The sequence below is a fragment of the Patulibacter americanus DSM 16676 genome (assembly GCF_000420025.1).
Lineage (GTDB): Bacteria > Actinomycetota > Thermoleophilia > Solirubrobacterales > Solirubrobacteraceae > Patulibacter > Patulibacter americanus.
Genome location: NZ_ATUD01000008.1, coordinates 1 through 53,930 on the forward strand (window position 1 = coordinate 1; position 53,930 = coordinate 53,930).

A 53,930-nucleotide genomic window follows, 5' to 3' on the forward strand; every position below is an offset into this window, starting at 1 on the left:
CGGCTACGGCGACTACGCCCGGGCCGGGTTCCTCCAGCTCCTCGTCGTCGCGACCCTGACCCTCGCCGTCGTCGGGGTCGCCGCCCGTCACCGCGACCGAGCCGTCCGCGGGCTGCTCGCCGCACTCTGCGTGCTCACGCTCGTCGTGCTCCTGAGCGCCCATCTGCGGCTGCGGCTCGTGGAGGACGTCTACGGCCTCACGCGCGTGCGCTACGGCGGCCACGCCGTTCTGGTCTGGCTCGCGGCGGTCGTCGGCCTCGTGCTGTTGGCGGGCGCCCACCCGGCCGTCGCCCGCCGCGCCCCGCGTGCGGTGCTGCTGCTGGGCCTCGCCGGGGTGCTCGCGTTCTCCCTGTCGAACCCCGACGGGCGGATCGCGGGCTCGATCGTGGCCCGGGCCGCCGATGGACGCCCCGTCGACCTGTCCTACGCGCAGGGCCTGAGCGCCGACGCCCTGCCCCGCCTGCGCACCCTGCCGGCCGACCGGGGCGGCGGGCGGGTCCGGGCGCGGGTGGAGGCGCGGCTGGGGCGCGGGGACGGCCTGGGCGGGCTGAACCTCAGCCGCTGGACGGCGCGCTGAGCGCCCGGGTCCGGCCGTGCCCGGTGCGAGGATGCCCGCGTGCTCCCGCCCTTCGCCCCCGTGGCGCTGCCCCACGCGGACGGCCCTCCGCTGCTGCTGCGGCCCGCGACGCTCGCCGACGCCGTGCCGCTGGCGGCGCTGGTGGCGGCCGACGTCGAGCACCTCGGCGAGCACCTGGGGTGGCCCGCGACGACGACGACGCCGGAGGGCGCGGCGGCCTTCATCGACCCGTACCTGCGCCGCGACGACGGCCGCGAGCAGATGCTGCTGCTGGCGGACGGCGACGCCGTGGTGGGCGGGACGGTCCTCCTGCACCACGATCCGCGCGTCGGGGCGATCGAGGTCGGGTGCTGGATCGGGACCGGCTACGAGGGCCAGGGGCTCGTACGTCGCGCCGTGCTGGCGACGATCGCGCACGCCCGCACCGCCCTGGGCAGCCACCGGGTCGTCTGGACCGCCGCCGCCGGCAACGTCCGCTCCCGGGCCCTGGCGGAGCGCCTCGGATTCCGCCACGAGGGCCGGCTGCGGGGCGCCGGGCTGCACCGCGGTGAGCACCACGACCTCGACGTGCTGGCCCTCGTGGGGGACGAGATCGACCGGGCCCTCGGCGCGGTCGACCGTCCCGTCAGTGCGTCTGGCTCGTGAGCGCCAGCCCGACCACCCCGGCCGCCACGAGCGCGACGCTGAACAGCCGCGCGGGGGAGGCCGACTCGTGCAGCCACACCACGCCGACGATCGCGGCGCCGATCGCGCCGATGCCCGTCCAGACCGCGTAGCCGGTCCCGACGGGCAGGTCGCGCAGCGCGCGGGCGAGCAGCAGCATGCTGGCCAGCAGCGCGACGACGAACACCCCCGTCTCGAGCGGCCGGGAGAAGCCGTCGGAGCGCTTGAGGGCGATCGCCCACACGACCTCGAAGAGGCCGGCCGTCACCAGGGAGAACCACGCCATGGTGGGGTCCTTTCGGGCGCCGTCGTCACTCCGGGTACGGCGCACCTCGTCCGGGCGACCCCGCGCTTCGGGGCCGCCGATCGACGGTAGCACCGGCTTCGACCCGCCCGCCACGCGCTCCGCGGCGACGCTACGGTGCGGCCATGCTGCCCAGACGCCGCCGCAAGCGCCACGGCACCCGGACCCGGGGCCTCGCGGCCGCCGCCGCCACGACGACCGTCGCCGTGATCGGGGCGGAGGTCGTGCACCTGTGGCGTCGTCGCCGCGCCCGCCCGGCCGGAGGCGACGACGGCGTGCCGGACCCGGCGCTGGTGGCCCGCGAGGCGATCGACGTCGTGGTCGCCGGCCACCGCGCCGGTACCGCGAACGAGACGGCCGTGCTGCACCTCTTCGTCTCCTTCGGGACGACGTTCGCGGTCGCCCGCGCCGTCACGCACTCCATCCGTCGCGGGATCGGCCCGGCGCGCAACGTGCGCATCGGCGAGCGGCACATCCACCACTTCGTGCCGGGCATCCTGCTCGCCCTGCTGTCGGGCGGCCTGTCGATCGGCCTGCGGCACGAGCCCTCCGACGCGTGGCTCGCGGTCCCCTTCGGCGTCGGCTCGGCGCTCATCATCGACGAGACCGCGCTGCTCATCGAGCTCTCCGACGTCTACTGGTCCGACCGCGGCGTGCTCAGCATCGACGTGGGCCTGGGGGCGACGACCGCGCTGGCCTGCCTGGCGCTCCTCGTCCGCGTCGTCCGGCGCGGCGAGCAGGTCGTCCACGCCGACGTGCGCCCGCCGTCGGCGGCGGCATCGACGCTCCACCGATGAGTTCGGTGGGCGGCCCCGGTCCCCCAACCATGAGCACTTCCACGGGCACCACCACCGTCGACAACATCGGGGTCGCGATGTTCTCCGTCGCCGACCAGGACGCCGCGATCGCGTTCTACACGGACAAGCTCGGGTTCGAGCTGCGCGCCGACGTGCCGTACGGGGAGCACGGCGACGTGCGCTGGGTCGAGGTCGCCCCGCCCGGCTCGACCGCGCGGCTGGCCCTGAACCCGCCGATGGGTGGGGAGCCGGGCGGCAGCGGGATCGGCGTCGAGACCCCCGACGCGCTCGCGGAGTGGGACCGGCTGCACGCCCTGGGCGGCGTGGACCTCGACCCGCGCCCGCAGGGCGCCGGTCCGGGCGCGCCGCTGCTCTTCATGCTGCGCGACCCCGACGGCAACCACGTCGCCGTCGTCCAGGTCTGACCCCGGCGCCGGCAGGCCAGGGCGGGGGCCGGGGCGCGACGCGCGCCCCGGCGGGAGCGGTCTAGCGCTCCTGCAGCATCTCGGCCGCGAGGAACGAGAGCTCGAGGGACTGCTGGGTGTTCAGGCGCGGGTCGCACGCGCTCTCGTAGCGGGAGCCGAGCTGCTCGTGCGAGATCGCCTGGCCGCCGCCCAGGCACTCCGTGACGTCCTCGCCGGTGTGCTCGACGTGGATGCCGCCCGGGTGCGTGCCGAGCGCGCGGTGGACCTCGAAGAAGCCGCGGACCTCGTCGACCACCCGGTCGAAGTGGCGCGTCTTGTGGCCGCTGGGCGACTCCTCCGTGTTGCCGTGCATCGGGTCGCACTGCCACACGACGGTGTGGCCGGAGTCGCGCACCGCCTCGACGATGGGCGGCAGCGCCTCGCGGACGTTGCCGTTGCCCATGCGGGCGACGAGGCAGACCCGGCCGTCGATCTTGTGGGGGTCGAGGACCTTGAGCAGCGCGAGGGCGTCGTCCGGGGTGGACTTCGGCCCGAGCTTCACGCCCGTCGGGTTCGCCGTCAGCGCCGCGAGGGCGACGTGCGCGCCGTCGAGCTGGCGGGTCCGCTCGCCGATCCACAGCTGGTGCGCCGAGAGGTTGTAGAGGCGGTCGTTCTCGAGCCGCAGCAGCGCGCGCTCGTAGTCCAGCACGAGCATCTCGTGGCTCGCGTAGACCTCGGTCGTGTGCAGCGAGGTGTCGTCGACGCCGCACGCCGACATGAACCGCAGGCTGCGGTCGATCTCGTTCGCGACCCGCTCGTACTTCGCGCCGGCGGGGGACTGCGCGACGAAGTCCATGTTCCACTCGTGCACGCGGTGCAGGTCCGCGAGGCCGGCGCCCGTGATGGCGCGCGTGAGGTTCATGGCGGCGGACGCGTTCGCGTAGGCGCGGAGCATCCGGACGGGGTCCGGGCGGCGACCCTCGGGCGTCGGCTCGAACGCGTTGACCATGTCGCCGCGGTAGGAGGGCAGGCCCAGCGCGTCGACGTCGGACGAGCGCGGCTTGGCGTACTGGCCGGCGATGCGGGCGAGCTTCACGACCGGCATCGAGGTGCCGTACGTGAGCACGACGGCCATCTGCAGCAGCGTGCCGATGGTGCCGCGCAGGTGGGCCTCGGTGTTGTCGGCGAACGTCTCGGCGCAGTCGCCGCCCTGGAGCAGGAACGCCTCCCCGCGCGCCACGGCGCCCAGGCGCTCCTGGAGCCGGTCGACCTCGGCGGGGAGCGTCACGGGCGGTACCGCCTCGAGCATCCGGCGGACGCGCGAGGTGTAGTCCGCGTCAGGCCACGACGGCTGCTGCAGCGCCGGTCGCGCCAGCGCGTCGTCGAGCGCGGTGCGCAGCGCCGGCGGCAGCGGCGGCAGGTCGGGCAGCGACTCCGCGGGGATGTCGATCGTCCAGTTCACACCGGAAGCGTACGGGGCGCGGCGCCGTGGCCGCGTGCGGTGGGCGATCGGGGCTCCCCGGTGGCCCTCCGGCGGGCTGCGGGGGGCGCCCGACTCAGCGGTCGTACGAGGCCTGCTGGAAGCGCAGCCCGGCGAGGATCTGGTCCACGCGGGCGTCCGACAGCCGGCCGATGCGGTCCGTGAGCGCGACCTTCGGCGCGGCGGCGAGCTGCGAGACGACGACCACGCTGGGCCGCTCGAGCCCACCCTCGCCCGGGTCGAGCAGCACGTTGCCGGGCTCCGTCGCCCGCCGGCGATTCGACGTCAGGGCGCAGACGTTGACCGTCAGGATCCGGGAGCGGTTGAAGACGTCGTCCGAGACGACGACGTGGGGGTGGGGGATGCCGGGGATCGCCCCGCCCGTGGTGGCGTCGTGGAACCAGAAGAGCTCCCCGCGGCGGATCGCGTCGCTCACGCCCCGACGAACGCCGGGGCCACGTCCCCGATCGCCTGGTCCAGCAGCGCGACACCGTGGTCGATCTCGGCCTCCGTCGCCGTCAGCGGCGGCGCGATGCGGAACGCGCCGCCCATCTCGCGCAGCTGGACGACGTTCATGTGCAGGCCCAGCTCGAGGCAGCGCGCCGTGACCGCCACGCCCAGGTCGGGGTTCGACGCCTTCGTGGCCCGATCCGTGACGAGCTCGAGCCCCTGCAGCAGCCCGCGGCCGCGCACGTCGCCGACGACGGCGTGGCGGTCCTGGAGTCCCAGCAGGCCACGCCGCAACCGCTCGCCCTTCCCCCGCACCTGCGCGTTCATGTCGTCCCGCTGCAGCACGTCGAGCACGGTGTTGCCGACGGACGCGACGAGCGGGTCCGAGGCGTGGGTGGTGAAGAAGAGGAAGCCCCGGTCGTGCGCGCGCTGCTCGATCTCGGCGCTCGTGATCACGGCCGCGAGCGGCAGTCCGGCGCCGAGGGTCTTCGACAGCGTGAGGATGTCGGGGACCACGCCCTCGTGCTCGAAGGCGTAGGTGTCGCCCGTGCGGCACAGGCCGGTCTGCGCCTCGTCGAGGATCAGCAGCATGCCGCGCTCGTCGCACTTCTCCCGCAGCGCCCGGAGGTAGCCCGGAGGCGGCACGAGGACCCCGGCGCTCGAGAGGACCGGCTCGACGATGCACGCCGCGAGACTGCCGGAGGACTGGGCGTCGACCATCGCGAAGCCCAGGTCGAGCTGGCGGCGCCAGTCAAGCTCGCCGTCGGCGTCGACGACGTCGGGCCGGTAGGTGTCGGGCGTCGGGATCGCGAGGTTGCCCGGGGCGGGCGGGCCGTAGCCCGGGCGCGCGGCCGAGTACGTGGCACCCGCGGCGCCGAGCGTCATCCCGTGCCACGAGCGGCTGAACGAGACGACCTCGTAGCGGCCCGTCACGAGCTTGGCCATCCGGATCGCGGCCTCGTTGGACTCCGCGCCCGTCGAGAGCAGCAGCACCTTCTCGAGCGGGTCCGGCAGCGACTCCGCCAGCCGCCGCGAGAGCTCGAGCACCGGAGGGCTCAGCATGCCGCTGAAGAGGTGGTCCAGCGTGCCGGCGGCCTCGCGCAGCGTCGCGACGATCTCCGGGTGGGAGTGGCCGAGGATGGCGCTCATCTGCCCCGAGGTGAAGTCCAGGAGCTCGCGGCCGTCCGTCGTGTGCAGCCAGCTGCCCTCGGCGCGCTCGATGACCACCGGCGAGAACGAGGGGCAGTACCGCAGCACGTGCTTCTGCCCGGGCACCCCGGCCGCGACGAGGGATTCCGGGGAGCGCGAGACGGCCATGGCGGCACCGTACGCGTGCGGGACCCCGTCGTCCATGGCCGGACGGACGAGCCGGACGGCAGGCGACCCGCCGGGCCGGCAGACCGCGGGACGCCCGACCGGACCGCGTGGACGCCGGTCCGCCCTGTCCGGGCGTGGACGGGCCCACGCGCCCCCGGCACGCCCGGGGGCTACGGTGGCCCGGTGCCGCTCCCGCCACAGGACCACCCGCAGGGTCCGCACGACGTCGTCGGCATCGACGTCGGCGCCGCTCGCGTCCACGGGGTGCGGCTCGACCCCGGGTGTCGCCTGGTCGACGCCCGCGACTTCGCGGCGGACGACCTGGAGGCCGTCGTCGCGTGGGCCGGCGGAGCAGGGGTCGCCGCGATCGACGGACCCGACGCCGCGAGCGTCGGCGCGCACGCCGGCGACACGACCCTCGCGCCGAAGTTCCGCGCGGCGCGTACGGGCGAGGTCGCACTCGGGCGCCACCACGGCCTGTGGGTCTCGTGGGCCACGCCGCCTGCCCTGCCCGCGGGCGGGTGGATGGCGGTCGCGGCCGCCCTGCACCATGCGCTGTCCGCCGCGGGTGCCGAGACCCTCGAGGTCTACCCCCACGGGGCCTTCCGCGAGCTCGCCGGCGGGGCACACCTGCCGAGCAAGCGCACGGGCGACGGCCGCGCGCGCCGGGCCGAGCTGCTGTCCGCGGAGATCGCCGGCGCCGACCGGCTCGCGGCGAGATCGCACGACGCCCTCGACGCCGCGGCCGCCGCAGTCGTCGCGGCGGACCGCCGCGCCGGCCACGCCGTAGCCGCCGGCCCGCGCCCGGGCGACCCGCCGGGCGACGACGGCTCCCGGATCTGGCTGCCGCGACGGCGGTGAGCCGGGCTCAGCCCGCGGTGTACCGGTAGAAGCCCTCGCCGGTGGCGACGCCGAGCTTGCCCTGGTCGATGAACCGCTCCTTGACCAGCGCCGCGAACTCGCGCTGCTTCGGGCTCTCCGAGACCGCGGAGATGTTGTACGCGGTGGTCAGGCCCACCACGTCGAAGATCTGGAACGGGCCGGCGGGGGCGCCGGTGCCGATGCGCCAGGTCTTGTCGATCGTCTCGACGTCGGCGACGCCGTCGACGTAGAGCTGCGAGGCCGCGTTGAGCAGCGGCACGAGCAGCGAGTTCAGGACGTAGCCGGGCTGCTCCTTGTGCAGCTCGATGGGCTCCATGCCGGTGCGTGCGGCGAAGTCGACCACGGCGCGGTAGACGGCGGGGTCGGTCTGCTCCGTGCCCATGACCTCGGCCGTGTTGTGCAGCCAGATCTCGTTGGCGTAGTGCAGCGCGAGGAAGCGGTCAGGGCGCCCCGTGAACGCCACGATGGCGCTCGGCAGCAGCGTCGAGCTGTTCGTGGCGAAGATCGTGCGCTCCGGGGCCAGCTCGCCCAGCCGGGTGTAGACGTCGCGCTTGAGCTCGAGCGACTCCGGGACGGCCTCGATGACGAGGTCGGCGTCGCGCACCGCCGCGCCCAGGTCGGACGTCGTCGCGATGCGGGTGAGGGCGGCGTCGGCGTCGCCCTCACCGGGGAGGTCCTGGGCGTAGCGGCCGGCGAGGCCGCGGAAGCGCTCCTGCGCCGCCTCGAGGATCTCGTCGCTGATGTCGTAGGCCGTGACGTCGAGGCCGTGGAACGCCGTCTGGAACGCGATCTGGGCGCCGAGGACGCCCGTTCCGAGGACGGTGACCTTGGTGATGCTCTGCTGGGTCATGGTGCTGCCTTTCGTCGGTCAGCTCTGGATGGGTGAAGGGGAGGGACCCGCGGGACGACGGGGCGGGTTCGCAGGCGGGCCCGGCGTGGGTTCGTGGTCGGGCGCGCGGCGCATCAGACGGACGAACACGTCCGCGGCGTCCGGGGCCAAGGCACGGATGGCACCCGGGCCGTCGGGGGCGGCGCGCTGCACGAGCTCGTTGACGGAGGCGACGGCGGCGAGGGCCCGCGAGGGGGTCAGGGGCTCGGCGCCGGGGTCGGACGCAGCGAGCTCGACGCTGTTCTGCGCGACGGCCTCGGCGAACCGGTCGAGACCGTCGCGACGTGCCCGCCGGGCCTCGGGGCCCGCGGACGCGAGCTCGAGCAGCGACGCCCGCTCCCCGGCCGACGACGTGACCATCGCCTCGAGGTAGGCGTCCATCGTGACCCGGACCCGGGTCGGCCACGGGGTGTCGGGACCCGACTCCCGGTGCGCCCGCATCAGGGCGTCGACCAGACGGTCGAGCACCTCGTGGTGCAGCGCGAGGAGCGCCTCGTCCTTGTCCGGGAAGTGCGCGTAGACCGTGGTGCGCGAGGCGCGTGCCGCGGCGGCGATGTCGGCGATGGTGGTGGCCGACCAGCCCTTGGCCGCCACCGCCTCGGCGACCCCGCGGAGCACCTGGCGGCGCTGCTGCGCCCACCGCTCGGGATCGTCACGCTTCGGCATCAGTACGAAATCGTACCACTGCGTCGTCGGCGGACTGTGCCTCCCCTCCGCCGACGCGGGCGGCACCGAACCGGCGCACGTATCGGCGCTGCCAGGGCGTTTCGACGGCCCGACGGTGGTAGTGGGTCCGAGTCCACTCCACCGCGAGGCCCGCGTCGAGGCCGGCGAGCTGGGCGAGACAGGCGATCGCGGTGCCGGTGCGCCCGCGACCGCCCGAGCAGACGACCTCCACCCTGACGCCGGCCCTCGCGCGGGCCAGGGCCTCGGCGAACGCCGTCCGGGCGTCGCTTCGATCCGTCGGCAGCCAGAAGTCCGGCCAACGCACCCAGCGGTGGGGGTGGCCCGGGTCGGGCGGCGCGGCGCCGAGCAGGAACAGCGTCCAGTCCGCCCGCTGCGGTGCCGGGCCGGCCCGCAGCCCGCGGCCGCGCACCCGCGTCCCGTCCGGCAGTACGACCAGGCCGGGCCCGTCCTCCCATCCCATGTCGCCATCGTCACACGCGCCGTGCGCGCCGTCGCAGGGATACGCTCGCCCGATGCCCCAGGTCCTCGTGTTCCAGGGTCGCGCCGGCGACCACAACGACCGGGGGATGGCGGGCGCGGCCGTCGTCGGGGCGGCGCTCGCCGGCCGGCTCGGCGTCGACCCGATCGTGGTGGGCACGCCGGAGCCCGCGACGAGCGGCACGTGGGACACCGAGCTGCCCGCCGCGCTGCCGGCGCTGCGCGCGCTCGCGGCCGCCCACGAGAGCGTGCTGGCCGCGGGCGACGTCCCCGTGAGCGCGCTGTCCCGCTGCGCCGCCGGGCTGGCGACGGTCCCGACCGTCGCGGCACGGCATCCCGACGCGCGGATCGTCTGGCTCGACGCCCACGGCGACCTCAACACGCCCGCCGGGTCGGCGAGCGGCTACCTCGGCGGGCTCGTCCTGAGCGCCGCCGCGGGCTGGTGGGACTCCGGCCTCGGCGCCGGCCTGGACCCCGCCAACGTCGTCCTCGTAGGCGCCCGGGATCTCGACGCGGCGGAGCAGGCGCTCGTCGACGACGGGACGATCGCGCTGGCCGCGGGCCCCGATTTGCTCGACGTGCTCGACCGCCACGTCGGGAAGCACCCCGTCCTCGTGCACCTGGACTGCGACGTGACCGAGCCGGGCCTGCTGCCGACGGAGTTCTCCGTCCCCGGCGGCCTGGACCTCGCGGCCCTGCGGGCGGTGGCCGAGCGGCTGGCGCAGAACCCCCTCGCGGGCCTGGAGATCGCGGAGTTCGAGGCCCAGGGCGACCCGACGGACGGCCAGGCCCGTGCCGCCGCGCTGCTCGACGCGATCGCCCCGCTGCTGGACCGCGCTGCGCGGGGCTGAGCAGTCAGCCCCGCCCCCGTCCCTCAGTTCCGGCGGAGCACGAAGACGTCCTGGTTGCCGAGCAGGCCGCCCTCGACGTACAGCTCGACGGACCACGCCGGGGTGACGGTGGACAGCACCCACTCCGGGAGCAGGAACGTGTGCCCCCAGTCGGGGCTCTCGACGCCCCAGTCCCCGCCGTCGCCGAAGGGGTCGAAGAACCAGGTCCCGCCCTCGGCCATGCTGCGTTGGGCGGAGAGCACGTGCTCCTCGGAGAGCCCCGGGTCCGCGCCGAGGAACACGTTCAGCGCGTGCCAGCCGTGGGTCGTCGCGAGGAGGTGGCCGCCGGGACGGATGACCCGGTGCATCTCATCGAGCCAGCGGACGGCGGCCGGCGGCGAGAAATGCGACCAGATCGAGATGGCGAACGCCGCGTCCAGGACGGCGTCGTCCAGGGCGAGCGGCGGATCATCCTGGCTGACGAAGAACGTCCCGTCCAGCTCGCGATCGGCCCACGCGACCGCCGCGGCGTTCGGGTCGCAGCCGTACCACTCCACGTCCGGCCGGGCGGCGATCAGGGGCCGGAGCACCCGCCCGGACGAGCAGCCGAAATCGAGCACGCGTGCGCCGTCCCCGAGCGCGACCCCGGCGGTCGCGAACGTCTCGGCGACCATGTCGGCAACGCGCGGCGCTCCGGCGGCGGCCATCGGTCCGCGGTCCATCGCGTGCACGTCCTCGGGCGGATCGTGCGGCCGCATCCCGATGGCGTCGATCGCGGCCTCGTCACGGGCGTGGAGGGCCAGCTGGAGGAGGGCCGCCGCGCGGTCGCCCTCGCCCGCGGCCTCGAACTCGGCGCGGGTGGTCGCGTCGAGCCCGCCGAGCAGGCGCTCCTGCTCGCTCGCGGACAACCGGCCCGCCAACGCGCCGGAGATCGCCGGACCCGCCGGGGCGGGCACGGCGTGCCGCCGACCGACGAGGTCGAGGAGCGCCCGCCGGGCGCTCGACGACTCCACCGCGCTCCGCGCCGCCTCCGCCGCCCGGCGCGCCGCCGCCTCACGGCCTTCGACGGTCCCGCGCACAGGACCGAAGGCCAGACCACGATCGATGAGGTTCCGGGCGCGTCGCCGGCGAGCCAGGCTCTCGAGCATGCCCGGCACTCTATGACGGCGCCGCCGTCGTCGGCCCGTCCTCCCACGCGCGGGGCCCCACGAGGGCGTGGGAGTAGCGTCCTCCGAAGGAGGGGCGACGCGGACCGCCGCCCCTGGGTCGGTACGAAGGGACCAGCATGAGCAGCACCACGGGGACGGCGAACATCGGGGTCGTCGGGTTGGCGGTGATGGGCGCCAACCTGGCCCGCAACCTGGCGGGGCGCGAGGGCAACACCGTCGCGGTGTTCAACCGCTCGCCGGAGCGGACCCGCCGGCTGGTGCAGGAGCACCCCGAGGCCGGGTTCGTCGCCAGCGAGGACCTCGACGACTTCGTCGCGTCCCTGAGCCGGCCGCGCACCGCGATCATCATGGTCCAGGCCGGCAAGGGCACGGACGCGGTCATCGACGGGCTCGCGGAGCGCTTCGAGGCGGGCGACATCATCGTGGACGGCGGCAACGCCAACTTCGAGGACACGATGCGCCGCGAGCGCGCACTGCGCGAGCGCGGGCTGAACTTCGTCGGCGTCGGCATCTCCGGCGGCGAGGAGGGGGCGCTGCGTGGCCCGTCGATCATGCCCGGCGGGTCCGAGGAGGCGTACGCGACGCTCGGCCCGATCCTCGAGACGATCGCGGCGCGCGTCGACGACGAGCCGTGCGTCACCCACGTAGGGACGGACGGCGCGGGCCACTTCGTGAAGATGATCCACAACGGCATCGAGTACGCCGACATGCAGCTGATCGGCGAGTCCTACGACCTGCTGCGCCGCGTCGGCGGGCACGACGTCGACGCCATCGCCGACGTCTTCGGGGCGTGGAACGACGGGGACCTGCAGAGCTACCTCATCGAGATCACGGGCGAGGTGCTGCGCCAGCGCGACGCGACCACGGGGGAGCCGCTGGTCGACGTCATCGTCGACCAGGCGGGCTCGAAGGGCACCGGCGTGTGGACCGTCCAGAACGCGGTCGGGCTCGGGATCCCGGTCGGCGGCATCGCCGAGGCGGTCTTCGCCCGCGCCGTGTCGAGCAAGCCGGAGCAGCGCGAAGCGGTCCGACGGGCGGTCACCTCGCGTCCCGATCCGGTCGCGGTGGGCGAGGGCTTCGAGGACGACGTGCGCGCGGCGCTCTACGCGTCGAAGGTCGTCGCCTACGCCCAGGGGTTCGACGCGATCATCGCCGGCGCCGAGCAGTACGGCTGGGACATCGACCTGTCGGAGATCGCGCGCATCTGGCGCGGCGGCTGCATCATCCGGGCGCGGTTCCTCAACCGGATCATGGACGCGTACCGCCGTGACACCCGGCCGGCCACCCTGCTGGAGGACCCGTACTTCGCCGACGTCGTGGCGCAGGGCGAGGCGGCCTGGCGGCGCGTGGTCGTCGTGGCGGCGCAGTCCGGCGTGCCGGCCCCGGGGTTCTCGTCCGCCCTGGCGTACTACGACGCGCTCGCGTCGGAGCGCCTGCCCGCCGCGCTCACCCAGGGGCTGCGCGACTTCTTCGGCGCGCACACCTACCGGCGGACGGACCGCGAGGGCACGTTCCACACGCTGTGGTCCGGCGACCGCAGCGAGGTCGAGGCCTAGGACACCCCGCCACCGCGCCGGTGGCGCCCGCGCGGGGCGCTACCGGGGCGGCGCGGAGGTCAGGCGCGGTCGTGCGGCTGCCGCTCGCGCCGGGCGGCGCCGGGCCACGGGGCGATGAGGGCGACGAGCGCGACGACGACGAGCGGCAGGGCGCGCTCGATGCCGGAGATGGCGGTCACCGCGACGACGGAGATGACCGCGACGGCGACGATGAACAGACGGACGGTGTTCGACATGGGGGAGTCCCTTGGTCGTAGACAGTTCGTGACAAACCACACTAGCAGCGGGTCACGGTGATCGGCCAGGGCCGGTGCGTCGGTTCACCGAACGTTCACCGCTGCTGACCCTCCGCTCCGGGACGGTGGTGGACGGATGCGCGCCGGTTGTGCCGCACCGCAGCACAGCGCCGCCCGCCGTCCCGCGGACCGGCGCCCCCGATCCCCCGCCCCCCGTCGTCCGCGGCCGCCTCTGCGTCCGCGTCCGGCACCCGTTCCCGGAGCCAGGCCCCACATGGACCGTTCCCCGCTTCAGCGTCTCGATCACGTCGTCTCCGGGGGTGCCGATCCGGGCGCGCCGCCCCGGGGGGAGGTCGGGACGACGGAGCGGTTGGTGGTGCAGGTCGGCGGGGCGAGCCCGACGACCACCATGGTCGTGGCCGTCCCGCGGCCCCGACGCCCGGGGACGGGCGAGCCGGCCGGACCGCGGCGGCTCTGCGTGCTCGCGAGCCGCATACCGCTCGTGTCCGAGGGCCTGCGGACGGTCCTCGACGGCCACGAGCTGCACCACGAGGACGCCTCGCGGCCCGGGCTCGCCCGCCGGCTGCCGGAGGAGGCGCTCGTCGTCGGAGTGCCGCTGGACGCGTCGGACCCGCTCGTCGAGGAGCTGTTCTCGCTGCCGCACCCCGAGCGCGTGCTGCTGCTCCTGGACGACGTCTCCCAGCGCCTGCTCGCCGGCCGGTTGGCCAGCAGCGGCATCGGGGCGCTCCCGCTGCACGCCTCGGCGCGCGCGATCACGGCGGCGCTGCGCACGGGCTGCCCGGCCGACGCGGCGGCGCCCGAGACGGAGCACGGGCTGACCCCGCGCGAGCAGGACGTCCTGGCCGAGCTGGCCGCCGGCCGGTCCAACGCCGAGGTCGCCGACGCCCTGTGGGTGTCGGAGAACACGGTCAAGACGCACGTGCGCAACATCTACCGGAAGCTCGGGGTCACGAGCAGGGCCGCCGCGGTCTCCGCCTACGTCCGCGTGGCGCCGACCGGGGACTGAGGCCCCCGGGACGCCGTCGGGGCAGGGCGCCGCGGCGCGGCGCGGGTCGTGGTGGACGGGGTCGGGACCGCGGCGGGCGGGGTCGTGGTGGTCGGGACGGCGTGCAGCAGGAAGCGGCCCGCGGAGCGCATGGCGCCGGCGACCCGGGCGATGTCGTCCTCCGTCACCGACTCGAGGCCGGCGATCACCGCGTCCCGGTCGGGAGGCTCGCCCCACAGCAGTGCCTGGCGGGCGGCGAGCTGGGCGACCGCCGCCGGGGCGTCGAGGCTGAGGGTGGTTCGCCCGGCGAGGGCCCCGCGGACCCGGGCGAGCACGCGCGGGGGAGGCCCGTCGGCCGCGATCTCGCGCAGCGCCTCGTCGACTTCGTCGAGCAGGCGCTCCTGCACGCGCGCGCCGAGGTACGCGGACTGCAGCACGGCGACGTCGGCGTGGCAGGCCGCTCGGGCGCGGACGACGCCGGCGGGCAGGCCGAGCCGGCGGGCGAGCACGGGGTCGGGGCCCGCGCCGAGCAGGTCGGCGAGCAGGGCGACGGCGCAGCGCGTGCGCAGGTCGAGGCGGCCGTCGAGGCGGTGGATGGTGCGCGCCTCGGCCGGCAGGCCGGGCAGCCGGCCCGTCCCCGTCGCCCCCCGCGGCGCGGGCAGCGCACCGGGCTCCCAGGCGCCCGTCGGCCGACCGGCGCCGCCGCCTGCGGGCGGGTCGTCGAACCCGTCGGTGTCGATCGTGTCGAGGACCTCGGCGGCGCCCGCGAGGACCAGCACCCGGGGGGCGGGCAGCCAGGTGCGGCGCCGGAACGCGTCGACCCGCTCCGGCGTCGCGGCGCGCAGCGCGTCGGGCCGCCCGAGGACGGGGCGGCCGAGGGGGTGCTCGCCGTAGGCGTGGGCGCCGGCGAGGCGCTCGGCCTCGAACGCGCGGGTGTCCCGGTAGCCGCCGAGCTCCTGCAGCACGACGGCGCGCTCCGCCCGCAGCGCGTCCGCCGTGACGGGCCCGGGCTGCATCGCCGTGAGCAGCAGCCGCGTGGCGCGCTCGGCGGCGTCCGCCCGGGCGTGGACGTGGAAGGCGACGGTCTCGAACGTCGTCTCGGCCCCGAGGTCGGCACCGAGGCGCTCGGCCTCGCGGGCCAACTCGCGGCCGGAGAGCCGGTCGTTCCCCCGTCGGCTGGTCAGGTGCTCGAGCAGGTGCGCGTAGCCGGCCTCGGCCGGCCGCTCGCCGCGGCTCCCGCCGCGGTGGGCGAGCAGGGCGACCACGCTGCGTGCGCCCGGGACGGGCACCCGGATGACGGTCGGCGCGTTCACGGGCGACGGGCGACGAAGACGGCCTTGGGGTGGCGGAACTCGTCGAGGTCGTCGGCGAGGGTGAACGTCTGCAGGTCCATCCCGTGGGTCGCCACCAGCTCGAGGCCCGCGGCGGCGATCGCCTCGCCCATCGCCTCGGCGGTGTGGTGGCACTGCTCCTGGACGGCGGTGACCCGGTCGTAGGCCCCGTCCTCGCGGCGGGTGAACGCCTCGAGGACCGCGCGGGCGAGCATGCCCGGCGCGACCTCCGGCGGCGGGGTGAGGCCGCGCCAGACCAGCAGGTCGTTCCCGTCCTCGACGGTCGAGCTCAGTGCCCAGACCGTCGCGAAGTTCAGGAGCGTGTTGCCGTCGAGGATCAGCAGTCCGCCGGGGGCGACGTTCGCCGCCAGGGAGCGCAGCGCGGCGCGCAGGTCGTCGGGCTCGTGCAGGAAGTTCAGGACGTCGTTGACCGCGAGGACGAGCTCGTGCTCGCCGAGCGGCTCGACGGTCCGGACGTCGGCGTGCACGAGCCGCACGTCGTCGCCGACGCGCTCGCGGGCCCGGGCGAGCATCCCGCTCGAGAGGTCGAACCCGCTCACCGCGAAGCCGCGCTCCATCAGGGGCACGAGCTCGAGGCCGCTGCCGCACCCGGCGTCGAGCAGCCGCGCGGGCGGCTGCACGCCGTGCCGGGCGGCGAGGTCCACGATCGCGGTCAGCCAGGCGTCGTAGTCCACGTGCGCCATGAAGGCGTCGTAGACGGGGGAGAGCTGGTCGTAGGCGTGCTCGACCGACTGCTGCTGCGGGGTCACGAGGCTCACGGAGCCACCTCCATCAGGGGTTGGTCGCCGCCGCGGAGCTCCTGACCGCGGACGAGGCGGGCGTACGTCGGGCAGTCCGACACGAGGGCGCCGTGCCGGCCGGTGCCGACGACTTCGCCGTGCTCCAGCACGACGAGGCAGTCGGCGTCCTGCACCGTGGCCAGCCGGTGGGCGACGACCACGACGGCGCGGGTGGCGGCGAGGCGGGTGACGGCGCGCCGCACCGCCTCGTCGTTCTCCGTGTCGAGCTGCGACGTCGGCTCGTCCAGCAGGACGAGCCGGGCGTCGGAGAGGAGGGCGCGGGCGAGCGCGAGGCGCTGGCGCTCCCCGCCGGAGAGGTCGGTGCGCCCGCCGAGCTCGGCGTCGAGGCCGCCGGGCAGCGCGTCCACGGTGCGCAGCAGCTCGACCTCGGCCAGCACGGAGCGCAGGGCGTCGTCGGACGGCGTGCGCCCCTCGAGCCCGAGGGTGAGGTTCGCGCGGATCGTCCCGTCGAGCAGCGTCGCGGCCTGGTCGACGTAGGCGACGTGGCCGCGCAGCTCGGTCAGGGACCACTCGGCCGCGGGGCGCCCGCTCACGAGCAGTTCGCCGCGCGACGGGGTCTCGAACCGCTCGGCGAGCGCCAGGAGGGTCGACTTGCCGGCGCCGGAGGGTCCGACGACGGCGGTCAGGCCCGTCGCGGGGGCGCGCAGGCTGACGCCGCGCAGCACGGGGGTGTCGGGCTCGTAGGCGAAGTCGACGTCGCGCAGCTCGAGCGCGGGGGCGGCCGGGTCCAGCGCGGGGCGGGCGCCGGTGCCTGCGGGCGGCGTGGCGCCCTGGGTCTCCGTCTCCAGCTCGAGCAGCTCGTTCAGCCGGCGACGGGCACCGAGACCCGCCTGCAGGCCGCCGACGCCCATCGCGATCGCGGAGAACGGGGCGGAGAGCTGCAGCAGGTAGAGCAGGAACGCCGCGAAGTCGGCGGCGCTCAGCGATCCCGAGGCCAGCCGGGCCCCGCTGCCGACGACCACGCCGGCGACGGCGAGCTGCATCGCCAGGGTCATCACCGGGGTGATCGCGGACTGGCTGCGCGCGGCGGACATGCCAGCCCGCGCGGCGTCGCGCGACCACGTGGCGATCTCGCCCGCGACCGCGTCCTCTGCTCGCTGCGCCTTGACGACCCGGGAGGCGGTCAGGGCCCCCGTGAACGCCCCGGCGAGGCCACCGATGGCGGCCTGCTGCTCCTCCGCGCTGCGGCGCAGCTTCCGCACGACGACGACGTTGGCGACGACCGCGATCGCGAACGCGCCCAGGGTGATGAGCAGCAGGATCGGGTCCAGCAGCGCCATCACGATCAGGGCCAGCACGACGGTCAGGGCCGAGGCCGGAAGCTGGGCGACGCCGATCTCGACCACGCCGCGCAGGTGGGCCGCATCGGCCGTGACGCGGGCGACCAGATCGCCCGTGCCCTGCTCGCGTTGGCGCCGCAGCGGCAGGCGCAGGGCGTGGGAGACGAGCCGCTCGCGCAGCCCGCGGATCATGTCCTCGCCGGCCCGGGCGAGCAGCAGGCTCGCGGCCGCCGCGGCGCCGGCGCCGGCGAGGGTGAGCGCGGCCATCAGCGCGATCGGCCCCGCCAGACTGGCGTCGCCGCCGATGCGGGTGACGAGCTCGCGGACGACGAGCGGCATCGCGATCGTCGCCAGGGACGACGCCATCGCCAGCGCGAAGGCCAGGGCGATGACGCCTCGGCGGCCGGTGGTGAGGGCACGCAGCACGCTCAGCGGCGTCGCGAACGGGTCGCGCTGAGGGCCGGCGGTGGGGGCGCTCTCCGACATGGCGCAGACCCTCTCACCGCCGCCGCGCCGGGTCTGCCGCCCAAAAGGGTGAAATCGCCGGTCGCCCCATCGCCCGTCAGGAGGAGGCCGCGAAATCGCCCCGACGGGCGATGGTTTTGCGGGCCGGGCTCGGCGCAGACTGCTGGCGACATCGAGGCGGGGCCAGCACCGACCGCACCGACTGTCGTCACCCAATCCCCCTGCGGGCCCCCGCCCGCCGCGAAACGCAGAGGAGCATTCCCATGCACGCTGAGCACCGGTTCGACGATCTCCTGAGCGGCCTGACCGCCTACACGAGCGCCGAGGAGCTGACGAAGGACGTCGCCGCCGCGGACGGCTACGACGCCGCCGCCGTCAGCCCGGCCACCCCCGCGACCCCCTCGAGCTGGCCCTGCGTCCAGGCCTCGGCGAGCCTCGTCTCGTCGTCCATCACCGGCACCTGGGCCGTCGGCTGCTGAACCGCTCGGTCACGGCGGCGGCGCTCATTCACCCCTCTGGATGCAGGAGCGCCGCCGCGTGACCACGGACCTTCACGCTGTGCTCGCCGTACCGCGAGATCCGCGCCTCGTCGGCGCTCCCGTCGCCGGGCTCGGCGACGTACCGCCGGAAGTCGGCGGCGTGCAGCAGCGGCCGGGCCGCGGCGACCGCCACGACGACCTCCGCCGCGCCGGCGTCCAGCGCGCCGTAGCCGCGCAGGAACGCCCCGGCGGCGCGCACGAGCCCCTCGCGGGCGGCCGGAACCTTGACCCCGACGACCTCGGCCATCTCGAGCAGCTCGCCCAGCAGCATCCCGACCTCTGCCGCCGGATCGACGGCGCCGGCGTGCCCGTCCACGAGCACGACGACCGCCCCGTCGGCCGCGCAGCGCACGTTCGCGACGGCGGGATCGCCCAGGCCCCAGGAGCGGGTCGGGCGGTCCAGAGCGGCGGCGAGCCCCTCTTGCACGGCGTTCCAGTGCGCCTCTCCGGCGTCGGCACGCCAGCGTTCCACGAGTCCTTCGGCACCCGTGCCGGGCACGCCGGCGACGACGTCGCGCAGGCGCTCCACGCGGGCCCGGGCGACGGGCGCGCCTTTCGGCGCGGTCGCCTCGTGGGCGGTCCGCAGCGCCACGCCGAGGCGACCGGTCAGCGCCTCGAGCGCGTCGGGGCGGCCGAGCATCCCGGGGAGCACCCGGGCGAGCGCGGCGGCCGGCACGTCGCGGTGGACGGTGACCGTCCCCTCGACCTCGTCCGGCACGCGCAGGACGCCCGCGGCGCCCGCGAGCCCGTCGGGCAGCGCGACCCCGAGCGGCCCGGGCGGCGGCTCGTGCCAGTCGACGACCGCGTCGAAGCGGTCTCCCCGTCGCAGCAGCCGCGCGGTGCGGCGCCGCGACGCGTGGTCCTCGAGCACCTCGCCGTCCATCACGTCTTCCATCTTCACCCCTAAGGAGCGCCTGATGCATCCCGAACAGCCCCTCCAGGAGTCCGTGGCCCCCGAGCCGCTGCACCCCGGGCACCCCGTGCAGCTCGCCCTGGTCGACCTGGGCCTCGGCGGCCTGACCGACGACGGGCTCGAGTCGCGCCACGGCCGCAACGCCAACTGGCTCGGCTCCACGCCCGCCGGCCGGCGGCTGTTCGTCAAGCGCCTGAGCGGTCCCGGCGGCGCGGAGCGCCTGCGGCGCGAGTCCGCGTTCGCCGCGCTGCTGGACCGCGTCGGCCCCGTGGAGTTGCCGGTCCCGGACCTCGTGGGCGTCGACGCGGAGCGGCTGATCACGGTCTCCGCCGCCGTGGGGGACACCCATACCGTCGCGCACGACCTCGCCGCCTGGCAGGTCGAGCCCGCGCTGTTCTCCCGCCTGGGCCGGATCCTCGCGACGCTCCACGCGCTGCCCGTCCACGAGGCCGAGGCCGCGGGCCTGCGGCCCGAGCCGGTGATCGAGCCGGACGTCCGGCACTTCGGCGCGATCCCGTTCGATCTCGCCGCCGGCATGTCCGCCGGGATGCTCGACTTCTACCGCCTGCTCCAGCACGACGCCGAGATCGTCGCCCCCTTCACCCGCCTGCACGAGGTCGGCCCGTACGGCCCGGCCGTCGTCCACGCCGACATGCGCGTGGACCAGGTCCTGATCGGCCCGGACGGAGGACTGACCGTCGTGGACTGGGAGGAGTGCCGGATCGGTGACCCCGCCCGCGACCTCGGCGCCCTGGTCGGCGACGTCCTCTACGCCACGATGGTGAGCCTGCGCCGCGACGACGAGGCGACGGGCACCGATCTCGAGCAGGTCACCGCCCAGGCCGCCCGGCGCCTGCGGGACGACGGCCTGCCCCTCGTCCACGCGCTGCACGAGGGCTACCTCGACGCCGGTGGCCGCCGCGGCCCGGAGTTCGCCGAGCAGACGATGCGCGCCGCCGGCTGGCAGCTCTTCGACCGCGCGCTGGCCCGCGCCCAGTCCCACATCGCCTTCGCCACCCGCGACCGCGCCGCCGCCGGCATCGGCCGCCGCATGCTGCTCGACCCCGCCGCCGCGGCCAGCGCGCTCGGGTGGGTCGCCGAAGACCGGGCGACCGTCCCGGATGCGGCGCCTGACCCCGCGCCCACCGGCGACCCCGCCGAATCCGCCACCGCCGAACCCGCCCTGGAGGTCGTCCGATGACCACGCTGTCCGCCCCGCTCGCCCGGCTGCTCGACGCCGCGGAGCTCGACGAGGACGAGCTGCGCCTGCCGCTCCTGGAGGAGCCGCTCGACACGACGCTGCCGCAGGAGCAGCTCGAGGCCCGCCTGGCCGATCACCTCTACCGCCGCTGGCACGCCGGCATGCGCTCCCCCGACGGGCTGCGCGTCGCGCCGCGCGACACGAACGGCGACGGCCTGCTCGGCCCGCTCGTGCAGGAGCGCAGCCGCCAGCTGTGCCTCACGGACGGCTGGACGATCGACCACAGCGACGAGGACGGCGTCGTCGCGCACCGCGCCGACGGCCTGCGCCTGCGGTTCCCGCCGAAGGCCGCGCCCGACGCGTCTCCCGGCGACGTCGTGACCCTGCCGATGCCGTCCGTGCGACCCCTGCTCTCGCCCGGGTTCTGCATCTTCGACGGCATCCGCGGCTGGGCCGACGCGCCGAAGGGCACCATGCGGCTCTACGCCCACCTGCGGGCCGAGGACGGGTCGGACGCCCTGCGCGCCGTCATCGCCTCGCTCGACGGCCTGGGCGCGCGGTTCCGCGTCAAGGGCCTGGCCGCCTCGCGGTCCTACCCGCGCTACGACGCGCTCGTCCTCTACCTGGCCCACGACGCCGTCGAGGCGCTCGCCGCCGGCGTCGAGACGCTCACCCCGCTCGTCGACCCGACCGGCAGCTCGCCGCTGGCGGCGCCGCTGGCCCCGGGCGTCGGCTTCTCCTGGGAGCCCCTGGAGCAGGTCTGGCCGCAGCGCAGCTTCGGCCAGCACCGCGCCGGGCTGCTCGCCGCGGCGATCGCCGAGTGGACCGCCGCGGGCGGCCTGCTCGACCTGCCGGACCTGGCCGCCGACCACCTCGCGCGCGCCGGCGTCGACCCGGAGCGGCCGTGGCGCGAGTTCGCCTCGCCCGCCGACCCGGTCCTCCCGGCCCCTGCCATCGCCGCCTGAGCGACCGGCACCCCCCCAACTTCACCCGAAACACGATCCCCCAACCCCACCCCCGAAGGGACACCACCATGCAGAAGAACGACACCGCGCTCGACACCCTGCTCGACGGCGTCAACCACTACGTCGCCGGCGACGAGGCGATCTTCGACGACGCGACCGCGGGCTACGACGAGGCCGCGATCACCCCGGGCACCTGGACGATCGTCGCCGGCTCCTCCTCGCCCTGCGGCGTCTCCGTCGGCAGCGTGATCAGCTCCGTCGTCGGCACCGTGAAGACCGGCTGCTGAGCCACCCCGACACCCAGCGGTAGGACGCGCCCGGGCCGAATGGCCCGGGCGCTTCGTCGTGGCGGGGCCGTCGGGCTGGAGCGGGCGCGTCGTCCTGCGGGCGGGTGCTCAACGCCCCGTCACGTACCTCGTGAGGACCACCCCGCCCGCGAACGTCCGGGTCTCCACCAGGGTCAGGTCCACCCAGGCGTCCAGCGTGGGGAAGAACGGCGTGCCGCCGCCCAGCAGGACCGGCGCGGTGGCCAGCACGTACTCGTCGACCAGCCCGGCCCGCACGGCCGCCCCGGCGAGCGTGGCGCCGAGGATGTCCATCGGGCCGCCGTCCTCGGCCTTCAGACGCGCGATCTCGGCGACGGCGTCGCCGGTGACCAGCCGGGCGTCGCCGTCGACCCGGTCGAGCGTCGAGGAGAACACCACCTTCGGCATCGCCTTCCAGCGGCGGGCGTACGCGACCTCGGCCGGCGTGACGCCGGGTTGCTGGTCGGCGGTGGGCCAGTGCGAGCTCATCGTCTCCCACATCCGACGCCCGTAGAGCGCCAGGCCCGTCGCCGCCACCCGGTCGGACCACCACTGAAACAGTCCGTCGCACGGCACGCTCCAGCCGAGGTCGTCGCCGGGCGCGGCGACGTAGCCGTCGAGGCTCACGTTCATGGCAAAGGTCAGGGTCCGCATCGCGTCAGTCTTCCGTCGGTCGGGTCCGTCGTCCTACGGACCGGGGGAGCGCACGGAAGTCATCGGCGCGGGCCGCAGTGGACCCGTCGCGTCGGAACCCACCCCGACGAGGCGGCGCCTGCGCGCCGCGCTCGGTCGTCCCGCCGCCGCGCGCCCCAGGGACGGTCCGTCGGCGGGCCGGCCGACCGCAGCCTCGGGCCCCGCGAACCGCCGACGCCTACGCCGCGGCGTGGAAGCCCGCCGCGACGTCCGTCAACAGGCGGTCCAGGCGCGGGCCGCCGCGGGGGACGAACGGGTTGAGCAGGAGCTCGTCGACGCCGGAGGCCGCGGCGTGGGCGCGGAGGGCCTCGCCGATGCCCTCGGGCGTGCCGTGGACGATCGCCCCGGCCGCCAGCAGCGCGCGCACGGCGTCGGCCGCGGGCGCGTCGGTGGGGATGCCCAGGGACTGCTCGATCATCGCGCGGTAGTGCGGCAGCCGCAGATGAGCGCCCGCGCCCTGCTCGAGCACGGTGGCGGCCTCGGACGGATCCTCGGTGACCGCGGCGTGGACGACGGCGCGCATGCGCGGCGCCTCGACCCCCGCCTTCCGCGCGGCCTCGGCCGCGGCGGGAGCCAGCTCCTCGCGGATCCACGCCGGGGGCGTCAGCCACGTGACGCCGAAGTCGGCCCCGCGGCCGGCGGCCCGTGCCATGCCGCGGCGCAGCACGCCGAGGCCGACCTCGATCTGCCCCGGCCGGATCCCGTCGAGCGGCGGCAGCGAGAAGGACGCGCCGGGGTAGCTCGCGGAGTCCTCCATCCGGCCGCCGCCCACCATGGCCCGCACGGCGGCGGCGAAGTCGCCCGCGGCGGTGCCGGGGCGCTCGTAGGGCTGCAGGCCGAGCGCCCCGATGACGCGGGGCTCGCTGACCCCGAACGCGCCCGCGACGGGCTGGCCCGAGAGCGCGGCGACCGTCCGCAGGCTCGTCGCGGCGAGCGCGGGGTGCTGCAGCGGGGTCAGCGAGACGGCGGTGCCGAACCCGACGCCCGGCACCTTCGCCGCCACGTAGCTCAGGACGCCGAAGGACTCCAGCGCGAGCGACTGGCCGATCCAGAGCCGGCGCAGCCCCGCCGCGCGGACCGCGGTGGCGGCGGCGACGAGCGGCGTCGGGGAGTTCGGCTGCGTGGCGTGGAAGAAGGAGAGGTCGGCCATGTCAGGAGCGGTCGGGGACGGGGAGGGGCGCGGCGTCGTCGGCGCCCATCCGCTCCTCCAGCATGGGCAGCAGCGTCATGAGCGGCGCGGCGACGTCCGCCGCGCCCGAGCCCGCCGCGCTGCGTCCGCGCTGGGGCGCGGCGACGGCCACGCCGCGGTGGCGGAGCAGAGCCAGGTGCTCGCGGAGCGTCGGGCTGTGCTCGAGCGCGCCCGGAGGCAGGGACGGCGCCAGGGCCACCGGGGCGGGGGTGCACTGCAGCGCCAGCAGGAGCGGCGTGTCGGCCAAGCCCTGCGCGTAGCGGGCGATGAAGTGGACGGTGGCGGGGTGGACGGCGACGGCGTCGCACCACTCGGCCAGCTCGACGTGGCCGACGCCGCCGTCCCAGTCGTCGAGCTCGACCTCGCGGCCGAGGATGGCGCTCACGGCCTCCGGGGCGACGAACCGGCGGGCGGAGCGCGTCAGGATCACGCGCACCTCGAGCTCCGGGTGGGTGCCGCGCAGCCAGTTGAGCCAGAACGGGAGGAAGGCGACGCCGAGCGAGCCGGTGCCGACGAGCGCGAGGCGCCGGAACGACAGCGGCTGCGGCGGGGTGGGGTCGGGAAGCACGATCTCGGCCTCAGCGCCCGACGACGGCGGCCTTCTGCTCGGCGGCCTCGCGGCGCGCCGACAGTCGGGAGCCCGACTCGCGGCGCGCCATCCGCCGGAGCATCAGGGGGGCGAGGAGCGCGCCGACGGCGCACCAGGCGGCGAGGACCGCGGCGACGACGGGCAGCTGCCAGCCGTCCGTGCCCTGCCGGGCCAGCGCGGCGTCGGGCAGCAGCGCCGCCCGGATCCCCTGCGCCATCCACTTCAGCGGGAACGCGTCGGCGACGGCTTGCACGGCGGCCGGCATCGCGGTGACGGGGAACATCACCCCGGAGATCGCGAAGAGCACGCCCGCGGGCAGCAGCGCGTACATCATGCCCTCGCGGGCGTTGGGCAGGACGGTCCCGATCGCTGCGCCCAGCAGCGTGACGGCGGTGAAGCCGAGCAGGACGACCCACGCGAGCACGGCGACGTCGCCGACGGTCGACGGCAGCGGCATCCCGGTGGCGAGCGTGCCCGCGATCAGGGTGCCGACCACGGTGGCGACGGTGACGGCGGCGCAGAAGAGCAGCTTGCCGACGAGGTAGGCCGTCAGCCCGCCGCGGAGGGTGCGCATGCGCAGGACGGTGCCGTCGTCGCGTTCGGCGACGACCATCTGGGGGACGTTCAGCATCCCCGCGAAGAAGAGCGAGGCCGCGACGAACCCGGAGACGACGTACCAGGCCATCGGCACGGAGCCCCCGGGGGCGGCCTGGTCGGCCAGGCGCCCGGCGACCACCACGACGACGACCATCCCGAGGATCTGCGCCCACAGCTCGCGCGGCGAGCGCAGCAGCATCCTCAGCTCGAGCCGCGCGCGGTCGACGCCGGCGCCCAGAGCGCCGCTCATGCCGTCACCTCGTCCTCGCGCACGGTGCGCAGATAGACGTCCTCGAGCGTGGCGCGGCGGACCTCGAGGTCCTCCACGTCGATCGGCAGCTCCCGGACGAAGCGGTTGGGGTCTTCGGTGCGGACGGCGTGGCGGCCGCGTTCGTCGCGCCAGCGCACCTCGGCCTCGCGGCCCAGCGAGGCGGCGAGCTCGCCGGCGGTGGCGTCGCGCACGACGCGGCCGTCGACGAGGATCGCGATGCGGTCGGCGAGGCGCTCGGCCTCGGCCAGGTCGTGCGTCGTCAGGAGCACGGTCACCTCCTCCTCGGAGACGAGCCGCCGGAGCAGCTCGTGGAAGTCGTGGCGGGCGGCGGGGTCGAAGCCGCCGGTGGGCTCGTCGAGCAGCAGCAGGTCCGGGCGGCCCAGGATCGCCATGGCGACGTCGAGCCGCCGACGCTGGCCGCCGGAGAGCTTTCCGGCGGGCTGGGTCGCCTGGTCCCCGAGCCCGACGAGCTCGAGCGTCTCGGCCGCGCCCCGCGGGTCGTCGTAGAAGCGGCGCAGGTGCTCGAGCAGCTCGAGGGGACGGAAGCGGCCGTGGTCGCGCCACTGCTGGATGACGATCCCCAGCCGGGCGCGCCAGGCCTCCGACGCGGTCGCGGGATCCTCGCCGAGCACCCGCACGTGGCCGTCCGAGCGGTGGCGGAAGCCCTCGAGGACCTCGATCGTCGTGGTCTTGCCGGCGCCGTTGGGCCCGAGCAGCGCGAGGCACTCGCCGCGCTGGATCTCGAGCTCGACGCCGCGCAGGACGTCGCGATCGCCGTAGCGCATCCGCAGGTCGCGGATCTCGACGGCGGGACCGGTGGGGGCGGGGGACGCGGTCACACCCCGCACCTCACCAGCCGCCGTGACGCCCGGCCAGGGCACTTCACCCGTTCGGGTGAGGCGCGGGCGGGAAGATCGTCCGGGCGGGCGAAGCGCCTCGGGGGCCCCGGCGGGCATCGTGCCGGACCATGCACGACGTCGCGCAGCCGCCCGCGGAGCAGGCCTTCGAGCAGGGCACGCGCCGCCGCGCCGTGCGGGTGGAGCAGCACGGCCGCCGGTTCGACGTCGTCCACCGCTGGCACGAGACGCCGGAGGGCTTTGCCCGTCCGGAGCTGCCCGCGGCGTTGTCAGCGCTGCCCGAGGACGGGCCGTTCCTGTTCCGGGCCCCCGCGGATGATCGGACGGACGCGGACGCCGGCTCGAGCACGAAGGCGAACGCCACGCCCGACCCCGAGGCGGGTTGGCGCTACCGCGACGTCGGCGCCCTGGGGGTCTTCAATCTGTTGCGCGCGGCGGAGCAGGGCTCGGACGTGCTCGAACGGGCCTTGGCCGCGACGGGCCGTGCCCTGCGCCTGGCGCACGCGCAGCCCGCGCAGGGCGGCCCCGCCGCCCACGCCCGGCTCGACCGGATGCGGGCCGTCGCCGCCGGCGCACCCGGATTGCCCGCCCGCGAGGCCCGCGCGGGCTGGCGGGCCGACGTCGGTGCCGCCCGGTGGGACGCACTCGGCGCCCGCCTGGACGAGGTCGCCGTCGCCCGGCCGACGTGGATCCTCGGCGACGCCGCGATCGCCGGCCTGCGGTGGCGGCCCCCGGCGCAGCTCGTCGTGCTCGTCGACGGCCACGCGGGGCCGGGGGTCGCGGCGGTCGACGTCGGGTTCCTGCTCGGGGAGCTGCTGGAGCTGGCGGTCGGGGCACGGGAGGACGCGCCGGCGACCGCGGCCGGCCTGCGACGCGCGGCCGCGGCGCTGCTCGACGCGTCCGGGTGCACCGGAGTGGACGAGCGCCGCCACGTCGCCACGGTCGCCGCCTGGCGTCCCCTGCTCCACGCCGTCGACTTCTGCGCCTACGTCGGCGCTCCCGACGAGCACGACGCGGTCGCCGGGTACGGCCGGCTGGCCGCCGAGGTGGGCGCCGAGGCGGAGGCGCTGGTCGACGCGACCTGACCGGCCAGCCCGCAGCGCCCTCAGCCCGCCCGCTGCGCGCGGAAGGACCGCAGCCGCAGCGAGTTGCTGAGCACGAAGACGCTCGAGAACGCCATCGCGGCTCCCGCGAGCACCGGGTTGAGCAGACCCGCGATCGCCACCGGGATGAGGACGACGTTGTAGGCGAACGCCCAGAAGAGGTTGCCCCGGATGGTGCGCAGCGTGCGGCGGGAGAGCCGGATCGCGTCCGCGGCGCCGCGTAGGTCGCCGGAGACCAGGGTCAGGTCCGAGGCCTCGATCGCCACGTCCGTCCCGGTGCCGATCGCGAGGCCGAGGTCGGCCTGGGCCAGCGCGGGGGCGTCGTTGACGCCGTCGCCGACCATCGCGACCACGCGCCCCTCGGCCTGCAGCCGGCGCACGACGGCGACCTTCTCCGCCGGCAGCACGTCGGCGATGACCTCGTCGATGCCGACCTCGGCCGCCACTGCCCGCGCGGTCTGCGCGTTGTCCCCCGTCAGCAGCACGGGGCGCAGGCCCAGGTCCAGCAGCATGGCGACGGCTTCGCGGCTCGTCTCCTTCGGGGTGTCGGCCACGACGAGCAGGCCGCGGGCCCGGCCGTCCCATCCGACGGCGACCACCGTGCGGCCGTGGGCCTGCTGTGCGTCGAGCTCGGCGCGCAGCGCGTCGGGCAGCGGCATCGCCCAGTCCTCCAGGAGCGCGGGGCGGCCGGCGACGACGGCGTGGTCGTCGACGATCCCCTGGACGCCGCGACCCTCGTGGTTGGCGAAGGCCTCGACGGCGGGCAGGGCGGAGCCGACGTCGCCCGGGGTCGAGGCGGCCGGCCGGGCATCGACCGCGACGGCGCCCCCGGCCGCGGCATCCCGAGCGGCAGCCGCGATCGCCCGCGCCACGGGGTGCTCCGAGGCCGCCTCGAGCGCCCCCGCGATCCGCAGCACCGCATCGGGGTCCTCGCCGTCCGCGGGCACGACGGCCGTCAGCCGCATGCGCCCCGTGGTGACGGTGCCGGTCTTGTCGAGCACGACCGTGTCGACCTGGCGGGTGGACTCGAGCACCTCGGGCCCCTTGATCAGCAGGCCGAGCTGCGCCCCCCGTCCCGTGCCGACCAAGAGCGCGGTCGGCGTGGCGAGCCCGAGCGCGCAGGGGCAGGCGATGATGAGGACCGCGACCGCCGCGGAGAACGCGTAGGCGACGCTCGATCCGTCGCCGAGCCAGAACCCGAGCGTCGCGGCGGAGAGCAGCAGGACGATGGGCACGAAGATCCCCGAGATCCGGTCGGCCAACCGCTGCACGGGGGCCTTGCCCGTCTGGGCGTCCTCCACGAGCTTCGCGATCTGGGCCAGCGCGGTGTCGGAGCCCACGCGGGTGGCGCGGACGACGAGCCGCCCGCCCGCGTTGGTGCTCGCCCCGACGACGGTGTCACCCGGCGCCTTCTCGACCGGCACGGACTCGCCCGTCAGCAGGGACTCGTCGACGGCGGAGCGACCCTCCTCCACCGCACCGTCCGTGGCGATCCGTTCGCCCGGGCGCACGACGAAGCGGTCTCCGGCGCGCAGCGCGTCGATGGGCACGAGCCGCTCGGAACCGTCGGCGTCGAGGACGGTGGCGTCCTTGGCGCCCAGGGCCATCAGGGCGTGCAGGGCCGCGCCGGCGCGGCCCTTCGCGCGGGTCTCGAAGTAGCGCCCGGCCAGGATCAGCGTCGTCACGACGCCGGCGGCCTCGAGGTAGATGTGGTCCGTCGCCGCCGCGCGGTCGGGGACGAGCTCGAAGGGCATCGTCATCCCGGGCTCGCCTGCGCCGAGGAAGAAGAGCGCCACGACGCTCCACGTCCACGCCGCGAGCGTGCCGACCGAGATCAGCGTGTCCATCGTCGCCGTGCCGTGGCGCAGGTTGCGCCAGGCGGCGCGGTGGAACGGCCAGCCGGCCCAGAACACCACCGGGGTGGCGAGCTGGAGCGCGAGCCACTGCCAGTACTCGAACTGCAGGGCCGGGACCATCGAGATCAGGAGCAGCGGCACCGAGAGGAGCGCCGAGCCGATCAGACGCCGCCGCAACGCCGCGGCCGGGTCCGGAGCGTCGGCGGCGGGGGCCTCGTCCGCCGGCAGCGTCGCGTGGTAACCCGCCGCCTCGACCGCGCCGACGAGGTCCTCGGGGGTGGCGACGTCCGGGTCGAACCGCACCGCTGCCTTCTCCGTCGCGTAGTTGACGGTGGCGGACACGCCGTCGAGCTTGTTGAGCTTGCGCTCGATGCGGTTGGCGCAGGCGGCGCACGTCATGCCCTCGACGGGCAGCTCGAGCTGCTCGAGGCGTGCGGTCGTGGTGCTCATCGGTCGACCTCCACGGTCAGCGACGCGGTGCGGACCACGCCGCCGGTGCGGAACTGCAGGAACAGGGGGTAGCGGCCGGCGCTGGGGAACGTGGCCCGGAACGGGATCTCCCCGTCCGCGGCGTCCTCCTCGGGGTGCACGTGGAGGTACGCCAGGTCGCCCTGCCGCAGCGCCACGAGGTGCCCGCGGGCGCCGAGGTAGGGCTGCAGGTCCCGGACCGGGCGGGCGCCGCGGGTGACGCGGAACCGCAGGGTGCCCTCGCGGCCGGCGCGGAGGCGGCCGGCGTCGAGCGAGACCGAGAAGCCGTCCACGCCGGTGGAGCGGCGGACCGGGGCCGGCGAGGCCGGCGGCGGAACCGTCCCGGGCACCAGCAGCTCGAGCCCGAGCGTCCGCCGGACCCCGTCGATCGTGAAGTCGGCCAGGACGCGATAGCTCCCGGGTGTCTCCACCCGCAGCGGCGTGCGCCACGTGCCGTCGGGTGCGCGGCGCGGGTGGAGGTGCTGGAACCCCGTCGCGTCGCGTCGCACCACGATGAGGTGCAGCTCGCGCTCGGACTCCACGTCGTAGCCCCCGCGGACGGGCCGGCCGTCGGGCCCCAGGATGCGGAAGGCGAGGGTCGACGGCTCGCCGGCCCGCACGTCGTCGGGCTCGAGGACCAGCGTATAGCCGTCCTGGGTGCTGGCCAGGCCCCCGGGGAGCGCCGCCGCGGCCGCCGGCTCGTGGACCGCGCCGTGCCCGTCGGCGCGCGGCCCACCGGCCGTGCCGTCGGTGGGGTCGATGAGCGCACCGGCGGCCGCGGCGGCACCGAAGGCGGCGACCAGGGCGGCGGAGAAGGCGGCGAGCTTGGTGGGGACGTTCATGGGCGGGGCCTGACGGGCGGTCGGGGGCGACGGGTCCCCGACCCAACGGTAGACGGTCGGCGGGCGGAGCCCGCGTCGTCGCCTCCGATACGGCCGGGGGGTATCTCTCGGCTCGACCGTAGCACACCCCCCGGGGGTATTGAACTCGCGGGCTGGACGGGGTTCGTCCCCCGAACTCCTCACCGAACGACGGTCCAGGACGAAGGACCCGTGGGAGCAGCACGCGGCGCCGCTCACCAGCCTGCGCGAGGACCAGCGCGTGAGGCGCTTCGCGCCGATCGCGCGGGAGAGCACGGCCGGGATCTCGAACCCCAGCGCGTTCCGCACCCACGTCGAGGTCCGCCCGGGCAGGCATACCCACGCGGCCAAGAGCGTGGGGGACGAGGACCTCGAGAACCCGAGCCCCGGCCCGTTCTGGCTGGCCCGCGGGTTCCACGTCCGCTGACCCGAGCCCCGGCCCCGGCGCGCGCGGGACGCCACAGGCCGGGGCGCCCGGGGTCGTCGGGCACGCCGGGTGCGCCCGGCACGCCCGGCCCCCGGCGTCCGTCAGCCGGCGAGGTACTGCTCGAGGTGCTGCCCGGTCACCGACGACGCGGCCTTCCAGCCCGCGACGAGGTCGGCCGGCGGCCCCTCGAAGACGATCCGCCCGCCGTCGTGGCCGGCGCCGGGACCGAGGTCGATGATCCAGTCCGCGTGCGCCATCACCGCCTGGTGGTGCTCGATGACGACCACGGAGCGGCCCCCGTCGACGAGCCGGTCCAGCAGCGCCAGGAGCTGCTCCACGTCGGCGAGGTGCAGGCCGGTCGTCGGCTCGTCGAGGATGAGGACGGGAGGCGCGTCGGAGGTCTTCTCGACCATCCGCGCGGCGAGCTTGAGGCGCTGGCGCTCGCCGCCGGAGAGCGTCGTGAGCGGCTGGCCGAGGGCGACGTAGCCCAGGCCGACGTCCTGCAGCCGCGCCAGGATCTTGTGCGCCGCGGGAATCTTGGCGTCGCCGTCGGCGAAGAACCCCACCGCCTCGGCGACGGGCATCGCCAGGACCTCGCTGATGTCCTTGCCGCCGAACCGGTGCTCGAGGACCGCGGCCTGGAACCGCTTGCCCTCGCACTCCTCGCAGACCGCCGCGACGCCGGCCATCATCGCCAGGTCGCTGTAGATCACGCCCGCGCCGTTGCAGACGGGGCAGGCGCCGTCGGAGTTCGCGGAGAACAGCCCGGGCTTCACGCCGTTGGCCTTCGCGAACGCCTTGCGGATCGGCTCGAGCAGCCCGGTGTAGGTGGCCGGATTGCTGCGGCGCGAGCCCTTGATCGCGGCCTGGTCGACCGTCACGACGCCGTCCCGGCCGGAGACGGAACCGCCGATGAGCGAGCTCTTGCCGGAGCCGGCGACGCCCGTCACGACGGTGAGCACGCCGAGCGGGAGGTCGACGTCGACGTCCTGCAGGTTGTTCGCGCTCGCGCCCCGCACCTCGAGGACGCCCGTCCGCTCGCGCACCTCCGCCTTGAGCGCCACGCGGTCGTCGAGGTGACGGCCGGTGATGGTGTCGCTGTCCCGGAGCCCCTCGAGGCTGCCCTCGAACACGATCTCGCCACCCGCGGTGCCGGCGCCAGGGCCGAGGTCCACGACGTGGTCGGCGATCGCGATCGCCTCGGGCTTGTGCTCGACGACGAGCACCGTGTTGCCCTTGTCCCGCAGTTGCAGCAGCAGGCGGTTCATCCGCTGGATGTCCTGCGGGTGCAGGCCGATCGTGGGCTCGTCGAAGACGTAGGTGACGTCCGTGAGGGAGGAGCCGAGGTGGCGCACCATCTTGACCCGCTGCGCCTCGCCGCCCGACAGGGTGCCGGAGGAGCGATCGAGGCTGAGGTAGCCCAGACCGATCTCGACGAACGCGTCCACGGCGTGGCGGATCGCCCCCAGCAGCGGGCCGACGGACGGGTCGTCGATCCCGCGCGCCCACGCCGCCAGGTCGCTGATCTGCATCGCGCTGACGTCGGCGATGCTCAGCCCGTCGATCTTGGAGGAGCGCGCCTCCGGGCCCAGCCGGGTGCCGTCGCACTCCGGGCAGACCGTGAACGTGATCGCGCGGTCGACGAACGCCCGGATGTGCGGCTGCATCGCCTCCCGGTCCTTCGAGAGGAACGACTTCTCGATCTGCGGGACGAGCCCGAGGTAGGTCAGGTTGATCCCGTCGATCTTGACCTTCGTGGCCTCGCGGTGGAGCAGGTCGTGCCACTCGCGCTTGTTGAAGTCCTTGATCGGCTTGTCCGGATCGAAGTAGCCGCACCCGCGGTAGATCCGCCCGGACCACCCTTCCATCGTCACGCCGGGGATCGTCAGCGCCCCGTCGTTCAGCGACTTCTCCTCGTCGAACAGCGCGGTGAGGTCGAAGTCGTTGACCCGGCCCATGCCCTCGCAGCGCGGGCACATGCCGCCGACCCGCGAGAACGTCGCCTTCTCCGTCTTCGTGCGGTCGCCGCGTTGCACCGTGAGCGCGCCACTGCCGCTCATGGAGGCGGAGTTGAACGAGAACGCGCCCGGGCCGCCGATGTGGGGAACACCGAGCCGGCTGAACAGGATCCGGAGCATCGCCCCGGTGTCCGTGACCGTGCCGACGGTCGAGCGCGGGTTCGCGCCGATCCGCTCCTGGTCGACGATGATCGCGGTCGTCAGGCCCTCGAGCACGTCGACGTCGGGCCGGGCCAGTGTCGGCATGAACCCCTGCACGAACGCGCTGTAGGTCTCGTTGATCAGCCGCTGCGACTCGGCGGCGATCGTGCCGAAGACGAGGGAGCTCTTCCCCGAGCCAGACACGCCGGTGAAGACCGTCAGCCGTCGCTTGGGGATCTCGAGGCTGATGTCCTTCAGCGTGTTCTGCCGCGCGCCCTGCACGCGGATCCGGTCGTGGCTGTCGGCCGCGGGCGACGTCCGATTCCCGCCCGCCTCGGTCGGCGCGTCCGTGCTCGTGGGGGTGCTCATGGGGTCAGCGGGGCTCCTGGATGCGGATCATGTTTCCCGAGGGGTCCCGGAACGCGCAGTCGCGCACGCCGTAGGGCTGGTCCGTCGGCTCCTGGACGACCTCGGCGTCGCCGGCCTGCAGGCGCGCGAAGACCCCGTCGACGTCGTCCGTGGCCAGGTTGACGCTGGCGAACGTGCCCTTGGCCATCATCTCGGCGACGACCTTCCGCTCGTCGTCGGTCATGCCCGGCGTGGCCTCCGGCGGGTAGAGCACGATGGACGTGCCCGGCTGCTCCGGGGGACCGACGGTGATCCAGTGCATCCCGCCGTACTCGACGTCGGCGCGCACCTCGAAGCCGAGCGTGTCGCGGTAGAAGGCCGTCGAGACCTCCGCGTCGTCGTGGGGCAGCATGGTCTGGAAGATCGTGAGGCTCATGGGACGAACCTATGCGGGGTCGGGGACACGCGCTTCTCGATTCCTGATCGGTCGGGTGATCTGCTTGGCGACGCACGGCGCCATGCCCACCGTCGCCCCGGCCGCCTCACGCCGGTAGACGCTCGGAGGCACGCCGACGAGCTCGGTGAACCGCGTGCTGAACGTGCCCAGGGACGAGAAGCCGACGGCGAAGCAGGCCTCGGTGACGCTGTGGTCGCCGGCCCGCAGCAGCGCCATCGCCCGCTCGATGCGGCGGGTCATGAGGTACGAGTACGGCGACTCGCCGTAGGCCTTGCGGAACTGCCGGCTGAGGTGCCCGGCCGACACGTGCGCGCCGCGGGCGAGCGCCTCCACGTCGAGCGGCTGGGCGTACTCGCGGTCGATCCGGTCGCGCACCCGACGCAGACGGGCGAGATCGCGCAGGTGCTCGGCCCGGGCGGGATCGGTGCTCACGAGCGCGATCGTGCCACAAACGCCCCGGCCGAGCACGGTGTACATGCCGGACGCGGACACCGTGCGTCCGCGGATCCGTACGGGCGCCCGTTCGTCGCGCGGGCCGCCGCCCGGGGTCCGCCACGCCGGCGGTCCCCGCCCTCACGCCTGCAGCGCCAGGCGCGCGAACGCGTCCACCATCGGCCGCGCCTCGCCCTCGCGGTGCAGCAGCACGAGCTCGCTGGTCACGCGGGTCTCGTCGAGGGCGACGCAGGCGACGTCGTCCGTGGCGATCCGGCGCACGCAGGCGGGGGCGATCGTCACGCCGAGGCCCGCGCCGACGAGTCGCAGGATCGTGAGCCAGTGCGAGGCCTCGTGGGCCACGGTCGGACGGAACCCGTGCTCCTCGCAGAGGGTCAGCGGCTTCTCGAACGCCCGCACCCCGCCGCTGCGCGGCGGGGACACGAACGGCGTGCCCTCGAGCGCGGCGACGGAGACGGAGGCGTCGCCCGCGTGCGGGTGGCCGGCGGGCAGCACGGCCACGAACGGCTCGTCGGTCAGCGTGGTGGCGACGAGCCCGCCGGTCGGCTCGGGGTCGCGCACGATGCCGAGGTCGACGTCCCCCGCCAGGAGCCCCGCGATGACCTGCGAGGTGTGCGACTCGTGCAGCCGCAGCTGGACGCCGGGATAGGCGTCGAGGTGGCGGCGGAGGATGCCCGGGAGCGTGGTGAGCGTGGCCGAGCCGACGAACCCGACGTTGAGCAGCCCCGTCTCGCCGCGGCCGATGGAGCGGGCCTCGTGCACGTCGGCCTCGACGTTGCGCAGCGTGCGGCGGGCCCGGTCCAGGAACGCGGTGCCCGCGGCGGTCAGCCGCACGGACCGCGACGTGCGGGCGAGCAGCTCGCAGCCCACGGCCTCCTCGAGCCGCCGGATCGCCTGGGACAGCGGCGGCTGGGCCATGTGCAGGCGCTCGGCGGCGCGGCCGAAGTGCAGCTCCTCGGCGACGGCCACGAAGTAGCGGAGGTGCCGGAGCTCCACATCCATACGCCGAGCGTATAGATGGAGACCAACGGGATACTGGACCTCTGGATCGCGACGCGCTGCAATGGAGCCATGGAGATCGAGGTCAGGCCGATGCGCACCGCCGAGGACGCCGAGGCGTTCCGGCGGCTCAATCTGGAGTGGATCGGGGCGCACTTCGTCGTCGAGGAGCGGGACCGGCAGCAGCTCGCCGACCCGGTGGCCGCGTACATCGAGCCGGGCGGCGAGATCCTCGTGGCCGAGCTCGACGGCGTGGTGGGTGGGTGCGTGGCGATCGTGCCCGACGGCACCGGGGCCTACGAGCTCTCGAAGATGGCGGTCGCCCCCGAGCTCCGCGGCCACGGTGCCGGGCGACGGCTGCTGAACGCCGCGGTCGACCGGGCCCGTGAGCTCGGGGCCACGTCGCTCTTCCTCGGCAGCTCCACCGGCCTCGAGGCCGCCGTGCACCTGTACGAGGCGGTCGGCTTCCGCCACGTCCCGCGCGAGAGCCTCCACATGCCCTACGCGCGGGCGTCGGTGTTCATGCGGATGGAGCTGACGCCCGCGCCGGCGACGGCGGGCGACGCCGGGGTTGCCCGCTGAGCGGGTCCGTGGTCTCCTTCCCCGGGTGTGTGAGCGCCCGCGGGAGCCGAATCGCCCTGGGCCGCGCCCGTGATGCCCCTGCTCTTGTCGACGGTCTGCACCGCGGCGCTCGCCGTCGGCGCGGGTCGTCTGGCCCGGCAGGCGTGGGGGTGGGGCGACGCGATGCCCGCCCGGTTCATCGGACTGGAGAACCTGTACCGGATCGCGCCCGCGATGACCCTGTTCTGCGGCGGGCTGGCCGCGTTCTTCGGGTTCCTCGCGCTGACCCACCGGGCGCTGAACGCGGACGGCGGCGCGGCGACGTGGCAGCTCGTCGTGGTCGCGCCGGCCGGCGTGGTCGCGGCGGTCGGCTGCCTCTCCGTCCTCACCATCCCGTCCTGGGACCGCCCGCGGCTGCTGATTCCCCCGGCGCTGCGGGGCGGGCAGTCGCGGGTGCGTGACGAGCCCTTGGCCGCCGTGCCGCGTTCCGCCGCCCACGGCGTCGACGGGTCCGTGCCGGACGACGTGGACGCCCGGCCGTGGCGGCGCGGCGAGGACCCGCGGTTCGCCGGCGACCGCGAGCGGCGTCGCCGGCGCGAGCTCGCCGTGGCGATGTTCACCGTCCCGATGCTGTTCGCAGCAGTCGGCACGGTCCTCGGCGCCGGGGCCCGCGGCGACGGCGGGATCGTCTCCCCGCAGCTCGCCTTCGCGTCCTTCGTCGGCGTGGGCGCGGCGCTGTGCACCTACGGGGCGCTGATCCTCACGCGCCGGCTCCCGTCGGTCCTCCACGGCGCGATCCCGCGACGCACGGCCGGGCTCGCGGTGCTCACGGTGGGCGCCGGGGCGTTCGCCGTCGGCGCGGCCGCCGCGGGGGACGTCGTCCCGATCGTGGCCGCAACGGTCGGCTCGGTGGCGCTCTGCGCGCTGGCCGCCCGCGTGACGCGATCGGACGCACGGGCGGCCGGCGCCCTGCCGAGGGTCGCGGCCCTCGTGCTCGGCGCCGTGCTCTGGAGCACCGTCGTCGTGCTGGTGCTTCCGTAGGTCGTCGCCGGCCCGCCCGTGCCCCGTAGGCTGCGCGGCGTGCCGCCGCCTTGGGCCCGCGTGACGGAGCGATCCGTGGGCCGTGGTCGGGCGCCGCGTAGGGTGCGGTCATGGACGTGGCCGTGGTGGGTGGGGGAGTCGTCGGGCTGAGCGTCGCCGAGGCGCTCGCCCGCCGGGGAGCGGAGGTCGTCGTACTGGACGCCGGCGCGTTCGGCGCCGGTGCCTCCGCCGGCAACGCGGGGTGGGTCACCCCGGCGCTCACCGCCCCGGTCCCGGCGCCGGGCACGATGCGTCAGGCCGCCCGCTGGGCGCTGGACCCGGCCAGCCCGCTGCTCGTCCGGCCGAGCCTGCGCCCCGACTTCCTGCGCTGGAGCCTCCGGTTCTGGCGGAGCACGTCCGACGCGGGCTACGCGGCGGGCATGACGGCGCTGACCGCGTTGGCGACCCGCATCCTCGACGACTACGACCGCCTGGAGGACCTCGGCGTCGCGTTCGAGCACCACCGCGACGGGCTGCTCTGCGTCGGCCGAAGCGCGCACGCCGTCGCTGAGGAGCTCGCGACCCTGCGCGAGACGGCAGGCTGCGGCTACGCCGGGGCGATCGAGCCGCTGAGCCGGGACGAGGTGCTGGCGCAGGAGCCCGCGCTGCAGGCCTCCGCCGTCGCGGGCGGCATCCGCCTGCCCGCGGAGCGCCACGTCCGCCCCGAGAGCCTGGTCCGCGGGCTGGCGGCGCACCTGCGCGGGCGCGGCGTGGCCCTGCACGAGGGCGCGCGGGTCGACCGGCTCGAGGCCGTCCGTGGGCGGTGGCGCGTGCATCTCCCGGGCGCCGGGCCGCTCGACGTGGACAACGTCGTCGTCGCGACGGGCTGGGAGTCCGCGGCGCTGCTCGCTCCCCACGGCGTCCGGCTGCCCATGCAGGGCGGCAAGGGCTACAGCGTCACGGTGCCCGCACCGTCGCTCGTACCGCGGAGCCCGATCTACCTGCTCGAGGACAAGGTGGCGGTGAGCCCGTACGAGGGCGGACTGCGGCTGGCGGGGACGATGGAGCTCGGCTCGCGGTCCTCCGATCTGAACGACCGCCGGGTGGGCGCGATCGAGGCCGCCGGAGAGCGCGCGCTGGGGGACTGGTCGGCCGCGGGGGCCCAGCGGTGGGCGGGCTTCCGCCCGATGCTGCCCGACGGCTTGCCGGCGATCGGCCCCGTGCCCGGCCGGCCGGGCCTGCACGTCGCCACGGGCCACGCGATGCTCGGGGTGACGCTCGGTCCCACGACGGGCGAGGTGCTGGCCCCGACGGTGCTCGACGGCCGGCCGTCCCTCGAGCTGGCGCCGTTCTCGCCCGCGCGGTTCGGCAACCGGGCGGTGCCGCTGCGCCGGCGGCGCCGCGGGGCCGTCCGGGGCGGCGGGGCCGACCGGCCGGCCGCGGCCGCCCGCTAGGCGGACGGCGCGGGGCCGCGCCCCGCCGCCGGTAGGGTCGGCCGCACCCCGCGGACGATTCGTCGGCGTCCGTCCCCCACGCAGGAGCCTGCCGTGTCCCCCTCCACGTTCCCCGTCCTCGACGGGCACCACGACGCCCTGACCCGCCCGTCGGCCGGGGACCTCGCGACGGGCCGACCCGACGGCCACTTCGACCTGCCGCGCGCGGCGCGCGGCGGGGTGGTCGCCGCGTTCTGGGCCGTCTGGTGCGACGGGCCCGGCTCGGACCCCGTGCCCGACGAGGGCCCCGACGGCGCGTGGTCCGTGCCGCTGGCGCCGGAGGTCGGCCACGCCGACGGTGCGGCGCAGGCCACCCAGGCCGCCGGACGGCTCCTCGCGCTCGAGCGCGCCGGCCACCTGCGGGTCGCCCGCGACGTCGGCGACCTCGACGCCGCGGCCTCCGGCGGACCGCACGCGGCGATCCTCCACCTCGAGGGCGCCGAGGCGATCGACCCCGGCCTCGAGGCGCTCGAGCTCTGGTACGCGGCGGGGCTGCGGTCCGTCGGTCCCGTGTGGAGCCGGCCGACGGCGTTCGGCGACGGCGTCGCGTTCCGCTTCCCGTCGAGCCCCGACACGGGTGGCGGCCTGACGGACGCGGGGCGGGCGCTCGTCCGCCGGTGCAACGCCATGGGGATCCTCGTCGACCTGAGCCACCTGACCGCCCGCGGGTTCGCGGACGTCGCGGCGGTCACGGACGCCCCGCTGGTCGCCACGCACTGCGGCGCGCACGCCGTCACCGCCGCGTCGCGCAACCTCACGGACGACCAGCTCGACACCGTCGGTGCGACGGGTGGCCTGGTCGGCGTGCCCTACATCGTCGACTTCGTCCGGCCGGACGGTCAGAACGACGCCGACACGCCCCTCTCGGCCGTCGTGGCCCACGTGCGCCACATCGCCGACCGCATCGGCGTGGACCACGTGGCGCTGGGCTCCGACTTCGACGGCGGGACCGTCCCCGAGCCCCTGGGCGACGTGGCCGGCGTCCCGCGGCTCCTCGACGCCCTGCGCGAGGACGGGTTCACCGACGACGAGGTGCGGCGGATCGCCTGGGAGAACTGGCGGCGCGTGCTCGGGGCGACCTGGCGCTGACCGGGGCCGCCTGCCGGCAGGCGCGGGAGCGGGTGCAACCCACCGCTCCATGCCCAATGTATAGCGCACACGGAGCCCTCATGAGGTCGCGACGGGTGCCCCATACTCGCCCGTCGCATGGCCAGGAACGACCGAAGCGGGGAGCGGAAGATGCGCTGGACGGAGCACGCGGTGGTGATCGCCGGGGGAGGCCCGGCGGGGATGATGCTGGGGGCCGAGCTGGCCCTGGCGGGGGTCGACGTCGCGATCGTGGAGCGACGGCCGGACCACGAGTTGGCCGGCAACCGCGCCGGCGGGTTCCACACGCGGACGATCGAGGTCCTGGACCAGCGCGGGGTGGCGGACCGGTTCCTCGCGGAGGCGACGCTGCACCAGGCCGTCCCCTTCGGGACGACGATGCTCGACATGCGCGACCTGCCGACGCGCCACCCGTACTTCGTGGGCATCTGGCAGGCGCAGATCGAGCGGATCATGGCCGACTGGCTCGCCGAGCTGCCCGTGCGGATCTACCACGGATGCGAGGTGACGGGACTCGCGCAGGTCGACACCGGCGTCGACGTGGCGTTGGCGGACGGCGGGACGCTGCGGGCGGGGTACCTCGTCGGCTGCGACGGCGGACGGAGCCTGGTGCGCAAGGCCGCCGGGATCGCGTTCCCGGGGTGGGACGCGACACGCAGCAACCTGATCGCCGAGGCCCGGACCACGGAGGAGCCGCCGGCCGGCATGCGCAACGACGCCTCGGGCGTGCACGCGATCCAGATCCTCGACGACGGCCGGGTCCGGATCGTGACGACGGAGCGCGAGGTCCGCACGGGGGCGGCGCCCACGCTCGACGACGTGCGCGCGGCGCTCGTGGCCGTGTACGGCTCGGACTTCGGCCTGCACGACCCCACGTGGGTCTCGCGCTTCACCGACGCCACGCGCCAGGCCGCGAGCTATCGCGCCGGCCGCGTGCTGCTCGCCGGCGACGCGGCGCACGTCCACTACCCGGCGGGCGGGCAGGGCCTGAGCCTCGGGGTCCAGGACGCGGGCAACCTGGGGTGGAAGCTCGCCCAGGTGGTCCGCGGGATCTCGCCGGAGAGCCTGCTGGACACCTACCACGCGGAGCGTCACCCGGTCGGTGCACGGATCCTGCGCCACACGATGGCCCTAGGGGCGATGCAGCGCCGGGACGACCGCACGGACGCGCTAGTCGGGCTGGTCTCGGAGCTGGCGGAGCTCGACGAGCCGCGCCGTCGCCTGGTGACCACGAGCTCGGGGCTCGACATCCGCTACGACCTCGGGGAGGGCCATCCCCTGCTCGGCCGCCGCATGCCCGACCTCGACCTACTGACCACCGAGGGACCGGTACGTACCTACGAGCTGCTGCACGACGCGCGGCCCGTGCTGCTGAACCTCGGCGCTCCGGGCGCGCTCGACCTCGGCACGTGGTCCGGACAGGTGCGGCTCGTCCAGGCGACCTACGCGGGGGAGTGGGTGCTCCCGGTGCTCGGCGTGGTGCCCGCCCCGAGTGCTGTCCTGATCCGCCCCGACGGGTACGTCTGCTGGGCGGGAGATGGCTCGGAGGAAGGGCTCGGGGACGCGTTGGCCGCGTGGTTCGGGATGGGTCCCACGGGATGAACGGCCAGGTGGACGCTGACCGACGACCGGCAGCGTCCCCGGTCGCGGCGGATGCTCGGGGTGATCGCGCGAGCGTGACCACGACTCACGCCGGCCCCAATGTCGAGAGTCGCCGTCCCGCTCCGCTCATAGGGTGAAGGGCCCCGAGACGCGCGGCCCCCGAGATCAGGAGATCACCATGCCGAAGTACCTGCTGCTCAAGCACTACAGCGGTGGCCCGGAGCCGCATCACCCGTTCGCGACCATGGACCAGTGGGCGCCGGAGGACGTCGACGCCCACATGGCGTTCCTGCGCAACGTGGCCGCGATGCTGCGCGAGAGCGGCGAGTACGTCGACGGTCAGGCGCTCACGCAGAAGCAGACGTGGGTGCGCTACGGCGGCCCGGATGCCGCCCCGGTCACCACGGAGGGCCCCCTGCCGGAGACGAACGACCTCGTGGCGGGCTGGTACATGGTCGACGTGGCGTCGTACGAGCGCGCGGTCGAGCTCGCGGCGTACATCTCGTCCGAGCCGGGGCCGGGCGGGGGGCCGCTCTACGAATGGATCGACGTACGCGAGGTCATGTCCGGTACCCCCGCTGAGGCCTGACCGCCGTGCCGGACGCTCCCGCAGGGCGACGGGACGGCGTGCCGCCCGAGGCCGCCCTGCGGGCGCTGGTCCCGCGGGTCCTCGCGGGCCTCGTCCGACGCGGGGAGGACTTCCACGACGCGGAGGAGGCGCTGCAGGAGGCCCTGGTCGAGGCGCTCCGCGTGTGGCCGGCGCATCCGCCGGACGACCCGCGGGCGTGGCTGGCGACGGTCGCGACGCGGCGGCTCGTCGACGCGCGCCGGGCCGCCACCGCGAGGCGCCGGCGCGAGGAGCAGGTCGACGCCGAGCCGCGACCCGCGCCGTCGACCGAGGTGGGCGACGACACGCTGTTCCTGCTCTTCTGCTGCTGTCATCCCGACCTGGCCCCGACGTCGCAGGTCGCGCTGACGTTGCGCGCGGTCGGCGGCCTGAGCACCCGCGAGATCGCCGACGCGTTCTACGTGCCGGAGGCGACGATGGCCCAGCGGATCAGCCGCGCCAAGCGGACGCTGCGTGGGCAGCGACTCGACCGGCCCGGTGACCTTGCGGTGGTGCTGCGGGTGCTCTACCTGATCTACACGGCCGGTCACGCGGGACCGGCCGCCCGGATCGACCTGGCGGAGAGGCGATCCGCCTGACCCGCCAGCTGACCCATGTCACGGACGAGCCCGAGGCACGCGGCCTGCTGGCGCTCATGTTGCTGAACCACGCGCGGTCCCCGGCGCGGTTCGACGTCGCGGGCCTCCTCGTCCCGCTCGACCGCCAGGACCGCACGCTCTGGAACACGGCGCTGATCACCGAGGGCGTCGCGGCGCTGCAGTCCGCGTTGGCCGCCCAGACGGACGAGCGGCCGCCGGGCCGGCACCAGATCGAGGCGGCGATCGCGGCCCTGCACGACGACGCGGCCACCGCGGACGAGACGGACTGGACGCAGATCCTCGGGTGGTACGACGACCTCGTCGCCCTCACCGGCGACCCGGTGCGCGAGGACCCGGCGGCGGTGCTCGGGCGGTCCGTCGCCGTGGGCCACGTCCTGGGCGCCGCGGCCGGGCTGCGCGAGATCGACCGCCTGCGCGAGGGGATGGGGGACCGGCACCGCTGGCACGCCGTCCGTGGCTATCTGCTCGAGCTCGGCGGCGAGCTGCCCGCCGCGGCCGACGCGTACGCCGAGGCCGCGCACCGGGCCACGAACATCGCGGAGCGCGACCACCTGGTGCGGCAGGCGGCGGCGATGCACGCCGACGCGGGATGAACGCCGGGGCGCGGGGTGGCCGCGACAACCGAGCGGCCCACGCGCGCCGTGCCTAGGCGAACAGCCCCGCGGTCGCGACCTCGACCCGCCGGCGGGCCGCGTCGGCGTCGTCGCCGAAGCGGTCGACGCCCCAGGAGAGCACGGTGACGAGCTCGAACGTCTCGTCGACCGTGACGGGGTCGGGGACCGCGCCCGCGGCCTTCGCCGCGTCGAGCAGCCCGCCCGTACGGGCGCGGAGCGGGTCGCAGGCCGAGGCCACCGGCGAGTCCGGGTCACGCCCGGCGCCGGCCACGCACGCGGGCAGGTCGTGCCACGTGCGCAGCTGCCACGTCAGGTGCACGAGCCACTCCGCCAGCGCCTCGCGGGGCCCGAGCGTCGCCGCCAGCTCGTCCGCGTCGACCAGCGCCGCCTCGATGCTCGACTCCAGGACCGCGGCGAGCAGGTCGTCGCGTGTCGGGAAGTTCCGGTAGAGCGTCGCGTTGCCCACGCCCGCACGCAGGGCGATGCCGTCGAGCGAGGCGAGGACGCCCTCGTCCTCGAAGGTCTCCCGCGCCGCCCGCAGGATCGCGTCGCGGTTGCGCTGGGCGTCGGCGCGCAGGGGTCGCGGCGCGTCGGCTTCGGCGGTTCGGGCAGGGGTCATGGCACGGGTCCTTGACAAACTGGGGAGTCTCCCCACATACTCTTTCCGGGGAACATCCCCACTTGACGGAGGAGAATAGATGAGCCAGTCGCTCAACGGTCGGATCGTGCTCGTGACGGGGGCGAACGGCGGACTCGGCGAGCCCCTCGTGCGCCAGGCGCTCGAGCGCGGCGCCGCGAAGGTCTACGCCGCCGCGCGCCGCCCGAAGGAGTGGGGGGACCCGCGGATCGAGCCGCTGCGACTCGACATCACCGACCTCGACCAGGTCGCCCGCGCCGCGGAGACCGCGTCCGACGTCGACCTCGTGGTCAACAACGCCGCGATCGCGCCCGCCGGAGACCGGATCACGGGGCCGGAGGACGAGCTCCGCCGGATCTTCGAGACGAACGTCTTCGGCAACCTGCGCGTGGCCAACGCCTTCGCGCCGGTGCTGGCGGCCAACGGCGGCGGCACGCTGCTGAACGTCCTCTCCGCCGCTGCCTGGATCCCGGTGCCCACCGGCTACGCGATGTCGAAGGCCGCGATGTGGTCGGCGACCAATGCCCTGCGCCTCGAGCTCCGCGGGCAGGGCACGGACGTCATCGGCCTGCTCGTCGGCATGATCGATACGCCGATGTCGGCGGAGTGGGAGGTGCCGAAGGTCAGCCCCCGGAGCGTCGTCGACCAGGCCTACGACGGGGTGGCGGAGGGCGCCTTCGAGGTGCTCGCGGACGACGACACCCGAGGCCTGAAGAGCGGGCTGGGCACGCCGGCCGAGCAGCTGTACCCGCCGCTGCACGAGCAGCTGGAGTGGTTCACCGCCTGAGCCCGGGCCGGTCTGGCCGACCCGCGCCTGCGTGCCCGCGCCGACCCGCGTCGGGAGCGTCGTGCGAGCATCCCGTCCGTGCCGAAGTCACCCGCACCGTCCACATGCCCGTGCGGCTCCGGCGAGCCCTACGCGGCCTGCTGCGGTCCCTTGCACCGCGGCCGCGTCACCGGCCTCGTGACGGCCCCGACCGCCGAGCGGCTGATGCGGTCCCGCTACAGCGCGTTCGCCCTCGGGGAGCGTGACTACCTGCTCCAGACGTGGCACCCGTCGACCCGCCCGGCGTCCCTCGAGCTCGACGACGACCTGGAATGGCGCCGGCTCGAGATCCTCGGGACCACGGCCGGCGGCGAGCGCGACCTGGCCGGAACCGTTGCGTTCGCCGCGCACTTCTGGGACGCCTCGAGCCGCCGGGCTGGCCGACAGCCGGAGAACAGCGCCTTCGTGCGTGAGGCCGGCCAGTGGTTCTACGTCGGTCCGACGCCCGGCACGCCGTCGTAGTCGGCCAGCGCGGCCTCACCGGTCACCTCGTACTCGAGGATCGCCAGGCCCGATGGAGTGATCCGGTGCTCGGTGAGGCGGAGGCCGACGCCGGCCGTCCCGGTCAGCAGGCGCCGTCCCTGACCGACGACCACGGGCGCAACCACGACGCGGAGGACGTCCACGAGGCCGGCGTCCAGCAGCGACGCGGCGAGGCGCGCGCTCCCGTGGACCTGCAGCTCGCGCCCCGGCTGCGCCCGCAGGGCGCCGACGGTCTCGGTGAGTTCGCCGCGCAGCACGGTGGTCGGCCCCCAGCTGCCCCCGGCCAGCGTGCTGCTGACCACGTACTTCGGCAGCGCGTTCATCCGCCGGGTGAACGGGTCGGGCTCCTCGATCGCCGGCCAGTCGCGGGCGAACGCCTCGTACGTGCGACGGCCGAGCAGCAGCCCGTCAGCGCGGTCGAGCCACTCCGACGCCTGCGCGACGAACGCCTCGTCGAGGTGCGGGACGAACCAGCCGCCGCGCGTGAACCCGTCGCTCGCGTCCTCGTCGGCGGACCCGGGGCCCTGCGAGACCCCGTCGAGGCTGACGAACTCGACGACGGCGACCCTCACGAGACGGCCCCGCTCTCGGCCAGGGCCGCCAGCGCCGCGGTGACGGAGCCCCAGCCGTCGAAGAAGCCGAGCTGCTCGTGGCGGTCGCGGGCGGCGGGGTCGCCGTGGCGCACGATCGCGCGGTAGTCCGTGCCGTCGGGGTGGTCGGCGAGCGTGATCTCGGCGGTCATCGACACCGGGGCGGGCGGCGCGGGCCGCCAGGCGCTGTCGATCGCGTTGGTGAACACGATCCGCTCGTCGGCCTCGACGAGCAGGAAGATCCCGTCGGTGTGGGGGACGAACGCCTCGCCGTCGTCGCTCATGCTCGTCACGAAGGCGCCGCCCGGGCGCACCTCGAGTCGGTCGACGCGGGAGACGGTCGGCGCGGGCACCCACCAGCGCGCCAGCAGGTCGGGGTCGGTCCACGCGCGCCAGACACTGCGGCGCGGGGCGCGGATCACGCGCTGCAGCGTCAGGTCGAGGGTGGGGTCGATGGTGCTCATGCGTGCTCCCTGGGGTCGGTGACGAGACGCTCGAGGCGGTCGGTGCGGCCCTCCCAGAGGCGCCGCTCCTCCGCCAGCCAGTCGTCCACGAGCGCGAGCCGGTCGCGGTCGAGCACGCACGTGCGCACCCGCCCCGTCTTGCTCGTCGTGATCAGCCCGCTCTCCTCGAGAGCGCGGACGTGCTTCATGAACGACGGCAGGGTGATGGGGACGTCGGCGGCCAGCTCGCCCACGCTGGCGGGCCCGGCGCCGAGGCGGTGGATCACGATGCGCCGCGTCGGGTCGGCGAGCGCGGCGAAGACGTCGCCCAACGGGTCATGCTTAGCCATGTGGCGAAGTATCGCCCATGCTCGACGCTTAGCGCAAGGGCAAAGTGTCTGGCGTTTGTCGCGAAGGCGCCACCGCCGTCACGGCCCCCGCCAGGCGGCGACGACCGCGCGTCGTCCTGGGCCTCGGGCACCATCCCCGGTGATGACGCATGGGCGATGACGCGATCCGCACGGTCACCGACGACGAGCGGCGTGCGCGGCTGGCCGTCCGCCACGCCCTCGGCGCCGAGCACCGACCGGCGTCGGTCGAGGCCGCCGTCGCGGCGATGACCTGTCTGCACGCCACCGAGCCCGCGAGCGTCTTCCTCTCGGCGCACGCCCGCACCGGGGCCACGCGGGCGCAGATCGCCCACGCGCTCTACGAGGAGCGCTCCGTCGTCCTGCAGCTCGCGATGCGCCGCACCGTCTTCGCGTTCCCCCGCGACCTGCTGCCCGCCGTCCACGGGAGCGCCGCCGCCCGCGTCGCGAAGCAGATCGGTGCCCGGCTCGCGAAGGAGGTCGAGACCCACGGGCTCGCCACCGACGGCGCCGCCTGGGTCGCGGAGACGTGCGCGGCGGTCCGCGAGCGGCTGCGGGAGGCGCCAGCGACGACGCAGGAGCTCCGCGAGGCGCTGCCGGCGCTGGCCGCGCGCATCGACCCGGCCCCCGGCAAGCGGTACGGCGGCGAGATCCCGATCGGCCCGCGGGTCCTCGGGGTCCTGGCCGCCGACGGCAGCGTGGTGCGGGGGAGGCCCGCGTCGGGCTGGAAGGTCTCCCGGCCGTACTGGACCCTCGCGGAGGAGTGGCTGGGCACCGCCCCGGACCACCTGCCGGAGCGCGAGGGCTACGCGGAGCTCGTGCGCCGCTGGCTGTGGAGCTTCGGGCCGGGCACGGAGGACGACCTCGTGTGGTGGCTCGGGGCGACGAAGGGCGCGGTGCGCCACGCGCTCGCAGACGTGGAGGCGACCCCGGTGCGGCTCGCCGACGGGGCGCCCGCGTTCCTGCATCCCGACGACACGGCTCAGGTCGCCTCGCCCGCCCCGTGGGCGGCGCTGCTGCCCGCGCTGGACCCGACGACGATGGGGTGGAAGGGCCGCGACTTCTACCTCGGCGACCTCGGTCCGCAGCTCTTCGACCGCAACGGCAACGCCGGTCCGACGGCCTGGTGGGAGGGCCGGGTCGTCGGCGGGTGGACCCAGGACGACGCGGGACGGGTGGTCGTCGTCCCGGCGATCCCACTCCCCTCCGGGGCCCGTGACGCCCTCGACGCCGAGGCCGAGCGCTTGACCGCTTGGCTGGACGGCGACGTCGTGAAGACGATCTACCAGTCGCCACTGGCCCGGGCGTACGCGGCCGGTGACGTCTAGGGGCGTCCCGGAGGCGATCCGACCGCCGGGGTCGGGGCGCCCGCCCGGCCGGAACCGGGCGTCGCAGATCCACCGGAGCCGACCGTCGCGTCGCCACCGGGGCCGGGCGTCGCATCCCCACCGGGACCAGGCGATGGATCGCCACCGGGCGTTCCCGGCAGCCGGCGGACGTCGGGCATGGAGACGAGAGCCAAGCTCGCCGCGGCGGCGATCCCGAACGCCACCCAGAGCGCGGCGCTCGTGCCGACCAACGCCGCGATCGGCGCCCAGATCGCCAGTCCGACCGGCGCGAAGACGAGGGAGCCGAACCAGTCGTAGGAGCTGATGCGCGACAGGGCGTCGTGGGGGATGTGGCGCTGGAGCGTCGACTCCCACACCGAGGCCGCGAGCGTCATCCCGGCGCCCGACAGCAGCGCGCCGCAGACGAGCAGCGGCACCGTCGGGGACGCGGCCAGGCAGGCCAGCGGGATCGCGACGACACCGTCGGCCACGGCGACGAAGACCAGTGGCCGCCGGGGATCGACCTGGGTGGCGAGGAGGCTGCCGAGGAGCGCCCCGACCCCGACGGCGCCGAGGATCACGCCCCACGCCCCGGCGCCACCGAGCTCGCGGTCGGCCAGGACGGGCCCGAGGACGTTCCACGCACTCCACACGACGTTGCCGACCGCGAAGTACGCGACGACCGTCCACACCCACCGGCGCGACCGGAAGGCGGTCCAACCCTCACGCAGGTCGGTGAGGAACGGCTGCGCGTCCGTGGCGACGTGCCGCGGCAGGCGCAGAAGTCCCAGACAGACCGCGCTGAGCGCGAACGTCAGGGCGTCGACGGCGATCGCCCAGCCCGCGCCGACGAGGGCTACGAGCACCCCGGCGACGACGGGCCCGAGGATCTCACCCGCCGAGATCGCGCTCGCGCGCAGGGCGTTGGCCGGCTGGAGCTGCTCGGGCGCCACGATCGCCGGCAGCAGGCCCAGCGTGGCGGGGCTGAAGAAGCCGGTCGCCACCCCGGTCACGCCCGCGAGCAGGGCGAGCGTCCAGACCTCGGCGACACCCGTGAGGAGCAGCACCGCCATCGTGCCCTGGGTCGCCACGCGGACGAGGTCGGCGATCACCATGACGGCGCGCCGCGACGTCCGGTCGGCCACCACGCCGCCGATCAGGACGCTCGCCACCAGCGGCAGGACGCCCGCCGCGAGGACGAGCCCGACGTCCGAGGGCGAGCCGCCGATCTCGAGCACCGCGAAGGCGAGCGCGACGGCGACCATCTTGTCGCCGAGCACCGACACGGCCTGGCCGCCGAGCAGCAGCCGGAAGTCCCGGCCTCGGAGGACCGCCAGGTTGTCGAGCACGCGCGCCACGGAGCGCATGATCGGATCCGCCGCGGGCCCGCGCCTACAATTCAGCTGTGGCTACACCGTGCTGACGTTCCACCTCGAGCCGGATGAGCTCGCGCGCACGCGCTTCGCCTGCTCCGTCCTGCACGAGACGATCGCCAGCCTGCGGGCGGTCGCCGACCCGGCCGCCTACGCCATGCACCTGCCGTGGCTGCGCGAGACCACCCCGCGCATCGCCGGGATGGACCTGGCGCTGCTCCGGGCGCTCGTGCCGGCGGAGGGCTACGTCCCGGACTTCGTGATGCCCCCGCCGGACTCCCCGATGCCGGACCTCGAGGCCGAGCTCGACCGCGTCGAGGCCGCCCCGCCCGACCAGGTGCGGATCGAGCTGGCCGAGGCGTTTCCGGCGGGCCTGCCGCCCGTGGTGCGTGCGCTGGCCGACGATCCCCCGGCGACGCTGCGGGTCCTCCGTGCCCAGCTGGCCGCGTACTTCGCGGCGGCGCTCGCGGACCACTGGCCCGCCCTGCGGGCGCTGCTGCAGGCGGACATCGCCTACCGGGCACGCCGGCTCGCGGAGGGCGGGGCACGCGCGCTGTTCGCCGACCTGCACCCCGCCGTCCGTCTGCGGGACGGCGGCCGGCTCGACGTCGCCACCCGGTACCACGCCCCGACGGCCCTCGACGGCCGCGGGCTGCTGCTCATGCCCTCGGTGTTCGCGTGGCCGTCGATCTACGCGGTCACGGACGCGCCGTGGCAGCCCACCCTCATCTACGCCGCCCGCGGCGTCGCCACGTCCTGGGAGCCCACGTCCGACCCGGGCCCGGAGGCGCTCGCCCGGGTGCTCGGCCGGACCCGCGCCGGGCTGCTGCAGGCGCTCGACGTGCCGCGCACCGGCCGCGCCCTGGCCGACGCGTTGGGCATCACGCCCAGCGCGGTCTCGCAGCACGTCGGCGCGCTGCGCGACGCCGGCCTGGTGCGGACCTACCGCGACGGGCGCCACGTCATGAGCTGCCGCACGGCGCTGGGGGACGGGCTGCTGGCCGGCGCGACCCCGGTGCAGGCCGCGCGATCCGCCGCCGCCCGAGACCCGCGGTAGCGGGCTGCCCGAGCGCGGGCGGGAATGCGCCCCGGCCCGTACGCCTAGGCCGCGGTGAGCACGCGGCCACCGCCGCGGCGGACCACCACGGTGTGCTCGGCGTGCGCGGAGAGGGAGCCGTCGGCGGTGGCGACGGTCCAGCCGTCGTCGCGGGTGATCAGCTCGGGGCGGCCCAGGCCGAGCATCGGCTCGATCGCGAGGACGAGGCCGTCGCCCATGCGGGTGCGGACGTGCGGCTCGTGGACGTTGGCGACGCCCGGCGGCTCGTGCATCGTGCGGCCGACGCCGTGGCCGCCGAACTGGGTGTAGATCGTCGCGCCGGCGGCGCGGGCGGTGCGCTCGGTCGCGCGCCCGATGTGGCGCAGGGGGTCACCCGCCCGGGCGGCGCGGACCGCGCCGGCCAGGCAGCGGTTCGTCGTCGCCAGCAGCGCGGCGGCGGCGGGGCTCGGCTTGCCGACGGGGACGGTGACCGCCGCGTCGGCGCAGAACCCGTCGAGCAACGGCGTCACGTCGAGGGTGACGAGGTCGCCCTCGCGCAGGACGCGGCCGCCGGGCACCCCGTGCACGACCTCCTCGTTGACCGAGATGCAGATCGTCCCGGGAAAGCCGACGAGGTCAGCCGGGCCCGAGGTCGCACCGGCGCGGCGGAAGGCGCGCGCGGCGATCGCGTCGAGCGCTTCGGTGGTGACGCCCGGGGCCACCGCGGCGCGCAGCTCGGAGAGCACGCTGCCCACCAACGCGCCGACGCGCTCCATGGCCGCGAGCTCTTCGGAGGTGCTGATGGTCATGGCTGCATTGTGACGACCGGCCCCGGCGTGCCCGCGCGCGCGGCACGGCGGCCGAAGCCCGCGCGCACCCGGGCGAGCGGCGGTGCGGGCTAGAAGCCGCCGCGCCACTCCCGGATCAGGCCGGCGACCTCGTCGAGGTGCGACTCCAGGAGGAAGTGGCCGCCGTCGAGCAACTCGACGCGGGCGTCGGGGGCGTCGCGCCGGAACGCGTCGGCGCCGGCGGCCGCGAAGATCTCGTCGTTGCGACCCCAGACGGCGAGCACCGGGACCCGGCTCGCGCGCAGCCACTCCTGGACCCGCGGGTACAGCGGCCGGTTCGTCGCGTAGTCGCCGAACAGGCGCAGCTGCGCGCGGTCGACGCCGGGGCGGGCGAGGAGGGCGAGGTCGTGCTCCCAGGCGTCGGGGTCGATCGTCGTCGGGTCGGGAACGCCGTGCGTGTACTGCCACTCGACCGCCTCGCGCTGCAGGGCGGGGCGGAGCGCCCGCTCGTTCTCGGCCGACGGGTCCGCGGCGTAGGCCCAGATCGGCGCCCAGAAGTCCGGCACGAAGCCCTCCTCGTACGCGTTGCCGTTCTGCGAGATCACGCCCTCGACCGCCCCGGGGTCGGCGAGGGCCACGCGCCAGGCGATCGGTGCGCCGTAATCCTGCACGTAGACCGTGTAGCGCGAGACGCCGACGGCCGCGAGGAACCCACGGGTGACCTCGGCCAGGGCGTCGAACGTGTAGGGGAACTCGTCGACGGACGGCGCCGACGACCGCCCGTAACCGACGTGGTCGGGGGCGATGACCCGGTACCGGTCCGCCAGCGCCGGGATGAGATGCCGGAACATGTGCGAGCTCGTCGGGTAGCCGTGCAGCAGCAGGAGCACGGGGGCGTCCGCAGGACCCGCCTCGCGGTAGAAGATGTCGAGATCGCCGACGGAGACGGTGCGGTGATGAACGGTCGCCACGGAGCAACCCCTTAAAGTCGTTTTACCGGTTAGTATGACCGTAGCAGGACGTCGGGGTCCCGGACCCGCGAGAAGCACGGACGGGGAGGAACGCGTGGTGCAGGACGAGGAGCTGCTGGTCGCCGTGCTCAACAGCGCGCCGATCGAGGACGGCACACGGACGGAGGAACTCGACGGCGCTGCGGGCCGTGAGCTCGCCCTGCGCTTCGGCGGCACGGGGTCGCCCGCCGAGCTGCGGCGCCTGCGGGAGTTGCGCGATGCGCTGCACCGGGTGGTCCGCGACCACGACGACCCGGCAGACGCGCTCGGTCCGCTACTCGCCGACGCCGTCCTGACGCCGACCGTCACGTCCGGCGGCATCCGCTGGGAGCCGCGGACGAGCCCGGACGATCGGCTCGCGGTCCGCACGGCGATGGCCTGGTCCGCGGTGACGGAGGAGTTGCCCGGTCGTCTGCGCGCCTGCGCCAACACGGCGTGCAACCTGTTCCTGCTCGACCACAGCCGCCCGGGCACCGCGAAGTGGTGCTCCATGGCCGCGTGCGGGAACCGGGCCAAGGCCCGTGCGCACGCGAGCCGGCGACGCAGCTCCTGAACCTCGGCGCACCCACGCGGTCGTGGCGCGCCAGGCCATCCGGTCGCGACGCCGGCGGCCTTGACCTCGAGGAAGGTCGAGGTCCTACCGTCGTGGCCGGGTCGCGTCCGCGGTCCGGCCCACACGCACGGAGGTGCCGCATGGCAGCTGCAGGAACCATCCCCCTCGAAACGCCGCTGAACGGCCTGCTCGCGACCCCGACGGCGCGGCTGCCGTACCAGCACGACGTGCTCCTGCGGTCGTTCGTGCTGCAGCGCCCGCAGGGCAACCTGGTGATCTACAACTCGCCGGGCGTGAGCGCGTCGGCGGCGGCGATCGGCGCGCTCGGCCCGCCCGCGCGGCTGTTGCTCAACCACGGCCACGAGGCGATGTACGGGCAGCCAGAGCTGGACGTGCCGGTCTGGGCCCCCGAAGCGGACCGGCCGGAGATCTCGGCGGCGCTCGAGGTGGCCGGCACGTTCGACGGACGGGGGTGGATCGACGACGACCTCGAGGTGATCCCGACCCCGGGCCACACCCCGGGGACCACCTCGTTCCTGTGGGACGACGGGACCCACCGGTTCCTCTTCACCGGGGACTTCGTCTGGATCGAGCACGGCGAGTGGCGGGCCGTCGTCCTGGACCCGGCGGCCCGCCAGGACTACCTCGACAGCCTCGCGCTCGTCCGCGAGCTCGACTTCGACGTACTCGTGCCGTGGGGCGCCACGGAGGACGGCCCGTCGTTCGGCCTCGTCGCGGACGCGACGGAGCGCCACGCCCGCATCGACGCGATCATCGAGCGCGTCGCGGCCGGCGGCGACCGCTGACCCCCGGGGCGCCGCGCCGGCGGCGGCGCGGCCGGCAGCCGGTTGGTCGTCCGCCGCCGCGGACCGTCGTATGCGGTGGTGGTCCTCTCGCCCACTCGTCCTTTCGGGGGAGCGAGGACCGTCCTTCGGGGCGAGGACACGTGGCACCGTGGCGGCGAGGGTGAACCCATGCCCACCACCGCACACCTCGGCCGCAGCGCGGCCACCCTCGCGGCCCTCGTCGCCGTCGCCGTCCCCACCCTCGCCGCGCAGGCCACCGCCGCGCCGACGCCGAGCGCGAAGACCACCCTTCAGAAGCAGCTGCGGCGCGACGCCGCCGACATGCTCCGCTACGGCTCGCCCGGCGTCCTCGCGGGCGTGCAGCTCGGCGAGCGCAACATCAAGGTCCGCGCCGGCCTCGGCAACTTCACCACGCGCAAGCCGATCCCGCTGGACGCGAAGTTCCGCATCGGCAGCATGACCAAGCCGTTCGTCGCCACGATCGTGCTGCAGCTCGTCGGCGAGGGCCGCCTGACGCTCGAGGACACCGTCGAGCGTTGGCTGCCCGGTCTCGTGCGCGGCAAGGGCAACGACGGGCGCAAGATCACCGTCCGCCAGCTGCTGCAGCACACGAGCGGGCTGCCGGACTACGTCGGCGGATTCCCGTGGATCCTGGAGCAGAAGGGCTTCGAGAAGCACCGCTTCGACACGGTCACGCCGCGGCAGGCGGTGCGGGTCGCGATGAAGTCGAAGCCGACGTTCGCGCCGGGCACGTCCTGGAGCTACTCCAACACGGGCTACATGCTCGCCGGGATGGTCATCGAGGCCGTGACCGGCCGGGACTGGCGCGACGAGGTCCGCGACCGCATCGTCACCCCGCTGGCCCTGAAGAACACCACGCTGCCGGGCACGAACCCGAACATCCCCGCGCCGCACGCGGTCGGCTACGAGCGGTTCCCCGGCCCGGGCGCTACGCCCGAGGACCCGCGCTACGGCGAGCAGATCGACGCGACCCGCCAGAACGTCTCCTGGGGCGGTGCGGCGGGCGAGATCATCAGCACCGTCGACGACGGCAACACGTTCCTGCGCGCCCTCGCCGGCGGGCGCCTGCTGCCGCCCGCGCAGCTCGCCGAGATGCAGCGCACCGTCCCCACCAACGCCGGGTTCCGCCAGAACTGGCCGCGGGTCCGCTACGGCCTGGGCATCATGCGCGTCC

The 53,930-nt window shown here is 75.4% G+C and carries 58 protein-coding genes, 1 pseudogene and 1 riboswitch (1 of these 60 running past the window's edge); of the genes and pseudogenes, 28 read left to right on the plus strand and 31 right to left on the minus strand.

The annotated features are described in order from the left end of the window. Both F593_RS25235 and F593_RS28440 read left to right on the plus strand, forming a co-directional pair. Window positions 1–577 (plus strand): DUF4153 domain-containing protein (locus tag F593_RS25235; RefSeq protein ID WP_033207462.1); only part of this gene is annotated, 577 nt, incomplete at its 5' end. Between the two features lie 39 nt (window positions 578–616). Further along, on the plus strand, window positions 617–1,222 hold the full coding sequence (locus F593_RS28440) for a GNAT family N-acetyltransferase (RefSeq protein ID WP_022929295.1): 606 nt from the start codon (window positions 617–619) through the stop codon (window positions 1,220–1,222). Here the strand turns inward: F593_RS28440 and F593_RS0113595 are convergent. Continuing rightward, window positions 1,203–1,526 (minus strand): DMT family transporter, encoded by a 324-nt coding sequence (locus F593_RS0113595; protein ID WP_022929296.1) that lies wholly within the window; start codon window positions 1,524–1,526, stop codon window positions 1,203–1,205. The two genes, F593_RS28440 and F593_RS0113595, sit on opposite strands and share 20 nt — an antisense overlap. 13 nt (window positions 1,527–1,539) lie before the next feature. Then, a riboswitch (guanidine-III (ykkC-III) riboswitch) is annotated at window positions 1,540–1,604 on the minus strand. A 65-nt stretch (window positions 1,605–1,669) separates the two neighbouring features. On the opposite strand from F593_RS0113595, the gene F593_RS28445 reads away from it, so the two are divergent. Both F593_RS28445 and F593_RS0113605 read left to right on the plus strand, forming a co-directional pair. After that, window positions 1,670–2,341 (plus strand): hypothetical protein, encoded by a 672-nt coding sequence (locus F593_RS28445; protein ID WP_022929297.1) that lies wholly within the window; start codon window positions 1,670–1,672, stop codon window positions 2,339–2,341. A 29-nt stretch (window positions 2,342–2,370) separates the two neighbouring features. Further along, window positions 2,371–2,766, plus strand: a complete 396-nt coding sequence (locus tag F593_RS0113605; protein ID WP_022929298.1) for a VOC family protein — start codon at window positions 2,371–2,373, stop codon at window positions 2,764–2,766. 61 nt (window positions 2,767–2,827) lie between these two features. Here the strand turns inward: F593_RS0113605 and F593_RS0113610 are convergent, their stop codons facing one another. From F593_RS0113610 to F593_RS0113620, 3 genes are all read right to left on the minus strand, one after another. Beyond that, window positions 2,828–4,207 carry a class II 3-deoxy-7-phosphoheptulonate synthase gene (locus tag F593_RS0113610; protein WP_022929299.1) on the minus strand — a complete coding sequence of 460 codons (1,380 nt, stop codon included), beginning with the start codon at window positions 4,205–4,207 and terminating at the stop codon, window positions 2,828–2,830. Between the two features lie 94 nt (window positions 4,208–4,301). Then, a complete protein-coding gene (locus tag F593_RS0113615; RefSeq protein ID WP_022929300.1) occupies window positions 4,302–4,661 on the minus strand; it encodes a type II toxin-antitoxin system PemK/MazF family toxin in 360 nt (119 codons plus the stop codon). Further along, entirely contained in the window at window positions 4,658–5,992 is a 1,335-nt protein-coding gene (locus F593_RS0113620; RefSeq protein ID WP_022929301.1) for an aspartate aminotransferase family protein, read from the minus strand. The genes F593_RS0113615 and F593_RS0113620 overlap by 4 nt, the downstream gene beginning before the upstream one ends. A gap of 183 nt (window positions 5,993–6,175) precedes the next feature. On the opposite strand from F593_RS0113620, the gene F593_RS30390 reads away from it, so the two are divergent. Beyond that, window positions 6,176–6,853 (plus strand): DUF429 domain-containing protein, encoded by a 678-nt coding sequence (locus F593_RS30390; RefSeq protein WP_022929302.1) that lies wholly within the window; start codon window positions 6,176–6,178, stop codon window positions 6,851–6,853. 7 nt (window positions 6,854–6,860) lie between these two features. Here the strand turns inward: F593_RS30390 and F593_RS0113630 are convergent, their stop codons facing one another. The 3 genes from F593_RS0113630 to F593_RS25255 are packed head-to-tail and all read right to left on the minus strand — an operon-like array spanning window position 6,861 to window position 8,910. Beyond that, window positions 6,861–7,724: a 3-hydroxyacyl-CoA dehydrogenase gene (locus F593_RS0113630; RefSeq protein WP_022929303.1), complete on the minus strand. Its 864-nt coding sequence runs from the start codon at window positions 7,722–7,724 to the stop codon at window positions 6,861–6,863. A gap of 18 nt (window positions 7,725–7,742) precedes the next feature. Further along, the gene (locus F593_RS28450) at window positions 7,743–8,429 is read right to left on the minus strand and encodes a TetR/AcrR family transcriptional regulator (protein WP_022929304.1); all 687 of its coding nucleotides are present in this window, start codon (window positions 8,427–8,429) and stop codon (window positions 7,743–7,745) included. Continuing rightward, on the minus strand, window positions 8,416–8,910 hold the full coding sequence (locus tag F593_RS25255; protein WP_022929305.1) for a protein-tyrosine phosphatase family protein: 495 nt from the start codon (window positions 8,908–8,910) through the stop codon (window positions 8,416–8,418). Before F593_RS25255 ends, F593_RS28450 begins: the two co-directional genes overlap by 14 nt. Before the next feature lie 52 nt (window positions 8,911–8,962). Here F593_RS25255 and F593_RS0113645 point away from each other — a divergent pair, with 52 nt between their 5' ends. Further along, window positions 8,963–9,778: an arginase family protein gene (locus tag F593_RS0113645; protein ID WP_022929306.1), complete on the plus strand. Its 816-nt coding sequence runs from the start codon at window positions 8,963–8,965 to the stop codon at window positions 9,776–9,778. A 23-nt stretch (window positions 9,779–9,801) separates the two neighbouring features. On the opposite strand, the gene F593_RS0113650 is transcribed toward F593_RS0113645, so the two are convergent. Further along, window positions 9,802–10,905 carry a class I SAM-dependent methyltransferase gene (locus F593_RS0113650; RefSeq protein ID WP_022929307.1) on the minus strand — a complete coding sequence of 368 codons (1,104 nt, stop codon included), beginning with the start codon at window positions 10,903–10,905 and terminating at the stop codon, window positions 9,802–9,804. Between the two features lie 137 nt (window positions 10,906–11,042). On the opposite strand from F593_RS0113650, the gene gndA reads away from it, so the two are divergent. After that, a complete protein-coding gene (gene gndA / locus F593_RS0113655; protein ID WP_022929308.1) occupies window positions 11,043–12,482 on the plus strand; it encodes an NADP-dependent phosphogluconate dehydrogenase in 1,440 nt (479 codons plus the stop codon). Window positions 12,483–12,541: 59 nt separating this feature from the next. On the opposite strand, the gene F593_RS29940 is transcribed toward gndA, so the two are convergent. After that, complete coding sequence (locus F593_RS29940) at window positions 12,542–12,718, minus strand: hypothetical protein (protein ID WP_022929309.1); 177 nt, start codon at window positions 12,716–12,718, stop codon at window positions 12,542–12,544. A 274-nt stretch (window positions 12,719–12,992) separates the two neighbouring features. On the opposite strand from F593_RS29940, the gene F593_RS31095 reads away from it, so the two are divergent. Further along, on the plus strand, window positions 12,993–13,745 hold the full coding sequence (locus F593_RS31095) for a helix-turn-helix transcriptional regulator (RefSeq protein ID WP_022929310.1): 753 nt from the start codon (window positions 12,993–12,995) through the stop codon (window positions 13,743–13,745). Here F593_RS31095 and F593_RS0113670 read toward each other — a convergent pair. Genes F593_RS0113670 through F593_RS25270 form a run of 3 tightly spaced genes read right to left on the minus strand, consistent with a single transcriptional unit; the run spans window position 13,715 to window position 17,642 of the window. Beyond that, window positions 13,715–15,037, minus strand: a complete 1,323-nt coding sequence (locus tag F593_RS0113670) for a M16 family metallopeptidase (protein ID WP_022929311.1) — start codon at window positions 15,035–15,037, stop codon at window positions 13,715–13,717. The two genes, F593_RS31095 and F593_RS0113670, sit on opposite strands and share 31 nt — an antisense overlap. Then, complete coding sequence (locus tag F593_RS28460; protein ID WP_022929312.1) at window positions 15,034–15,834, minus strand: class I SAM-dependent DNA methyltransferase; 801 nt, start codon at window positions 15,832–15,834, stop codon at window positions 15,034–15,036. Before F593_RS28460 ends, F593_RS0113670 begins: the two co-directional genes overlap by 4 nt. Then, the gene (locus tag F593_RS25270) at window positions 15,831–17,642 is read right to left on the minus strand and encodes an ABC transporter ATP-binding protein (protein WP_022929313.1); all 1,812 of its coding nucleotides are present in this window, start codon (window positions 17,640–17,642) and stop codon (window positions 15,831–15,833) included. Before F593_RS25270 ends, F593_RS28460 begins: the two co-directional genes overlap by 4 nt. Before the next feature lie 242 nt (window positions 17,643–17,884). Between F593_RS25270 and F593_RS0113685 the strand changes: the two genes are divergently transcribed. After that, entirely contained in the window at window positions 17,885–18,100 is a 216-nt protein-coding gene (locus F593_RS0113685; protein ID WP_022929314.1) for a hypothetical protein, read from the plus strand. A 28-nt stretch (window positions 18,101–18,128) separates the two neighbouring features. Here F593_RS0113685 and F593_RS0113690 read toward each other — a convergent pair whose 3' ends face one another. Further along, window positions 18,129–19,055, minus strand: a complete 927-nt coding sequence (locus F593_RS0113690) for a hypothetical protein (RefSeq protein WP_157251812.1) — start codon at window positions 19,053–19,055, stop codon at window positions 18,129–18,131. A 22-nt stretch (window positions 19,056–19,077) separates the two neighbouring features. Between F593_RS0113690 and F593_RS0113695 the strand changes: the two genes are divergently transcribed. From F593_RS0113695 to F593_RS0113705, 3 genes are all read left to right on the plus strand, one after another. Then, window positions 19,078–20,274: a phosphotransferase gene (locus F593_RS0113695; RefSeq protein ID WP_022929316.1), complete on the plus strand. Its 1,197-nt coding sequence runs from the start codon at window positions 19,078–19,080 to the stop codon at window positions 20,272–20,274. Next, entirely contained in the window at window positions 20,271–21,239 is a 969-nt protein-coding gene (locus tag F593_RS0113700) for a T3SS effector HopA1 family protein (RefSeq protein WP_022929317.1), read from the plus strand. Before F593_RS0113695 ends, F593_RS0113700 begins: the two co-directional genes overlap by 4 nt. 68 nt (window positions 21,240–21,307) lie before the next feature. Next, a complete protein-coding gene (locus tag F593_RS0113705) occupies window positions 21,308–21,526 on the plus strand; it encodes a hypothetical protein (RefSeq protein ID WP_022929318.1) in 219 nt (72 codons plus the stop codon). A gap of 108 nt (window positions 21,527–21,634) precedes the next feature. On the opposite strand, the gene F593_RS0113710 is transcribed toward F593_RS0113705, so the two are convergent. The 5 genes from F593_RS0113710 to F593_RS25285 form a co-directional block, all read right to left on the minus strand. Beyond that, entirely contained in the window at window positions 21,635–22,198 is a 564-nt protein-coding gene (locus F593_RS0113710) for a dihydrofolate reductase family protein (RefSeq protein ID WP_022929319.1), read from the minus strand. A 217-nt stretch (window positions 22,199–22,415) separates the two neighbouring features. Then, window positions 22,416–23,387 (minus strand): LLM class flavin-dependent oxidoreductase, encoded by a 972-nt coding sequence (locus tag F593_RS25275; RefSeq protein ID WP_022929320.1) that lies wholly within the window; start codon window positions 23,385–23,387, stop codon window positions 22,416–22,418. Window position 23,388: 1 nt separating this feature from the next. Next, complete coding sequence (locus F593_RS25280; RefSeq protein WP_022929321.1) at window positions 23,389–23,994, minus strand: flavoprotein; 606 nt, start codon at window positions 23,992–23,994, stop codon at window positions 23,389–23,391. Window positions 23,995–24,004: 10 nt separating this feature from the next. Beyond that, window positions 24,005–24,862: an ABC transporter permease gene (locus F593_RS0113725; RefSeq protein ID WP_022929322.1), complete on the minus strand. Its 858-nt coding sequence runs from the start codon at window positions 24,860–24,862 to the stop codon at window positions 24,005–24,007. After that, window positions 24,859–25,722: an ABC transporter ATP-binding protein gene (locus F593_RS25285; protein ID WP_033207506.1), complete on the minus strand. Its 864-nt coding sequence runs from the start codon at window positions 25,720–25,722 to the stop codon at window positions 24,859–24,861. Before F593_RS25285 ends, F593_RS0113725 begins: the two co-directional genes overlap by 4 nt. A 128-nt stretch (window positions 25,723–25,850) precedes the next feature. Here F593_RS25285 and F593_RS29945 point away from each other — a divergent pair, with 128 nt between their 5' ends. Further along, a complete protein-coding gene (locus F593_RS29945; protein WP_022929324.1) occupies window positions 25,851–26,825 on the plus strand; it encodes a hypothetical protein in 975 nt (324 codons plus the stop codon). A 20-nt stretch (window positions 26,826–26,845) separates the two neighbouring features. Here the strand turns inward: F593_RS29945 and F593_RS0113740 are convergent, their stop codons facing one another. Then, window positions 26,846–29,149 (minus strand): heavy metal translocating P-type ATPase, encoded by a 2,304-nt coding sequence (locus tag F593_RS0113740; protein ID WP_022929325.1) that lies wholly within the window; start codon window positions 29,147–29,149, stop codon window positions 26,846–26,848. Further along, window positions 29,146–30,009 carry a hypothetical protein gene (locus tag F593_RS0113745; RefSeq protein ID WP_022929326.1) on the minus strand — a complete coding sequence of 288 codons (864 nt, stop codon included), beginning with the start codon at window positions 30,007–30,009 and terminating at the stop codon, window positions 29,146–29,148. Before F593_RS0113745 ends, F593_RS0113740 begins: the two co-directional genes overlap by 4 nt. Before the next feature lie 259 nt (window positions 30,010–30,268). On the opposite strand from F593_RS0113745, the gene F593_RS0113750 reads away from it, so the two are divergent. Next, window positions 30,269–30,454, plus strand: a complete 186-nt coding sequence (locus F593_RS0113750; protein ID WP_022929327.1) for a hypothetical protein — start codon at window positions 30,269–30,271, stop codon at window positions 30,452–30,454. Window positions 30,455–30,555: 101 nt separating this feature from the next. On the opposite strand, the gene F593_RS0113755 is transcribed toward F593_RS0113750, so the two are convergent. The 4 genes from F593_RS0113755 to F593_RS0113770 all read right to left on the minus strand — a co-directional run bounded on the left by F593_RS0113755 (window position 30,556) and on the right by F593_RS0113770 (window position 34,873). After that, the gene (locus F593_RS0113755) at window positions 30,556–32,982 is read right to left on the minus strand and encodes an ATP-binding cassette domain-containing protein (protein ID WP_022929328.1); all 2,427 of its coding nucleotides are present in this window, start codon (window positions 32,980–32,982) and stop codon (window positions 30,556–30,558) included. Between the two features lie 4 nt (window positions 32,983–32,986). Continuing rightward, window positions 32,987–33,397 carry a VOC family protein gene (locus F593_RS0113760; RefSeq protein ID WP_022929329.1) on the minus strand — a complete coding sequence of 137 codons (411 nt, stop codon included), beginning with the start codon at window positions 33,395–33,397 and terminating at the stop codon, window positions 32,987–32,989. A gap of 9 nt (window positions 33,398–33,406) precedes the next feature. Beyond that, window positions 33,407–33,895, minus strand: coding sequence for a helix-turn-helix transcriptional regulator (locus F593_RS0113765; RefSeq protein WP_022929330.1), 489 nt, complete (start codon window positions 33,893–33,895; stop codon window positions 33,407–33,409). A 96-nt stretch (window positions 33,896–33,991) separates the two neighbouring features. Further along, the gene (locus F593_RS0113770; RefSeq protein ID WP_022929331.1) at window positions 33,992–34,873 is read right to left on the minus strand and encodes a LysR substrate-binding domain-containing protein; all 882 of its coding nucleotides are present in this window, start codon (window positions 34,871–34,873) and stop codon (window positions 33,992–33,994) included. Window positions 34,874–34,942: 69 nt separating this feature from the next. Here F593_RS0113770 and F593_RS25290 point away from each other — a divergent pair, with 69 nt between their 5' ends. The 7 genes and pseudogenes from F593_RS25290 to F593_RS31205 all read left to right on the plus strand — a co-directional run bounded on the left by F593_RS25290 (window position 34,943) and on the right by F593_RS31205 (window position 42,473). Next, the gene (locus F593_RS25290) at window positions 34,943–35,452 is read left to right on the plus strand and encodes a GNAT family N-acetyltransferase (protein ID WP_022929332.1); all 510 of its coding nucleotides are present in this window, start codon (window positions 34,943–34,945) and stop codon (window positions 35,450–35,452) included. 72 nt (window positions 35,453–35,524) lie between these two features. Further along, a complete protein-coding gene (locus F593_RS0113780; RefSeq protein ID WP_157251814.1) occupies window positions 35,525–36,472 on the plus strand; it encodes a hypothetical protein in 948 nt (315 codons plus the stop codon). 110 nt (window positions 36,473–36,582) lie between these two features. Continuing rightward, entirely contained in the window at window positions 36,583–37,905 is a 1,323-nt protein-coding gene (locus F593_RS25295) for an NAD(P)/FAD-dependent oxidoreductase (RefSeq protein ID WP_022929334.1), read from the plus strand. A gap of 93 nt (window positions 37,906–37,998) precedes the next feature. Further along, window positions 37,999–39,033: a dipeptidase gene (locus F593_RS0113790; protein ID WP_022929335.1), complete on the plus strand. Its 1,035-nt coding sequence runs from the start codon at window positions 37,999–38,001 to the stop codon at window positions 39,031–39,033. A 117-nt stretch (window positions 39,034–39,150) separates the two neighbouring features. Further along, window positions 39,151–40,653: an FAD-dependent monooxygenase gene (locus tag F593_RS0113795; protein ID WP_028721679.1), complete on the plus strand. Its 1,503-nt coding sequence runs from the start codon at window positions 39,151–39,153 to the stop codon at window positions 40,651–40,653. A gap of 178 nt (window positions 40,654–40,831) precedes the next feature. After that, window positions 40,832–41,242, plus strand: a complete 411-nt coding sequence (locus F593_RS0113800) for a YciI family protein (RefSeq protein ID WP_028721680.1) — start codon at window positions 40,832–40,834, stop codon at window positions 41,240–41,242. A 5-nt stretch (window positions 41,243–41,247) separates the two neighbouring features. Further along, window positions 41,248–42,473: pseudogene (locus F593_RS31205) on the plus strand (RNA polymerase sigma factor). Between the two features lie 52 nt (window positions 42,474–42,525). Here F593_RS31205 and F593_RS0113810 read toward each other — a convergent pair. Then, window positions 42,526–43,113 (minus strand): TetR/AcrR family transcriptional regulator, encoded by a 588-nt coding sequence (locus F593_RS0113810; RefSeq protein ID WP_022929338.1) that lies wholly within the window; start codon window positions 43,111–43,113, stop codon window positions 42,526–42,528. Between the two features lie 79 nt (window positions 43,114–43,192). Between F593_RS0113810 and F593_RS0113815 the strand changes: the two genes are divergently transcribed. Continuing rightward, a complete protein-coding gene (locus tag F593_RS0113815) occupies window positions 43,193–43,918 on the plus strand; it encodes an SDR family oxidoreductase (protein ID WP_022929339.1) in 726 nt (241 codons plus the stop codon). A gap of 78 nt (window positions 43,919–43,996) precedes the next feature. After that, on the plus strand, window positions 43,997–44,419 hold the full coding sequence (locus tag F593_RS0113820) for a YchJ family protein (protein WP_022929340.1): 423 nt from the start codon (window positions 43,997–43,999) through the stop codon (window positions 44,417–44,419). Here F593_RS0113820 and F593_RS0113825 read toward each other — a convergent pair. From F593_RS0113825 to F593_RS0113835, 3 genes are read right to left on the minus strand one after another with little or no spacing between them, the layout of a single operon-like run. Continuing rightward, on the minus strand, window positions 44,386–45,012 hold the full coding sequence (locus F593_RS0113825) for a dihydrofolate reductase family protein (RefSeq protein ID WP_022929341.1): 627 nt from the start codon (window positions 45,010–45,012) through the stop codon (window positions 44,386–44,388). The genes F593_RS0113820 and F593_RS0113825 overlap by 34 nt on opposite strands. Continuing rightward, a complete protein-coding gene (locus tag F593_RS0113830) occupies window positions 45,009–45,494 on the minus strand; it encodes an SRPBCC domain-containing protein (protein ID WP_022929342.1) in 486 nt (161 codons plus the stop codon). Before F593_RS0113830 ends, F593_RS0113825 begins: the two co-directional genes overlap by 4 nt. Next, window positions 45,491–45,823 (minus strand): ArsR/SmtB family transcription factor, encoded by a 333-nt coding sequence (locus F593_RS0113835; protein ID WP_028721681.1) that lies wholly within the window; start codon window positions 45,821–45,823, stop codon window positions 45,491–45,493. The genes F593_RS0113830 and F593_RS0113835 overlap by 4 nt, the downstream gene beginning before the upstream one ends. A gap of 149 nt (window positions 45,824–45,972) precedes the next feature. Between F593_RS0113835 and F593_RS0113840 the strand changes: the two genes are divergently transcribed. Further along, entirely contained in the window at window positions 45,973–47,169 is a 1,197-nt protein-coding gene (locus tag F593_RS0113840) for a winged helix DNA-binding domain-containing protein (protein WP_022929344.1), read from the plus strand. Here the strand turns inward: F593_RS0113840 and F593_RS25305 are convergent. Beyond that, window positions 47,166–48,536 carry an MFS transporter gene (locus F593_RS25305; RefSeq protein WP_022929345.1) on the minus strand — a complete coding sequence of 457 codons (1,371 nt, stop codon included), beginning with the start codon at window positions 48,534–48,536 and terminating at the stop codon, window positions 47,166–47,168. The two genes, F593_RS0113840 and F593_RS25305, sit on opposite strands and share 4 nt — an antisense overlap. Between F593_RS25305 and F593_RS0113850 the strand changes: the two genes are divergently transcribed. Next, window positions 48,535–49,599, plus strand: coding sequence for an ArsR/SmtB family transcription factor (locus F593_RS0113850; protein ID WP_157251816.1), 1,065 nt, complete (start codon window positions 48,535–48,537; stop codon window positions 49,597–49,599). The genes F593_RS25305 and F593_RS0113850 overlap by 2 nt on opposite strands. A gap of 44 nt (window positions 49,600–49,643) precedes the next feature. On the opposite strand, the gene map is transcribed toward F593_RS0113850, so the two are convergent. After that, entirely contained in the window at window positions 49,644–50,387 is a 744-nt protein-coding gene (map, locus tag F593_RS0113855) for a type I methionyl aminopeptidase (protein ID WP_022929347.1), read from the minus strand. A gap of 89 nt (window positions 50,388–50,476) precedes the next feature. Further along, window positions 50,477–51,337 carry an alpha/beta fold hydrolase gene (locus tag F593_RS30870; RefSeq protein ID WP_022929348.1) on the minus strand — a complete coding sequence of 287 codons (861 nt, stop codon included), beginning with the start codon at window positions 51,335–51,337 and terminating at the stop codon, window positions 50,477–50,479. A gap of 94 nt (window positions 51,338–51,431) precedes the next feature. Between F593_RS30870 and F593_RS30875 the strand changes: the two genes are divergently transcribed. The 3 genes from F593_RS30875 to F593_RS0113875 all read left to right on the plus strand — a co-directional run. Then, complete coding sequence (locus tag F593_RS30875; RefSeq protein ID WP_028721683.1) at window positions 51,432–51,929, plus strand: CGNR zinc finger domain-containing protein; 498 nt, start codon at window positions 51,432–51,434, stop codon at window positions 51,927–51,929. A gap of 140 nt (window positions 51,930–52,069) precedes the next feature. After that, window positions 52,070–52,735 (plus strand): MBL fold metallo-hydrolase, encoded by a 666-nt coding sequence (locus tag F593_RS0113870; RefSeq protein ID WP_022929350.1) that lies wholly within the window; start codon window positions 52,070–52,072, stop codon window positions 52,733–52,735. A gap of 168 nt (window positions 52,736–52,903) precedes the next feature. Then, on the plus strand, window positions 52,904–53,930 hold the 5' portion of the coding sequence (locus F593_RS0113875) for a serine hydrolase domain-containing protein (protein WP_022929351.1). Its footprint extends 194 nt past the window's final position; only the first 1,027 of its 1,221 coding nucleotides appear in the window; the start codon lies at window positions 52,904–52,906; its stop codon lies beyond the right edge, outside the window.

Coding starts and splice junctions, on each gene's coding strand:
- gndA (WP_022929308.1), top strand. CDS start 11,043: ATGAGCAGCACCACGGGGACGGCGAACATCGGGGTCGTCGGGTTGGCG.
- F593_RS25305 (WP_022929345.1), bottom strand. CDS start 48,536: ATGCGCTCCGTGGCGCGCGTGCTCGACAACCTGGCGGTCCTCCGAGGC.
- F593_RS0113745 (WP_022929326.1), bottom strand. CDS start 30,009: ATGAACGTCCCCACCAAGCTCGCCGCCTTCTCCGCCGCCCTGGTCGCC.
- F593_RS0113870 (WP_022929350.1), top strand. CDS start 52,070: ATGGCAGCTGCAGGAACCATCCCCCTCGAAACGCCGCTGAACGGCCTG.
- F593_RS0113755 (WP_022929328.1), bottom strand. CDS start 32,982: ATGAGCACCCCCACGAGCACGGACGCGCCGACCGAGGCGGGCGGGAAT.
- F593_RS0113760 (WP_022929329.1), bottom strand. CDS start 33,397: ATGAGCCTCACGATCTTCCAGACCATGCTGCCCCACGACGACGCGGAG.
- F593_RS0113595 (WP_022929296.1), bottom strand. CDS start 1,526: ATGGCGTGGTTCTCCCTGGTGACGGCCGGCCTCTTCGAGGTCGTGTGG.
- F593_RS0113725 (WP_022929322.1), bottom strand. CDS start 24,862: ATGAGCGGCGCTCTGGGCGCCGGCGTCGACCGCGCGCGGCTCGAGCTG.
- F593_RS0113605 (WP_022929298.1), top strand. CDS start 2,371: ATGAGCACTTCCACGGGCACCACCACCGTCGACAACATCGGGGTCGCG.
- map (WP_022929347.1), bottom strand. CDS start 50,387: ATGACCATCAGCACCTCCGAAGAGCTCGCGGCCATGGAGCGCGTCGGC.
- F593_RS0113645 (WP_022929306.1), top strand. CDS start 8,963: ATGCCCCAGGTCCTCGTGTTCCAGGGTCGCGCCGGCGACCACAACGAC.
- F593_RS0113630 (WP_022929303.1), bottom strand. CDS start 7,724: ATGACCCAGCAGAGCATCACCAAGGTCACCGTCCTCGGAACGGGCGTC.
- F593_RS28445 (WP_022929297.1), top strand. CDS start 1,670: ATGCTGCCCAGACGCCGCCGCAAGCGCCACGGCACCCGGACCCGGGGC.
- F593_RS25290 (WP_022929332.1), top strand. CDS start 34,943: ATGGAGATCGAGGTCAGGCCGATGCGCACCGCCGAGGACGCCGAGGCG.
- F593_RS0113695 (WP_022929316.1), top strand. CDS start 19,078: ATGCATCCCGAACAGCCCCTCCAGGAGTCCGTGGCCCCCGAGCCGCTG.
- F593_RS0113850 (WP_157251816.1), top strand. CDS start 48,535: ATGATCGGATCCGCCGCGGGCCCGCGCCTACAATTCAGCTGTGGCTAC.
- F593_RS0113840 (WP_022929344.1), top strand. CDS start 45,973: ATGGGCGATGACGCGATCCGCACGGTCACCGACGACGAGCGGCGTGCG.
- F593_RS0113690 (WP_157251812.1), bottom strand. CDS start 19,055: ATGGAAGACGTGATGGACGGCGAGGTGCTCGAGGACCACGCGTCGCGG.
- F593_RS25295 (WP_022929334.1), top strand. CDS start 36,583: ATGGACGTGGCCGTGGTGGGTGGGGGAGTCGTCGGGCTGAGCGTCGCC.
- F593_RS0113800 (WP_028721680.1), top strand. CDS start 40,832: ATGCCGAAGTACCTGCTGCTCAAGCACTACAGCGGTGGCCCGGAGCCG.
- F593_RS0113835 (WP_028721681.1), bottom strand. CDS start 45,823: ATGGCTAAGCATGACCCGTTGGGCGACGTCTTCGCCGCGCTCGCCGAC.
- F593_RS0113620 (WP_022929301.1), bottom strand. CDS start 5,992: ATGGCCGTCTCGCGCTCCCCGGAATCCCTCGTCGCGGCCGGGGTGCCC.
- F593_RS0113710 (WP_022929319.1), bottom strand. CDS start 22,198: ATGCGGACCCTGACCTTTGCCATGAACGTGAGCCTCGACGGCTACGTC.
- F593_RS25270 (WP_022929313.1), bottom strand. CDS start 17,642: ATGTCGGAGAGCGCCCCCACCGCCGGCCCTCAGCGCGACCCGTTCGCG.
- F593_RS0113650 (WP_022929307.1), bottom strand. CDS start 10,905: ATGCTCGAGAGCCTGGCTCGCCGGCGACGCGCCCGGAACCTCATCGAT.
- F593_RS29940 (WP_022929309.1), bottom strand. CDS start 12,718: ATGTCGAACACCGTCCGTCTGTTCATCGTCGCCGTCGCGGTCATCTCC.
- F593_RS0113765 (WP_022929330.1), bottom strand. CDS start 33,895: ATGTACACCGTGCTCGGCCGGGGCGTTTGTGGCACGATCGCGCTCGTG.
- F593_RS0113795 (WP_028721679.1), top strand. CDS start 39,151: ATGGCCAGGAACGACCGAAGCGGGGAGCGGAAGATGCGCTGGACGGAG.
- F593_RS0113810 (WP_022929338.1), bottom strand. CDS start 43,113: ATGACCCCTGCCCGAACCGCCGAAGCCGACGCGCCGCGACCCCTGCGC.
- F593_RS0113685 (WP_022929314.1), top strand. CDS start 17,885: ATGCACGCTGAGCACCGGTTCGACGATCTCCTGAGCGGCCTGACCGCC.
- F593_RS0113780 (WP_157251814.1), top strand. CDS start 35,525: ATGCCCCTGCTCTTGTCGACGGTCTGCACCGCGGCGCTCGCCGTCGGC.
- F593_RS0113740 (WP_022929325.1), bottom strand. CDS start 29,149: ATGAGCACCACGACCGCACGCCTCGAGCAGCTCGAGCTGCCCGTCGAG.
- F593_RS0113770 (WP_022929331.1), bottom strand. CDS start 34,873: ATGGATGTGGAGCTCCGGCACCTCCGCTACTTCGTGGCCGTCGCCGAG.
- F593_RS29945 (WP_022929324.1), top strand. CDS start 25,851: ATGCACGACGTCGCGCAGCCGCCCGCGGAGCAGGCCTTCGAGCAGGGC.
- F593_RS25275 (WP_022929320.1), bottom strand. CDS start 23,387: ATGGCCGACCTCTCCTTCTTCCACGCCACGCAGCCGAACTCCCCGACG.
- F593_RS0113700 (WP_022929317.1), top strand. CDS start 20,271: ATGACCACGCTGTCCGCCCCGCTCGCCCGGCTGCTCGACGCCGCGGAG.
- F593_RS0113705 (WP_022929318.1), top strand. CDS start 21,308: ATGCAGAAGAACGACACCGCGCTCGACACCCTGCTCGACGGCGTCAAC.
- F593_RS25255 (WP_022929305.1), bottom strand. CDS start 8,910: ATGGGATGGGAGGACGGGCCCGGCCTGGTCGTACTGCCGGACGGGACG.
- F593_RS0113830 (WP_022929342.1), bottom strand. CDS start 45,494: ATGAGCACCATCGACCCCACCCTCGACCTGACGCTGCAGCGCGTGATC.
- F593_RS28450 (WP_022929304.1), bottom strand. CDS start 8,429: ATGCCGAAGCGTGACGATCCCGAGCGGTGGGCGCAGCAGCGCCGCCAG.
- F593_RS31095 (WP_022929310.1), top strand. CDS start 12,993: ATGGACCGTTCCCCGCTTCAGCGTCTCGATCACGTCGTCTCCGGGGGT.
- F593_RS0113815 (WP_022929339.1), top strand. CDS start 43,193: ATGAGCCAGTCGCTCAACGGTCGGATCGTGCTCGTGACGGGGGCGAAC.